The 57671-nt window shown below is 69.2% G+C and carries 52 protein-coding genes, 1 other RNA gene and 1 pseudogene (1 of these 54 cut by a window edge); 28 read left to right on the top strand and 26 right to left on the bottom strand.

The window, feature by feature from the left end; translation table 11 throughout:
• Nucleotides 1-83: 83 nt before the first annotated feature.
• Nucleotides 84-499, bottom strand: an RNA gene (gene rnpB, locus AC4HOU_RS21065) — RNase P RNA component class A.
• Between the two features lie 36 nt (nt 500-535).
• Here rnpB and AC4HOU_RS21070 point away from each other — a divergent pair.
• Nucleotides 536-1423, top strand: a complete 888-nt coding sequence (locus tag AC4HOU_RS21070; protein ID WP_163814190.1) for an alpha/beta hydrolase — start codon at nt 536-538, stop codon at nt 1421-1423.
• Nucleotides 1424-1501: 78 nt separating this feature from the next.
• Here AC4HOU_RS21070 and AC4HOU_RS21075 read toward each other — a convergent pair whose 3' ends face one another.
• On the bottom strand, nt 1502-2326 hold the full coding sequence (locus AC4HOU_RS21075; RefSeq protein WP_228816125.1) for a class I SAM-dependent methyltransferase: 825 nt from the start codon (nt 2324-2326) through the stop codon (nt 1502-1504).
• Between the two features lie 183 nt (nt 2327-2509).
• Entirely contained in the window at nt 2510-3385 is an 876-nt protein-coding gene (locus AC4HOU_RS21080) for an NAD(P)-dependent oxidoreductase (RefSeq protein WP_194989803.1), read from the bottom strand.
• A 49-nt stretch (nt 3386-3434) separates the two neighbouring features.
• Here AC4HOU_RS21080 and AC4HOU_RS21085 point away from each other — a divergent pair, with 49 nt between their 5' ends.
• Entirely contained in the window at nt 3435-3842 is a 408-nt protein-coding gene (locus AC4HOU_RS21085) for a MerR family transcriptional regulator (RefSeq protein ID WP_163814187.1), read from the top strand.
• 160 nt (nt 3843-4002) lie between these two features.
• Here the strand turns inward: AC4HOU_RS21085 and AC4HOU_RS21090 are convergent, their stop codons facing one another.
• Both AC4HOU_RS21090 and AC4HOU_RS21095 read right to left on the bottom strand, forming a co-directional pair.
• A complete protein-coding gene (locus tag AC4HOU_RS21090; RefSeq protein ID WP_163814186.1) occupies nt 4003-4629 on the bottom strand; it encodes a class I SAM-dependent methyltransferase in 627 nt (208 codons plus the stop codon).
• Nucleotides 4630-4699: 70 nt separating this feature from the next.
• Nucleotides 4700-5710 carry an NAD(P)/FAD-dependent oxidoreductase gene (locus AC4HOU_RS21095; RefSeq protein ID WP_490725015.1) on the bottom strand — a complete coding sequence of 337 codons (1011 nt, stop codon included), beginning with the start codon at nt 5708-5710 and terminating at the stop codon, nt 4700-4702.
• A 229-nt stretch (nt 5711-5939) separates the two neighbouring features.
• Between AC4HOU_RS21095 and fabG the strand changes: the two genes are divergently transcribed.
• Together fabG and AC4HOU_RS21105 are read left to right on the top strand one after the other, a co-directional pair.
• Complete coding sequence (gene fabG / locus AC4HOU_RS21100) at nt 5940-6692, top strand: 3-oxoacyl-ACP reductase FabG (protein WP_490725016.1); 753 nt, start codon at nt 5940-5942, stop codon at nt 6690-6692.
• A 44-nt stretch (nt 6693-6736) separates the two neighbouring features.
• Nucleotides 6737-7213, top strand: a complete 477-nt coding sequence (locus AC4HOU_RS21105; RefSeq protein WP_490725017.1) for a GNAT family N-acetyltransferase — start codon at nt 6737-6739, stop codon at nt 7211-7213.
• A gap of 35 nt (nt 7214-7248) precedes the next feature.
• Here the strand turns inward: AC4HOU_RS21105 and pip are convergent, their stop codons facing one another.
• A complete protein-coding gene (pip, locus tag AC4HOU_RS21110) occupies nt 7249-8223 on the bottom strand; it encodes a prolyl aminopeptidase (protein ID WP_324197435.1) in 975 nt (324 codons plus the stop codon).
• Nucleotides 8224-8342: 119 nt separating this feature from the next.
• Here pip and AC4HOU_RS21115 point away from each other — a divergent pair, with 119 nt between their 5' ends.
• The 6 genes from AC4HOU_RS21115 (at nt 8343) to AC4HOU_RS21140 (ending at nt 13532) form a co-directional block, all read left to right on the top strand.
• The gene (locus tag AC4HOU_RS21115) at nt 8343-8741 is read left to right on the top strand and encodes a TOBE domain-containing protein (protein WP_490725018.1); all 399 of its coding nucleotides are present in this window, start codon (nt 8343-8345) and stop codon (nt 8739-8741) included.
• 4 nt (nt 8742-8745) lie between these two features.
• Nucleotides 8746-9522: a molybdate ABC transporter substrate-binding protein gene (gene modA, locus AC4HOU_RS21120; protein ID WP_490725019.1), complete on the top strand. Its 777-nt coding sequence runs from the start codon at nt 8746-8748 to the stop codon at nt 9520-9522.
• Nucleotides 9519-10328: a molybdate ABC transporter permease subunit gene (gene modB / locus AC4HOU_RS21125; RefSeq protein WP_163814180.1), complete on the top strand. Its 810-nt coding sequence runs from the start codon at nt 9519-9521 to the stop codon at nt 10326-10328. Before modA ends, modB begins: the two co-directional genes overlap by 4 nt.
• Nucleotides 10325-11374 carry an ABC transporter ATP-binding protein gene (locus AC4HOU_RS21130; protein ID WP_490725020.1) on the top strand — a complete coding sequence of 350 codons (1050 nt, stop codon included), beginning with the start codon at nt 10325-10327 and terminating at the stop codon, nt 11372-11374. The genes modB and AC4HOU_RS21130 overlap by 4 nt, the downstream gene beginning before the upstream one ends.
• A 74-nt stretch (nt 11375-11448) precedes the next feature.
• Entirely contained in the window at nt 11449-12057 is a 609-nt protein-coding gene (locus AC4HOU_RS21135) for a dihydrofolate reductase family protein (protein ID WP_280213458.1), read from the top strand.
• A gap of 242 nt (nt 12058-12299) precedes the next feature.
• The gene (locus AC4HOU_RS21140) at nt 12300-13532 is read left to right on the top strand and encodes a molybdopterin-binding protein (RefSeq protein WP_228816027.1); all 1233 of its coding nucleotides are present in this window, start codon (nt 12300-12302) and stop codon (nt 13530-13532) included.
• A 75-nt stretch (nt 13533-13607) separates the two neighbouring features.
• Here AC4HOU_RS21140 and AC4HOU_RS21145 read toward each other — a convergent pair whose 3' ends face one another.
• The 7 genes from AC4HOU_RS21145 to AC4HOU_RS21175 all read right to left on the bottom strand — a co-directional run bounded on the left by AC4HOU_RS21145 (nt 13608) and on the right by AC4HOU_RS21175 (nt 28529).
• Nucleotides 13608-14036, bottom strand: coding sequence for a hypothetical protein (locus AC4HOU_RS21145; RefSeq protein WP_195021143.1), 429 nt, complete (start codon nt 14034-14036; stop codon nt 13608-13610).
• A gap of 91 nt (nt 14037-14127) precedes the next feature.
• Nucleotides 14128-21339, bottom strand: a complete 7212-nt coding sequence (locus tag AC4HOU_RS21150) for an amino acid adenylation domain-containing protein (protein WP_195021144.1) — start codon at nt 21337-21339, stop codon at nt 14128-14130.
• A 171-nt stretch (nt 21340-21510) separates the two neighbouring features.
• Complete coding sequence (locus AC4HOU_RS21155) at nt 21511-23985, bottom strand: FAD-dependent monooxygenase (RefSeq protein WP_490725021.1); 2475 nt, start codon at nt 23983-23985, stop codon at nt 21511-21513.
• A 353-nt stretch (nt 23986-24338) separates the two neighbouring features.
• Nucleotides 24339-25598 (bottom strand): bifunctional RNase H/acid phosphatase, encoded by a 1260-nt coding sequence (locus tag AC4HOU_RS21160; protein ID WP_490725073.1) that lies wholly within the window; start codon nt 25596-25598, stop codon nt 24339-24341.
• A 44-nt stretch (nt 25599-25642) separates the two neighbouring features.
• Entirely contained in the window at nt 25643-26380 is a 738-nt protein-coding gene (locus AC4HOU_RS21165; RefSeq protein WP_163814174.1) for a zinc ribbon domain-containing protein, read from the bottom strand.
• A 116-nt stretch (nt 26381-26496) separates the two neighbouring features.
• Entirely contained in the window at nt 26497-27258 is a 762-nt protein-coding gene (locus AC4HOU_RS21170; RefSeq protein ID WP_490725022.1) for an ABC transporter permease, read from the bottom strand.
• The gene (locus tag AC4HOU_RS21175; protein ID WP_163814172.1) at nt 27255-28529 is read right to left on the bottom strand and encodes a glycosyltransferase; all 1275 of its coding nucleotides are present in this window, start codon (nt 28527-28529) and stop codon (nt 27255-27257) included. Before AC4HOU_RS21175 ends, AC4HOU_RS21170 begins: the two co-directional genes overlap by 4 nt.
• A 42-nt stretch (nt 28530-28571) precedes the next feature.
• On the opposite strand from AC4HOU_RS21175, the gene AC4HOU_RS21180 reads away from it, so the two are divergent.
• On the top strand, nt 28572-31136 hold the full coding sequence (locus AC4HOU_RS21180) for a cytochrome P450 (protein ID WP_490725023.1): 2565 nt from the start codon (nt 28572-28574) through the stop codon (nt 31134-31136).
• 159 nt (nt 31137-31295) lie between these two features.
• Here the strand turns inward: AC4HOU_RS21180 and AC4HOU_RS21185 are convergent, their stop codons facing one another.
• Nucleotides 31296-31862 (bottom strand): GlcG/HbpS family heme-binding protein, encoded by a 567-nt coding sequence (locus AC4HOU_RS21185; protein WP_490725024.1) that lies wholly within the window; start codon nt 31860-31862, stop codon nt 31296-31298.
• Nucleotides 31863-32209: 347 nt separating this feature from the next.
• On the opposite strand from AC4HOU_RS21185, the gene AC4HOU_RS21190 reads away from it, so the two are divergent.
• Together AC4HOU_RS21190 and AC4HOU_RS21195 are read left to right on the top strand one after the other, a co-directional pair.
• Nucleotides 32210-33241, top strand: coding sequence for a sensor histidine kinase (locus AC4HOU_RS21190; protein WP_490725025.1), 1032 nt, complete (start codon nt 32210-32212; stop codon nt 33239-33241).
• Nucleotides 33238-33873, top strand: coding sequence for a response regulator (locus AC4HOU_RS21195; RefSeq protein ID WP_163814168.1), 636 nt, complete (start codon nt 33238-33240; stop codon nt 33871-33873). Before AC4HOU_RS21190 ends, AC4HOU_RS21195 begins: the two co-directional genes overlap by 4 nt.
• A 17-nt stretch (nt 33874-33890) precedes the next feature.
• Here AC4HOU_RS21195 and AC4HOU_RS21200 read toward each other — a convergent pair whose 3' ends face one another.
• Nucleotides 33891-34538: a DUF4097 family beta strand repeat-containing protein gene (locus AC4HOU_RS21200; RefSeq protein WP_163814167.1), complete on the bottom strand. Its 648-nt coding sequence runs from the start codon at nt 34536-34538 to the stop codon at nt 33891-33893.
• 244 nt (nt 34539-34782) lie between these two features.
• Here AC4HOU_RS21200 and AC4HOU_RS21205 point away from each other — a divergent pair, with 244 nt between their 5' ends.
• The 5 genes and pseudogenes from AC4HOU_RS21205 to AC4HOU_RS21225 all read left to right on the top strand — a co-directional run bounded on the left by AC4HOU_RS21205 (nt 34783) and on the right by AC4HOU_RS21225 (nt 36789).
• Nucleotides 34783-35541, top strand: a complete 759-nt coding sequence (locus AC4HOU_RS21205; protein WP_490725026.1) for a class I SAM-dependent methyltransferase — start codon at nt 34783-34785, stop codon at nt 35539-35541.
• Nucleotides 35542-35543: 2 nt separating this feature from the next.
• Nucleotides 35544-35849 (top strand): MGMT family protein, encoded by a 306-nt coding sequence (locus AC4HOU_RS21210; protein WP_280499777.1) that lies wholly within the window; start codon nt 35544-35546, stop codon nt 35847-35849.
• A gap of 26 nt (nt 35850-35875) precedes the next feature.
• Nucleotides 35876-36244 (top strand): annotated as a pseudogene (locus tag AC4HOU_RS21215) (dihydrofolate reductase family protein); the annotation flags it as partial.
• Nucleotides 36245-36277: 33 nt separating this feature from the next.
• Entirely contained in the window at nt 36278-36661 is a 384-nt protein-coding gene (locus AC4HOU_RS21220; protein ID WP_490725027.1) for a DUF5313 family protein, read from the top strand.
• 5 nt (nt 36662-36666) lie between these two features.
• Nucleotides 36667-36789: a hypothetical protein gene (locus tag AC4HOU_RS21225; protein ID WP_490725028.1), complete on the top strand. Its 123-nt coding sequence runs from the start codon at nt 36667-36669 to the stop codon at nt 36787-36789.
• 44 nt (nt 36790-36833) lie between these two features.
• On the opposite strand, the gene AC4HOU_RS21230 is transcribed toward AC4HOU_RS21225, so the two are convergent.
• Nucleotides 36834-37988: a Nif3-like dinuclear metal center hexameric protein gene (locus AC4HOU_RS21230; protein WP_490725029.1), complete on the bottom strand. Its 1155-nt coding sequence runs from the start codon at nt 37986-37988 to the stop codon at nt 36834-36836.
• A 112-nt stretch (nt 37989-38100) separates the two neighbouring features.
• Nucleotides 38101-39141 (bottom strand): Rv2231c family histidinol phosphate aminotransferase CobC, encoded by a 1041-nt coding sequence (gene cobC, locus AC4HOU_RS21235; protein ID WP_490725030.1) that lies wholly within the window; start codon nt 39139-39141, stop codon nt 38101-38103.
• Between the two features lie 133 nt (nt 39142-39274).
• Here cobC and AC4HOU_RS21240 point away from each other — a divergent pair, with 133 nt between their 5' ends.
• A complete protein-coding gene (locus tag AC4HOU_RS21240) occupies nt 39275-39778 on the top strand; it encodes a low molecular weight protein-tyrosine-phosphatase (RefSeq protein WP_195007362.1) in 504 nt (167 codons plus the stop codon).
• Entirely contained in the window at nt 39778-40716 is a 939-nt protein-coding gene (locus AC4HOU_RS21245; RefSeq protein ID WP_490725031.1) for an SURF1 family cytochrome oxidase biogenesis protein, read from the top strand. Before AC4HOU_RS21240 ends, AC4HOU_RS21245 begins: the two co-directional genes overlap by 1 nt.
• Before the next feature lie 32 nt (nt 40717-40748).
• Here AC4HOU_RS21245 and AC4HOU_RS21250 read toward each other — a convergent pair whose 3' ends face one another.
• Nucleotides 40749-41570: an SDR family NAD(P)-dependent oxidoreductase gene (locus AC4HOU_RS21250; RefSeq protein ID WP_490725032.1), complete on the bottom strand. Its 822-nt coding sequence runs from the start codon at nt 41568-41570 to the stop codon at nt 40749-40751.
• A gap of 106 nt (nt 41571-41676) precedes the next feature.
• Here AC4HOU_RS21250 and AC4HOU_RS21255 point away from each other — a divergent pair, with 106 nt between their 5' ends.
• The gene (locus tag AC4HOU_RS21255) at nt 41677-42267 is read left to right on the top strand and encodes a TetR/AcrR family transcriptional regulator (protein WP_163814159.1); all 591 of its coding nucleotides are present in this window, start codon (nt 41677-41679) and stop codon (nt 42265-42267) included.
• 87 nt (nt 42268-42354) lie between these two features.
• Here the strand turns inward: AC4HOU_RS21255 and AC4HOU_RS21260 are convergent, their stop codons facing one another.
• Nucleotides 42355-43278: a cobalamin biosynthesis protein gene (locus AC4HOU_RS21260; protein ID WP_195021151.1), complete on the bottom strand. Its 924-nt coding sequence runs from the start codon at nt 43276-43278 to the stop codon at nt 42355-42357.
• A gap of 274 nt (nt 43279-43552) precedes the next feature.
• On the opposite strand from AC4HOU_RS21260, the gene sigJ reads away from it, so the two are divergent.
• The gene (gene sigJ, locus AC4HOU_RS21265) at nt 43553-44512 is read left to right on the top strand and encodes an RNA polymerase sigma factor SigJ (RefSeq protein ID WP_163814157.1); all 960 of its coding nucleotides are present in this window, start codon (nt 43553-43555) and stop codon (nt 44510-44512) included.
• Between the two features lie 22 nt (nt 44513-44534).
• Here sigJ and ald read toward each other — a convergent pair whose 3' ends face one another.
• A complete protein-coding gene (gene ald / locus AC4HOU_RS21270) occupies nt 44535-45650 on the bottom strand; it encodes an alanine dehydrogenase (protein WP_163814156.1) in 1116 nt (371 codons plus the stop codon).
• A gap of 259 nt (nt 45651-45909) precedes the next feature.
• On the opposite strand from ald, the gene AC4HOU_RS21275 reads away from it, so the two are divergent.
• From AC4HOU_RS21275 to AC4HOU_RS21285, 3 genes are all read left to right on the top strand, one after another.
• Entirely contained in the window at nt 45910-46425 is a 516-nt protein-coding gene (locus tag AC4HOU_RS21275; protein ID WP_195007254.1) for a gamma carbonic anhydrase family protein, read from the top strand.
• Between the two features lie 186 nt (nt 46426-46611).
• Nucleotides 46612-46776, top strand: a complete 165-nt coding sequence (locus AC4HOU_RS21280) for a hypothetical protein (RefSeq protein ID WP_218586424.1) — start codon at nt 46612-46614, stop codon at nt 46774-46776.
• A 92-nt stretch (nt 46777-46868) separates the two neighbouring features.
• Entirely contained in the window at nt 46869-47492 is a 624-nt protein-coding gene (locus AC4HOU_RS21285; RefSeq protein WP_490725033.1) for a TetR/AcrR family transcriptional regulator, read from the top strand.
• 135 nt (nt 47493-47627) lie between these two features.
• Here the strand turns inward: AC4HOU_RS21285 and AC4HOU_RS21290 are convergent, their stop codons facing one another.
• The 6 genes from AC4HOU_RS21290 to aceE form a co-directional block, all read right to left on the bottom strand.
• Entirely contained in the window at nt 47628-49061 is a 1434-nt protein-coding gene (locus AC4HOU_RS21290; RefSeq protein ID WP_163814153.1) for an acyl-CoA carboxylase subunit beta, read from the bottom strand.
• Between the two features lie 123 nt (nt 49062-49184).
• A complete protein-coding gene (locus tag AC4HOU_RS21295) occupies nt 49185-50435 on the bottom strand; it encodes a KasA/KasB family beta-ketoacyl-ACP synthase (protein ID WP_163814152.1) in 1251 nt (416 codons plus the stop codon).
• A 10-nt stretch (nt 50436-50445) separates the two neighbouring features.
• Nucleotides 50446-50748: a meromycolate extension acyl carrier protein AcpM gene (acpM, locus tag AC4HOU_RS21300; protein ID WP_014349925.1), complete on the bottom strand. Its 303-nt coding sequence runs from the start codon at nt 50746-50748 to the stop codon at nt 50446-50448.
• A gap of 126 nt (nt 50749-50874) precedes the next feature.
• Nucleotides 50875-51789, bottom strand: coding sequence for an ACP S-malonyltransferase (locus tag AC4HOU_RS21305; RefSeq protein ID WP_163814151.1), 915 nt, complete (start codon nt 51787-51789; stop codon nt 50875-50877).
• 128 nt (nt 51790-51917) lie between these two features.
• Nucleotides 51918-53219, bottom strand: coding sequence for a PucR family transcriptional regulator (locus tag AC4HOU_RS21310; RefSeq protein WP_375139400.1), 1302 nt, complete (start codon nt 53217-53219; stop codon nt 51918-51920).
• Between the two features lie 44 nt (nt 53220-53263).
• The gene (gene aceE / locus AC4HOU_RS21315; protein WP_490725074.1) at nt 53264-56059 is read right to left on the bottom strand and encodes a pyruvate dehydrogenase (acetyl-transferring), homodimeric type; all 2796 of its coding nucleotides are present in this window, start codon (nt 56057-56059) and stop codon (nt 53264-53266) included.
• 379 nt (nt 56060-56438) lie between these two features.
• Between aceE and AC4HOU_RS21320 the strand changes: the two genes are divergently transcribed.
• The 3 genes from AC4HOU_RS21320 to AC4HOU_RS21330 form a co-directional block, all read left to right on the top strand.
• A complete protein-coding gene (locus tag AC4HOU_RS21320; RefSeq protein ID WP_163814150.1) occupies nt 56439-56996 on the top strand; it encodes an Rv2240c family protein in 558 nt (185 codons plus the stop codon).
• Between the two features lie 117 nt (nt 56997-57113).
• Nucleotides 57114-57536, top strand: a complete 423-nt coding sequence (locus AC4HOU_RS21325) for a DUF3052 domain-containing protein (RefSeq protein ID WP_014349920.1) — start codon at nt 57114-57116, stop codon at nt 57534-57536.
• A 78-nt stretch (nt 57537-57614) separates the two neighbouring features.
• A protein-coding gene (locus tag AC4HOU_RS21330) for a peroxiredoxin (RefSeq protein WP_014349919.1) crosses the window boundary here: on the top strand, nt 57615-57671 show its start. 408 nt of this gene lie beyond the right edge of the window; only the first 57 of its 465 coding nucleotides appear in the window; it begins with the start codon at nt 57615-57617; the stop codon falls past the right edge of the window.

The raw sequence follows: 57671 nt of genomic DNA on the forward strand, positions 1-57671 counted from the left end.
TAGCAATGGCGCTCGGGACCTTGCGAAAGTTGCCCCCACCCTCCCTTCCCCCCTGCTGGGGCGCCGCCGCTCGGCGTCTGGGGCGGACGAGCCGGCGTATAAGCCGGATCCTGTCCCCGGTTCGCACCGGGTGGCGGCCATCCATCTGGACACACCGTCGCCGGGTGCCTCGAGCGGTCCACCCGCAGGCTCGGGCGAGCAGCCCTCGAACACCTGCGCAGCCGCATCGCACGCGATGCGACCTTCGACCTTGCTCCGGGCGGGGTTTACCGAGCCGCCCCGGTCACCCGGGGCGCTGGTGCGCTCTTACCGCACCGTTTCACCCTCACCACACGACCCCGAGAGGTCGTGGGCGGTCTGTTTTCTGTGGCACTGTCCCGCGGGTCGCCCCGGGTTGCCGTTAGCAACCGCCCTGCTCTGTGGAGTCCGGACTTTCCTCGGCTCCGGGCAGCGACACCGCAGTGCCCGTTCCCGTCGCCGCGGCCGCCCGGCCGACTCGTCCGCCAGCACAGGATACTCGGTAAGTTAATCGACCATGGAACGTGTCGAGGTCAGCTTCCCGTCGGGGGGAGAGCAGTGCGCCGCCTGGCTCTACCGTCCGGATGGCGTGCCCAAACCCCGCCCGCTCGTGGTGATGGGACACGGCCTGGGGGCCAACAGGGAAATGGGTTTGGATCGGTACGCGCGCAGGTTCGCGGCCGCGGGGATGGGGGTGCTGGTCTTCGACTATCGCCATTTCGGTGCCAGTGACGGCGCACCGCGCCAGCTGCTGCACATCGCCCGTCAGCGCGAGGACTGGCATGCGGCGATCGCCTACGCGCGCACCATCCGCGGGTTCGACGCCACCCGGATCGCGTTGTGGGGCACCTCTTTCGGTGGCGGGCACGTGCTGTCGGTGGCCCCGGACGATGCCTATATCGCCGCGGTGGTGGCGCAGGTGCCGTTCACCAGCGGCTGGGCCTCCGCCATGGCGAAGGGCCCGACCAGCCTCACCAAGGTGGCCACCATCGCCGCCACCGATCTGCTGATCGGACCGATCCGGCGCAAGCCCGTTCCGGTGCGGCTGGCCGGGCGCAAGCGTGCCGCCGCGCTGATGTCGGCGCCCGACGTGCCGGAGGGTTTCGGCAGGCTGGCCGAGGAAAGCGAGAGCTATCAGCCGAAAGTAGCCGCGCGCGTGGCCTTCTCGGCCCTGTTCGACGCACCGGGGCGGCGCGCCAAGGCGCTGAAGATGCCGGTGCTCTACGCACTGTGCGACAACGATTCGGTGGCACCGGTCAAACCCGCACTGCGCGCCGCCGAACGCACCAAGCACGCCATCGTGAAGCGCTACGACGCAGGGCATTTCGACATCTACTTCGATGACGTGTTCGAGCAGGCCGTGCACGACCAGACCGAATTCCTGGTCTCGGTGCTGCGCCCCTGAGCATGCCCTGGGCGGGGCCGGCTCGGCGCGGTAGGCCGGATCCGGACCCGGCCGGGGTCTCACGCCCGCCAGATGAGCTCAACCCCGGCGCGCGACGACGGCGAAGTTCAACGGAATCCGCGGGTGGCCGGGGGCCGTCGTCCAGCCCTCGGCGCAGGGCTCGAGGGCCGGGAACGCCGGCCAGTCCATGTACGGGAGTTCGTGCAGGGCTTCGATTCTCAGGCCCGCCGCGAGCAGCGCGGTGACGACTTCGCTGAGGTCGTGGCGCCATTCGTGGTTGGTGGTGTGGGTGATCAAGCCCTCCGAATCCTCGGTGTAGGTGCCGGAATCTTCATAAGTCAGGACACCGCCGCCGGTGAGGTAATCGTCGGTGATGGTCCAGGGCTGGAAGTCCATGGCGCCGAGGATCGGGTGGTCGTCGCGGATGAGGAAGACACCGCCCGGTTCGAGCAGGTCATGGATGGAGCGGGCCCAATCGGTGAGATCCGGGAGCCAGACGATGGTTCCGGCGCTGGTGACGATCGTGTCGAAGCGGCGGTCGATCGCCGAGGAGGCGTAGCGGGCGTCGCCTTCGACCCAAGTGATGTCACGGCCGTCGGCGGCCGCGATCCGCGCCGCGTGCCGCAGCGAGTTCGGCGAGAGGTCGAGGCCGTGCACCTCGACCGCGCCGAGCCGTGCCCACGAGACGGTGTCGGTGCCGATATGGCATTGCAGATGCAGGAGGGATCGCCCGTGGATCCCGGTGTCCGGCAGGTGCGGCTCCAGCACCGACAGATCGTTGCGTACCACCTGGGAGATATCGGTGGGATCGGCCAGGAACGCGTCGACGTCGTACATCCGCGAACGCACGTGGACGTCGGCGCGGTCGTCCCAGTTCGCGCGGTTGGCGGCGATGGCTTCCATCTCGTTCACGGCAGGCCCTTTCGACGGTTCAATCCCCGGCTGCTCTCGTGCGCCCCGACGAACCTTTGTACTGATGCCCGAAGCCGACCGCCACCGGTTTTCCAGCGGGCACCGAGGACTCGCCGGATCCGCCCGCCGAGATCGCCACCGAGCGTGCGGCTCGCCCGTGTGCGGCGGTGTCCATCAGGCAGCGCCCGGCTCGGCGAATTCTTCGATCAGCACGGCGTATTCGTCTCCACCGTGCCCGGCGGCGACCGATCGGTCGGCCATCGACTTGATCAATCTCGGCAGCTCGGCATTGATGCCGGCCGCCTCGCATTCCTCGATCAGATGCGCCATCGTCCGCACGTGGGTGTCGAGCGAGGCCACCTCGGTCGCGAACGAGCCTGCATCGATCTGCTCCGCGTGTCCGGGCAGCCAGCCGGCGACACTCGCGGCCATCTGCTGGGCGAACGGGGCGAAGGTGGCGGCGTCGACGCCGGCGGTGCGGAGCAGGGCCGTGCCCTGGAGCCAGGCGTTGAGGACGCCCCACATCATGGCCAGCCCCGCCACGTCGTACAGCGACGCCAAGCCGTGGTCGCCGCCGAGATAGGTGAGCGTGCCGAGCGCTTCCAGCGTCGAGCGATGCGCTTCGGCATGCGCCTGCACGCCGCTGAGCAGGATCACCGCCTCGTCGGTGCCGATCGCCTGTGGGATGGCCATGATGGCGCCGTCGAGGTAGTGGGCGCCGCGTTGCTCGGCCCAGCGGGCGGCTGCCCTGGCCTGGGCCGAGTCGCCGGAGGTCAGGTTGAGCAGGGTCGTGCCCGCGAGCTCCGCCCCGTCGAGCAGCTCGTAGACCGCCGGATAGTCGCTCACACAGATGATCGTCAGTGATCCGGCGGCGATCGCTTCGGCGGCCGTCGGAGCCTGCCGCGCGCCCTCGGCGACCAGCGGTTCGGCCGTGGCGGACGTGCGGTTCCAGACGGTGGTCGGATGCCCGGCTTTCAGGAAGGCGCGTGCGAGTGCCCGGCCCATGAGGCCGAGCCCGAGAATGGACACGGATGTTTCGGTGTTGGTCATGGCAGCATGATCAACGTTCATACCGGTCTGAAGGTCAAGTGAGGTGTCGATGCTGATCGGGGAACTGAGCCGCCGCACGGGCGTCAACGCCCACCAGCTGCGCTACTACGAGGCGCAAGGCCTGCTCGAGGCCGACCGCAGCCCCAACGGCTATCGCGACTACCCCGAGGACGCCGTGCTTCGGGTGCGCCAGATCCGGCACCTGCTCGACGCCGGCCTGTCCAGCGACGACATCGCCTACCTGCTGCCCTGCGCCACCGGCGAAGCGCCCGACCTGCCCGGCTGCCCCGAACTGCTCGACGCGATGCGCTCGCGGATGAACCGGCTCGACGACCAGCTGGACAAACTGACCCGCTCCCGCGACGCCCTCGCCGAGTACATCGCGGCCGCCGAACGGACGGGCGGGGACAGTTACCCGCCGTTCGACGGATCCGGTCGCGCGCGCGTCACCGCATGAGCGGGCGGCGCACGACCCACTACCGGCCCACCGAATTCACGACGATGACCCGGCGACCGCTTCAACCGGGTGCGCGACAAGCGATTTCGGCCTGATGGACGCCCCCGCCGCCGGGACCGAGACGAGGCGCGGGCGGCCGTCGCGATGTGGACGGAACCGGTCAGCGACGACGTGCGCGCAACACCGTGTCCTCGAGCGTGACCTCCGAACCATTGGGGCCGATGGTCTGCCGGGAACGGCCTTCGGCTACCTGGACTTCCCACCGGCCGGGGTCCAGGCCCGCGGCGATGTCTTCGGCGGTGACGTGCACGTGTGCCGATGACGAGCCGTGCGCATGGCTGGACAGGTGGTCGCTCGGGGCGTGACCGACGATGAGCAGGGTTCCGCCGGGGGCGACGGCCGTGGCGAGGCGCTCGAACAACTCCTGCGGGGAGCCGGAGGTATGGACGTAGTGAGTGCACACCAGGTCGAATTGCGCAGCGGGAGGCACCCATTCGGTGAGGTCGGCCTGCTGCCAGCTGATGCGGGCGGCGATGTCGGCACCGGCGGCGTCGGCCCGTTCGCGGGCGTGCCGCAGGGCCGCATCGGAGATATCGACGGCCATCACCTGCCAGCCCTGAGCGGCCAGCCACAGTGCTTCGCCGCCCGTCCCGCAGCCGGCGTCGAGCGCCGTGCCCGGCGGTAGGTCACCCACCTCGGCGAGGAGGTGCGGGTTGGGTTCGCGGGCGGCGGAGTGGGCGCCGTGGTAACGCGTCTCCCAGAATTCCTTGCCGAATTCCTCTGTCATGCTGATCCTTTGGTTCCGGTCGTCGATCGGTGCCGGGCGGCGGGTCGTCGGCCCCGCCGCCCGGTCTCGCTTATCCGAGGGCGTGCTCCCCCACCGGCTGCTCGGCGACTCCGGGCTCGGACGCAGCCCTCTCGCGCAGCGCGGCGACCGCCTGCCGGGTCTCCTCCGCCACCAGGTCCGCGTTGATCTGCGCGCCGGCCATGGTCCCCGCGGCACCGGCAGCGCCCACCTGAGCCGACAGGTCGACCACATTGCCCGCTGCCCACACCCCGGGCACGTCGGTGCGGCCCGTCGGATCGGCGGCGATGTGCTCGCCCATGCCCATCGGGTGCTCCACCGGTGTCAGCCCGAGATCGGCCAGGAACCCGGCCCGCGCCACCATGCGCGACCCCACGGCCAGTGCGTCGCGGGCGACGACGGTGCCGTCGGCGAGACGCACACCCACCAGCCGGTCCGCGTCGATCTCCAGTCCTGCGACCGCACCGGTCACCACCCGAATTCCGCGTGCCGCGAGTTCCTCGGCCACCTCACCGGCCGGTTCTGGCGCGGTATGGGTGAAGAAGGTGACGTCGTCGCTCAGCTGCCGGAACAACATCGTCTGGTGCACCGACATCGGGCTGCTCGCCAGCACGCCGATGGCCTGGTCGCGTACCTCCCAGCCGTGGCAGTACGGGCAGTGCAGGACGTCGCGGCCCCAGCGTTCCCGTAGGCCGGGAATGTCGGGCAGCACGTCGGTCAGGCCGGTCGCCACCAGCAGGCGGCGGGCGCGGGTCGCTCGGCCGTCGGTCAGGGTGACGGCGAATCCGTCACCGTCGCGCGTGGCCGTGGCCACCTCCCCGGTGACGATCCGGCCGCCGTATCCGCGAAGCTCCGCGCGGCCTCGTTCGAGCAGTTCGCCGGGCGGCATTCCTTCGCGGCCGAGCAGGCCGTGCACGCCGTCCGCCGGTGCGTTGCGTGGGTCGCCCGCATCGATCACCACGACCGACCGCCTCGACCGCGCCAGCGTCACCGCACCGCTCAGCCCCGCGGCTCCGCCGCCCAGTACCACCACGTCATAGCTGTTTTTCAGCTCATCGGTCACTGTGACCACCTCCGCACACGATGATGCGAACAGTTGCCGATCCTGGCAAGGAAATTTGCCAATGCGGCAAATTTTGCCGGGCGGGAGGGGGTATCACCCGCGAGCGCGCCAACCGCCAGTCGGCGGGACCAACACTGTCACACCAGGGCGGATTCGACGTGCCGACGCGCGGTGGCCCAGCGGGTGTTAGATGGCTGCGAAGCAGTTACTTCGAGGAAGGACGTCGTTCATGACCGAGAGGGTCGCAGTAGTGTCCGGTGCCGCGCGGGGAATCGGCGCGGCGATCGCCCGACGATTCGCCGCCGACGGCATGAAGGTCGGCGTGCTCGATCTGGACGAGAACGCCTGCGCCGATACGGTCTCGGCGATCACCGAGGCCGGTGGACAGGCGGTGGCGCTCGGCGCCGATGTCAGCGACGAGGCGTCGGTGGCGGCGGCGGTCGAGCGGCTGGAAGGCGTGCTGGGCGCACCGACGGTGGTGGTCAACAATGCCGGTATCCTGCGCGACAACCTGCTGTTCAAGATGAGCGTCGACGATTGGGACGCGGTCATGAACGTGCACCTGCGTGGAGCGTTCCTGCTGACCAGGGCCGTGCAGAAGTACATGGTGGAGCAGAAGTTCGGCCGCATCATCAACATGTCGAGCACCTCGGCCCTGGGCAACCGCGGCCAGGCCAACTACTCCGCCGCCAAGGCGGGCATGCAGGGCTTCACCAAAACCCTCGCCTTCGAACTCGGCAAGTTCGGTGTCACCGCCAACGCCATCGCCCCCGGATTCATCGTCACCGATATGACCGCCGCCACCGCGGCCCGCGTCGGCGCCTCCTTCGAGGACTTCCAGGCCGCCGCCGCCTCCCAGATCCCCGTGGCCCGCGTCGGCTACCCCGAAGACATCGCCCACACCGCGTCCTTCCTGGCCAGCGAGGGCGCAGGCTTCGTCTCCGGCCAGGTCATCTACGTGGCCGGCGGCCCCAAGGACTGATCAATCCCCTTGCGGGCGAGCGCTATCCGGCGCACGATCGACCGATGATCGTGCGCCGGGTGCCGCCTGCGGAATGGGAAGTGGCGCGGGCCGTTCGCCTGGACGCGCTCGCGGGATCGCCGCCCGGCACGTTCAGTACGACGTTCGCCGAGGCATCGGCGTGGAACGAACAGCGTTGGCGTGAGTGGGCCCGCCCGCGGACGTTGTTCGTGGCCGAAGACGGCGGTGTTCCCATCGGGTCGGCTGCGGGCTTTCGTGCCGACGGGTCCGCCGAGCTGGTGTCGATGTGGGTGAATCCGGTCGCGCGCGGCAGCGGAATCTCCGACCGGCTGGTGCACGCGGTGATCGAGTGGGCGCGCGACGGCGGCCATTCGGAGCTGCGACTGTGGGTGCTCGACGGCAACCACCACGCGGAGAACCTGTACCGGCGTAACGGTTTTCACTACACCGGGCGCCGGCAGCCGTGCGGGCCGGAGGATCCGCGGCCGGAGAACGAGATGGTCCTTCGTCTGGCCACCTAGCGAGTAATGCCCAGGGCCCCGCTGGATCGCTGTGTTCACCGCGCGAATCGGGCGGCGGCCGACAAGACCGCTTCGCCCATGGCCGGGCTTCCGGTGTGCCCGGAATCGTCGATCACCTGGAGTTCGGCGTCGGGCCAGGCGTTGGCGAGGTCCCAGGCAGTGCGGAGCGGAGCGCTGAGGTCGAGTTTTCCGTGAATGAGGATGCCGGGGATGCCGGTCAGGCGGTGGGCGTCGTGGAGGAGCCGGCCGTCGGGCAGCCAGGCCGCGTGGGCGAAGTAGTGGGCGCAGATGCGGGTGAAGGTGAGCATGGCGGCTTCGGGTTTGGCGCTGTACTGGCCGGGCGAACCGGTGGTTTCGTGGGCGATGACGGCGTCTTCCCAGGCGCACCAGTTGCGGGCGGCGGCCACGCGGACCTGCGGGTCGGGGTGGTCGAACAACCGGCTGTAGGCGGCGACCAGATCGCCGTCACGGTCGCTGGCGGGCACACCCTCGCGGAACCGCTCCCATTCCTGCGGCAGCAGCAGCCCGACGCCCCGGTAGAGCCAGTCGATCTCCGCGCGCCGCGTCATCGTCACACCGACCAGCACGATCTCGGTCACCCGTTCCGGGTACCGCTGGGCATAGGCGAGGCTCAGCGTCGAACCCCACGATCCGCCGAACAGCATCCACCGCTCGATCCCCAGGTGGGTGCGCAATCGCTCCATATCGGCGATCAGATGTTCGGTGGTGTTCACCGCGAGGCGCACTCGCGGATCGGCCGCGTTGGGCAGGCTCCGCCCACATCCGCGCTGGTCGAAGCGCACGATGCGGTAGATCGCCGGATCGAAGGCGCTCCGACGCGAGCCGCCGCCACCCGCGCCGGGCCCACCGTGCACGACGACCACCGGCTTCCCGCGCGGATTACCACTGGTCTCCCAATACATCCGATTGCCGTCACCGACATCGAGCAGGCCGGACGCGTACGGCTCGAGCACGGGAAAGGCGTGCGGCTGCGACGGCGGTGAATCCACCCAGCGGACGCTAACACGATGTTTCCGCCACCTCACCCGTCCGCACCGGAAACGCGCAGGTTCGATAACGATCATCATGACGCCTTGATTTCCGCAGATGCGGGAATATGCTCCCAATCGTGTCGAATTTGCGGATCAGCGAGGCAGCAGCCCTGCTCGGTGTCAGTGATGACACCGTGCGCCGGTGGGTGGACCATGGACGGTTGCCGTCGATTCAGCTCGACAACGGACGCAAGGGCATCAGCGGGCGCGACCTGGCCGAATTCCTGCGCGCCGGCGCCGACGCGCCCGAGCCGGGCACCACCGTCGCCGCCTCGGCCCGCAACCGCATGCGCGGCATCGTCACGCGCATCGTCAAGGACACGGTGATGGCGCAGGTGGAGATGCAGGCAGGTCCGTTCCGGCTGGTGTCGCTGGTCAGCCGGGAGTCGGTGGATGAACTCGGCCTCGAGGTGGGCAGCGTGGCCGTCGCCTCGGTGAAATCCACGCATGTCGTCGTCGAGATCCCGGAGAGCTGAACTCGTGCACCGCTATCGTCATGTCGCCGCGCTGTTCGTCGCGAGCACCTTCGCACTCACCGGTTGCGGGGATGACGGCTCGGCCGCGCCCGGCGATGGTGAAATCAGCGGCAGGGTAACCGTTTTCGCTGCCGCCTCGCTCACCGAGACATTCACCGCGCTGGGTGCGCAGTTCGAGGCCGCGCATCCCGGCGTGGACGTCGTGTTCAGCTTCGGCGCGAGCTCCGAACTCGCCGAGCAGATCCGGCAGGGCGCGCCCGCGGACGTCTTCGCTTCGGCCGCCCCGAAGAACATGCAGCAGGTCGTCGATTCCGGCGACATCACCGGATCGCCGGTGACGTTCGTCCGCAACAGCCTCGAAATAGCGGTTCCCGCAGGAAATCCCGGCGCGATCACCGGTCTGTCCGATTTCGGCCGCGAGGAACCGATCATCGCGCTGTGCGCCGAACAGGTACCGTGCGGGGCGGCGGCCACGAAGGTCTTCGAGTCCGCGCGGATCACCCCGAAACCCGACACCAGGGAACCCGACGTGAAGGCCGTACTGAGCAAGGTGACGCTCGGCGAGGTCGATGCCGCGCTGGTGTATCGCACCGATGTGCGAGCGGCCGGCGACAAGGTCGACGGCATCGAGTTCGCGGAATCGGCGAGCGCGGTCAACGAGTATCCGATCGCGCCGGTCGCGCACGCGCCGAACGCACCGGCCGCCGCGGCATTCGTCGACTTCATCGGATCCGACGCGGCCCGCCCGGTCTTCGCCGACGCGGGATTCGAGACGCCGTGACCCGGACCGTCGCACGACGGGTGCGGCGACGGCGGCCACCGATCTTGCTGGTGCCCGCCGTGATCGGGCTGCTGTTCCTGGTGGTTCCGCTGGTGGGGCTGGTGCTGCGAGCACCGTGGCGGACCCTGCCGGATCGGCTGTTCAGCGCGGAAATCGCGGAAGCGCTGCGGCTTTCGCTGGTGTGCGCGAGCCTGGCGACGATGATCTGTCTGCTGCTCGGCATCCCGCTGGCCTGGCTGCTCGCACGCGCCGACCTGCCCGGCCGCGGGCTGGTGCGGGCGCTGGTGACGGTGCCGCTGGTCTTGCCGCCGGTGGTGGGCGGTGTGGCACTGCTGCTGGTGTTCGGGCGTCGCGGGCTGATCGGCCAGTACCTGCACGAATGGTTCGGGGTGTCATTGCCGTTCACGACGGCCGGTGTGGTGGTCGCCGAAGCCTTTGTCGCGATGCCGTTTCTGGTGATCTCGGTCGAAGGCGCCTTGCGGGCGGCCGATCCGCGCTACGAGGAAGCCGCCGCCACACTCGGCGCCTCCCCCTGGTTGAGCTTCCGCCGCGTGACCCTGCCCTCGATCCTGCCCGGTGTGGTGGCCGGTGCGGTGCTCTGCTGGGCGCGCGCACTCGGCGAATTCGGCGCCACCATCACCTTCGCGGGCAACTTCCCCGGCGAAACGACGACCATGCCGCTGGCCGTGTATCTGGCGCTGCAAACCGACCCGGACGCCGCCATCGTGCTGAGCCTGGTGTTGCTGGCGGTCTCGGTCGGAGTGCTCGCGGCGCTGCGGGAGCGGTGGACGCGGGGCATCGGATGACGCTCCAGGCGGATATCCGGATCACCCGCGGCGACTTCGCACTCGGGCTGGCGCTGACGGTGCGGGCCGGCGAGGTGGTGGCATTGCTCGGGCCCAACGGTGCCGGGAAAACGACCGCGCTGCGAGCGTTGGCCGGGCTCACACCGCTCACCGACGGTGCGATCCGGCTCGATGAGCACCTCTGGGACGCACCGCCGCACACGTTCACGCCGGCCGAGCACCGGCAGGTCGGAGTGGTGTTCCAGGACTACCTGCTCTTCGCGCATCTGAATGCGCTGGACAATGTCGCGTTCGGGCTGCGAGCGCGGGGAATGCGGCGGGCAGCGGCGCGGGCGCGGGCCGGGCACTGGCTGGAGCGAGTGGGGCTGGGCGAGTATTCGCAGACGAAACCGCGCAGCTTGTCCGGCGGTCAGGCGCAGCGGGTGGCGCTGGCGCGGGCGCTGGCCACCGAGCCGAAACTCCTGCTGCTGGACGAGCCGCTGGCCGCGCTGGACGCGAGCACCAGGATCCGGGTGCGCAGCGACCTGGCCCACCATCTCGGCGACTATCCGGGCCACACGGTGCTGGTCACCCACGACCCGCTCGATGCGATGGTGCTCGCCGACCGGCTGGTCATCACGGAGGACGGCGCCGTCGTGCAGGAAGGTGCGCCCGCCGAGGTCGCCCGGCGCCCCCGCTCGGATTACGTCGCCAATCTGGTCGGCCTCAATCTCTTCCGCGGCACCGCGCGCGGCACGGTCGTCGACCTCGACCGCGGCGGCGAGCTGACGATCGCCGAACCGGCAACAGCTGCGGTACATCTGGCCTTCGCGCCGAGCGCCGTCAGCCTGCATCCGGAACGTCCCGCGGGCAGTCCGCGCAATACCTGGCCGGTGACCGTCGCCGGGGTCGAACAGCATGCGCATACGGTCCGGGTCCGGCTCGACGGCACTCCCCCGGCCCTGGCCGACGTCACCGCCGCCACCGTCGCCGAACTGCGCCTGCGCCCGGGAACCGAGCTGTGGGCCGCCCTCAAGGCCACCGAAATCCACACCTATCCGGCATAGGATCGCGCGCCGAGCGATGAGTTTCGCCGGCCCGCCTGGTCGTCACTACCAGGAACCCGACGAGAGGAAGGCCCGTGGACACCGCAATGACCTCGGAGAACACGGCAGCCAGAGCGCTGCCGGACACCGCACCGCAGACCGCGGGCGGGAAGGTGCTCTGGCACTTCAGCATGTCGCTGGACGGATTCGTCGCTGGACCGAACCATTCCATGGACTGGATGCGCGGAACCTCCCGACCCGGCCTCGTCGAGGAGTACGTCGAGACGACCGGCGCCGTGCTGGGCGGCCGCACCGGGTGGGACGCCTACCCCGACCCCACCGCCATCTACGGCGGCGCCTGGCAGGGACCGGTGTTCGTGCTGACCCACCACCCCGAAGACGCCACACCCGCCGCCGGCGTCACCTTCCTGAACTGCGATGTCGCCGAAGCGGTCCGGATCGGACTCGAGGCGGCCGCAGGCAAGAATCTCGAAGTCTTCTCGCCCACAATCGGCGCGCAGCTGCTCGAACGCGGACTCATCGACGAGATCGACCTGCACATCGCGCCGGTGCTGCTCGGGGACGGGATTCGCCTGTTCGACCATCCCGGCGGCACACCCATCCCGCTGGCCCTCGCCAACGGCGACGACCCCGACGCCGAGGTCAACCTCCGCTACCGCCCGATCAGCCCCGAGCTGACCTGAACCGCCACAGCCGCACAGCCGCACAGCCGCACAGCCGCACAGCCGCACAGCCGCACAGCCGCACAGCCGCACAGCCGCACAGCCGCACAGCCGCACAGCCGCACAGCCGGGAGTGTGAGCACAGCGTCATTGCGGGGCAACTGCGCCGAAAATGGCGGGAAATCGGGGGCGGCGAGGATGGCTCGCATGATGTGGGTGAGCTCGGGTCCGAGGCCGGCCGGTGCGCGCGAGGCGGACCGGCGATGAGCGCGCCGACCGCCCGCGCGATGGTGGCGCACACCGGCCCGGCCGGATGCGGGGACACGGCCCGCACGGTCGAGGAGGCGCGGGCGCTGTTGCGCGCCCGGCTGGCTCCGATCGCGAGCACCGAACGCCCGCCGTCCGAGGCCTCGGGAGCGACGCTGGCCGAGCCGCTGACCACCGCGACCGCGCTGCCGCGGGTCGATACCGCCGCCATGGACGGTTACGCGGTCTGCGGGCCGGGACCGTGGGTGCTGCGCGGCGATACCCGGGTCGCGGGCGCCCACGGCGGCCGGGCGCTCGAACCCGGGCAGGCGGTCCGCATCGCGACGGGCGCGCCGACGCCGTCCGGCACCACCGCTGTCGTCCGCGATGAATTCGTCTCCACCAGTATGTTGTCCGGCGAGACCCTGCTGGCACGTCGACCGGAGGCGCCGGTGCGCGACGACACCCGCCGCCGCGGGGAGAACTGGCATCCGGGCGCGCAGTTGGCCGCGGCGGGCACCCGGGTCTCCGCCGCGGTGGTGTCGGCGGCGGCGAGCGCCGAGGTGCCAAGCCTCTCCGTCCGTGGGCCGCTGCGGGCGGATGTGCTGATCACCGGCTCCGAGATCCGCGCGCAGGGCCCGTTGGCGCCCGGTCAGACGCGGGATTCGATCGGCCCGGTGCTGCCCACCTATCTGCGGGCCTGCGATATCGAGACCACCCATGTCTGGCGGCTCGACGACTGCCGGGAGCTGCTCGGCTCCTGGTTCGCGCTGCGTTCGGAGGCCGACCTGGTGGTGGTGGTCGGCGCTACCGGCCGGGGCGCGGCCGATCATCTGCGCGCACTGCTCACCGAGCTGCGCGCCGACATCCTCATCGACGGCCTCGCGATCCGTCCGGGCGGCTCCCAGCTGGTCGCGCTGCTGCCCGACGGCCGCGTGTTGCTCGCACTACCCGGCAACCCGTTCGCCGCGATCGCCGCACTGCTGCTCACCGGCCCCGCCATCGTCGACGCCCGCACCGCCCGCATCCCGGCCGAACCGCTGCGCGGGCGGATGGCCGATTCCTCCGGCACCCACGACACCCTGACCCGCATCGTCCCGGTCTGCCAGCAGCCCGGCGGGGTCTGGCAGGCCACCGGCCCGGTGCACACCCCGCATCTGGCGAGCCTCATCACCGCGCGGGCGCTGGCCCTGCTGCCGCCCCGCTCGGGACGAGGCTCGCTGGTCGAGCTCGTGCCACTTCCCGGCTGAGCGGTCTACCGGCTCATCTCCACGATGCGGGGTGTACAGGAAGTCGTGAACGGCCGCTCCGGGTGCGCACGGCAGTCAACGTGCGCGCCGATACTGATCGACACGACGCAGACCGCGGTATTCGAGTCCCGCGAAGCACGCCACAACCACCGCACCGGCGAGCAGAAAACTCACCCCCGCGGCAGTCAGATCGATCAGCCCGGAGAACGCGAGCCCCGCCATCGCGACCGCCGACGCGCCGTTCACCGCCACCACCGTCGCCGCGTGCCGTGCCGAGATCACCGGATATCCGGCTATCAGCAACAGCGCGAGCCCACCGCCGACCATCGCCACTCCGAACGGGATCGACCAGCCCGTCGGCAAGCCGAGCGGATCCCGCAGCGGCACCGCGCCTGCCAGCAAGAACAGCCCGAAAACTCCGGTTCCCCATCCGTCCGCTCGTAACGCGAAGCGCAGCGGCTCTGCCGCGACGCGTTCGGCATCCTCTCGCAGCGCAGTGCTCATGATCGCCCTCTCTCTCGGTCCGGGCACCACTGTGCGGGTCGCGGGGTCATGGGCTCAATAACCTCTGAGGTCATGGCCGGCCGGTACGCCGTCACACGTCGAGCATGCCCTCGCTGAACTCCCGGTCCAGGTCCGGATCGGCCGACGACACCGCCGCGTCCAGCTGCATGCCGACCTCGGCCACATGCGGTTCGGTCATCATGTGCAGGTGATCGCCCGGCACCGCCACCACCTCGAATCGGCGGCCGGCGTACTGTTCCCAGCCGTTGTTCTCGCTGTCGAACATGGTGCCGATGGTCTGGTGGGCGATGTCGAAGCCGCGCGGGATGCCGTCGGTGGCCCGTAGCAGCGTGATATCGCGGTCGAAGACCGACAGCTGGTAGGTGATCAGCGCGGTGTAGTTGGCGTGGAACACCTCGTACAACCGTCGAATCGATTGCGCCGGACTGCCTTCGGGCAGGATCCCGGAGCGGATGGCCTCGGCGAGCATGGCGTCGAACAGTTCCGCCGAATCGTGCACATCCGGTTCGAACTCGCCGAGCGCGGTCTCATTGCCGCGGGCGTACCAGAGCAGTTCGAGGAAGAACCAGCGGATCAGTTTCTCCTCGGGGATGGGTTCGCGGGACTGCTGCCGCAGCGCCATCGTGTCGAGCAGGGTCACGCTGGCCACTTCGTGCTCGGGCAGCTTGCGCCCCATTTCCAGTGCGACATAACCGCCGAACGACCAGCCCGCCAGATGGTACGGACCCTCAGGATGCACTCGGCGGATCGCCGCGATGTAGGAATCGGCCATCGCAGCGACCGAGTTCAGCGGCGTGCTGCCGGTATCGGCGCCGGCCGCTTGCAACCCGTACACCGGACGATCCGGATCCAGATACTTGGCGACAGCGAGGTAGCACAGCACGTTGCCGCCAATCGGATGCACCAGGAACAGCGGCGGTTTGGTGCCTTCGGGCTGGATCGGCACCAGCGGATCGAAGCTCGGCCGGGTGTCACCCGCGCGGATCAGCTCGGCCAGCCCGGCCGCGGTCGGCGCGGCCACGAACGCGCTCATCGGCAGCTCGACGCCCCAACGGCGCGACAGCCCCATCACCACGCGCATGGCGCCGATGGAGGTGCCACCCATGGCGTAGAAGTCGTCATCGGGACCGATGGACGGCAGGCCGGCGTATTCGGCGAGCAGTTCCATGGCCGAGCGCTCGATATCGTCGACCGGCTCCCGATGCTGTTGCGCCTGTTCGGTGGTGCCCGTCACCGGCAGGGCGAGCAGTGCCCGGTCGTCACGTTTGCCGCTCGGTGTGCGCGGCATCGACTCCACCCACTGCCACCGCGACGGCACCATATGCGCGGGCAGCACCGACCGCAGTTCGGCCCGCAGCGCGGTGAGATCGGTGGTCCCGGCATCGCCGGCCAGGAACGCCACCAGCGCACCATCGATCCCGCCGAACCCGCGCGCCACCACGGCGGCCTCGCTGATGCCCGGGAACTGTTCGGCCAGGCCGAGGATGGTGAGCTCGACCTCGGCCGGTTCCACCCGGTAGCCACGGATCTTGACCTGGCTGTCGCTGCGGCCGAGGCAGACGATATCGCCCGAGGGCAGCCGCACGCCGAGATCGCCGGTGCGGTAGCGGATCTCACCGCCCGGGGCGGCGACGAACCGTTGCGCGGTCAAACCGGGCATGGCTTCGTAGCCGCGTGCCAGGGAGCGACCGCCGAGGTAGATCTCGCCGATCACGCCGTCGGGCACCACCCGTAACTGCCGGTCCAGGATCTCGGCGGTATCGCCGTCGACGGCGCGGCCGATGGGCGGCAGCACCGGGAACGAGCTCTCCGGGCCGGTGAGGGTGTAGGTGGTCGCCACATGGGTTTCGGTGGGGCCGTACTGGTTTTCCAGCAGCAGACCGGGCACCGACGCGCACAGCGCGCGGATCTCGTCGGTGATGCGCAACTGCTCACCCGAGGACGCCAGCACCTTCAACCCGGTCGGGTAGGTCTGGCGCACCGACGCCGCCTCGGCGAACGCCTGCAACGCCACATACGGCAGGAACACCCGCTCGATCTGCTCGTCGGCCACCGTGCTCAGCAGTTCGTCCATATCGGCACGCAGGTCGCGTTCGCTGACCCGCAGCGTCGAACCCGCCGCCAGGGTGGTGAAGATTTCCTGGAACGCGACGTCGAAGCTCAGCGGCGCCGCTTGCAGCGTGCTCGCGAGTCCGCTACCCGACTCCGCGCGCAGCTGCCAGTCGACCAGCGCGGTCAGGCCGCGATGCGGCATCGCCACGCCCTTGGGTTCGCCGGTCGAGCCGGAGGTGAACAGCACGTAGGCCGTGGTTTCCGGAGGCACCGGCCCGAAACGCGGCGCCGCCGGGTCCGACGGACCGGCCGGGGCGGTGAGTTCAGCGGTATCGAGCACCAGCGCCGGATCATCGACCAGGTCGAGGTGTCCGGCGTCGACAACCACGCGGTGCGGGCGGGCCCGCTCGATCATCAGGTTCAGCCGCGCCCTCGGATAACGCACGTCCAGCGGGACGCTCGCCGCGCCGATCCGGGCCACCGCCAGCACCAGCGCCACCAGCTCCGGGGTGCTGCGGCCGATGATGGCCACCTTCGACCCGGTGCGCACACCGTGCGCGAGCAGCCGGGCCGCGATGACGTCGCTGCGGGTCACCAGCTCGTCATAGGTCCAGGCGCAGTCGTCGGCGGCGACGGCGATATCGGACGGTCGCACGGCTGCGACCTCGGCGACCAGCGCACCGACGTCACGACTCGACACCCACTCGGCCCCCGGATCGATCGGGGCGTCCGGGTTGTCCACCAGAGCCGTCAACATCCGCAGCTCGGCGCGCGCGAACATCTCGCACTGCTCGGCGCCGACCGCGCCGTCACCGTCGACGCGCAACCACATCCGGCCGTCGCGTGGATCGGTGGCCGCGGTCACCAGCAGCTGGAAGTTGGTTTCCTCGCGAATGTCGATGTCGTCGAGCTCCACCCGGTCCGCGCCGAGAACGGCCTGGAATTGGTGGTAGTTGACGTAGTTGAACGCCGTCTCGAACACCGGTCCGCCGTGATCGGCCATGATCGAACGCAGCGGGTAGCGCCGATGCGGGTAGGCGGCGCGGTCGCGGCGCACCACCTGGTCGACGGCGTCGCGCCAGGTGGTCACGGTGGCGTCCAGCCGCATCGGCAGCGTGTTGAGGAACAGCCCGGCCAGGCTTTCGGCGCCCGCACGGTCGGGGCGGCCGTGGCTGATGACGCCGGTGGTCACATCGGCGCGCCCGGACAGCAGCCGCAGCGTCAGCAGATGCGCGGCCAGATACACCGCCTTCTCCGGGACCTGATGTCGCGCCGCGAAATCGGCGATCCGGGCACTGAGCCGCTGCGGTACCAACGCCCGCGCCTTCGCGGGGCCGGCGGATTGCGGCTGATGCGCCGCCAAGGCCGTCAGCGCGGTCGCCTCGGCACCGGCGAGTACTTCGCGCCAGTACGCCCGCGACGAAACACGTTGTGTGGCAGTGAGTTCGGCCTGCGCGTACTCGGCGAGCGTCGCCGCCGGGTGCGCGGTGTCGTCGATGCCGGTTTCCAGCACACCCAGCGCGTGCAGGTAGTCGCGCAGCAGCTCGAGCACCGAGGTCGCCACGCTCCAGCCGTCGAGGATGGCGTGGTGGAAGCTGAGCACCAGATCGACCGCCGCGGTGCCGGAGGACGTTTCGGGAGCGCGCAGGAAGACGCGCAGGGCGTGCAGCGGTGCCCGGTCGATGGAGTAGGCCGCGTGCCTGCGCTGCTGGATGTAGTCCTCGACCCGGCGCTCGGCTTCGGCCTCGGCGATGCCGGTCAGGTCCACGACCTCGTAATCGGCGGTGATCTCCGGATGCACGATCTGCAGCGGCACCGAGAACTTCGTCAGCTCGAAAGACGACCGCAGCGCGGGCTGGCGCCGCAGCAGCCGGTCGAAGGCGGTGCGGAATTGCCGTTCCTGCCACGGAATCCGCAGCCGATAGCGGAACACATCCTTGTAGGTCACCGAATCAGCGCGTTCCAGGCTGTGGAACAGCATGCCCAGCTGCAGGGCGGTGGCCGGGAAGGCGTCTTCGGCGCGGTGCAGTGCGGCATGATCGACCAGCGGCACCGTCGCCAGCCGTGCGGTGACCGGCTCCGGCGCCCGCTCGGCGCTGTCGGCGATCACCTCGGCCAGTTCGGCGATCGTGGGGCGCTGATAGAAGGTGTCGACATCGAAGCGGATACCGGCGCGTTCAGCGGCCGTGCGCACCGACAGCGCGAGGATCGAGTCTCCACCGTGGGTGAAGAAGTTGTCGTGCACGCCGATCGTGTCGACGCCCAGGACCGCCGACCACACCCGCACCAGCGCGGCCTCCACGTCGTTGCGCGGCTCACCCGAACCTGCGGCCGCCTCGGCAGGCTGCTGTTCGGCCGCGGCCTGCGCCAGTGCCCGGCGATCGAGTTTGCCGTTGCGGGTGACCGGGATCCGATCCACCCGCACCAGCCGGCTCGGCACCATGTATTTGGGTAGCCGCTCACCGAGCTCGGCGGCCAATCGGTCGCGCGCGGGCTCGGCCTCGGACTCGCCGACGTAATAGCCGACCAGGTACACCCCCTGCGCCGGTGACTTCTCGTCGACGACGGCCGCCGCGCGCACCCCGGCGCAGTCGAGCATCGCGTTCTGCACCTCGCCGAGGGTGACGCGGTTGCCGCGCACCTTCACCTGGTCGTCGAAGCGGCCCAGGTAATCGATCTGGCCGTCGGGCAGCCAGCGCACCAGGTCGCCGGTGCGGTAGCGGCGACGGCCCGCGACCGTGCGGTCGTGCACGAACGCCGCGGCGGTAAGGTCGTCGCGGCCGCGGTAGCCGCGCGCCACACCGACACCGGCGATATTCAGCTCACCGGGCACACCGGGCGGCAACCTGCGGCCGTGTTCGTCGAGCACCAGCAGGTCGATGTTCTCGATGGGACGGCCGATGGGCACCACGTCGAGCGCTTCGCCGTCGGGGCAGTCGAAGTAGGAGACGTCGACCGTCGCCTCCGTCGGCCCGTACAGATTCACCAGCTGCGGGGCGGTCACTCCGGCGGCGGCGAACACCGCCTGGAAACGGCGCACCAGCGCGGGCGGCAGCGCCTCGCCACTGCAGAACACCCGCCGCAGCGAGGCGATCCGCGCGACGGCGGCGTGATCGCTGTCGAGCTCGTCGACGAAGGCCGCGAGCATCGACGGCACGAAATGCAGCACCGTCACCGCGTCCTTCTCGATGGCGGCGATGATGCGGCGCGGATCGCGCTCCCCGCCGGCCTCGAGCAACGCCACCCGCGCGCCGGTGATCGACCACCAGAACAGCTCCCATACCGACACGTCGAAGGTGGCCGGCGTCTTCTGCAGGATGACGTCGGCAGCGCCCAGCGGGTAGCGCCGCTGCATCCAGGTCAACCGGTTGACCACCGAGCGGTGCTCGATCATCACGCCCTTGGGCTTGCCGGTCGAACCGGAGGTGTAGATGAGATAGGCGAGATCGGCCGGATGCGAACGGTTTTCGACGCTCACCGGATGCACCTCCCCCGGCTCGACCCGGACCACACCCAGCCGGTCGAAAACCTCCTGATGTTCGGGTCCGGCCACCACGAACCGCGCACCGCAATCGGCCAGCACGGTCTCGATGCGGGTGGCCGGGAACTCCGGATCCAGCGGCACATAGGCGCAGCCGGCCCGCAGGATGCCGTACATGGCGACCAGCATCCGCGGCGAGCGCGACAGGATCACCGGCACGCATTCGTTGCCGGTAGCGCCCAGTTCGAGCAGCTGATCGGCGAAAACATCGGCGCGCTCGGACAATTCGGCGTAGCCGAGGCGCTCGCCGTCGGCGGCGATGATCGCGGTACGCGCCGGGTGCGCCGCGGCCTGTTCGGCGAAGAGCCGGTCCAGCGTGGTGTACGGGAAGTCGGTGCGCGGACCGGCCTCGAACTCCGCGACCCGCTGCGCCGTCGCCGGCGACAGCAGCGGCAACGCCGATACCGGCTGCTCCGGGTCGGTGAGCGAGGCCTCGATCATGGTGGCGACGCTGTCGAGGGCGCTGCCGATCGGGTAGGTGTCGTCGAAGACATCCAGGTCGTAGATCAACTGCACGCTCAGCGAACCGTCACGCTGATGTTCGATGGCGACGATATTGAGCGCCTGTAGGCAGGATCCGGCATTGGGCAGCCGCAGCCGCGCCATGATCTGATCCAGATGGTCCGAGGCAGGCAACCGCATATACGAGTACGACACGTCGAACAGCGGTGGCGCGGACGGGTCTTCGGCGAGCGCGCGCATGAGATCGCCGTAGGCGAAGCGCTGATGCTTCTTCAACGCCTTGATCTGAGCGGCGACATCGGCGGCCACCTCGGCCAGCGTCCGCCGCTCGCCGACGCGCACCCGCACCGGCAGCATATTGGTGACATGTCCGCCCGCCGCCAGCGCGACGGGGGTGTCGCGGTTGAGCATCGGCACGCCGAGCATCACCTCATCGGTGCGGTGCACCGCGCACAGGTAGGCGCCCAGCGCGGCCGCGGTGTAGGCGAACGGCGAGGTGCCGGTGCCGCGCAGCCGATCCAGATAGGCCTTGTCCAAGCGCACCACCCGATGCCCGCGCGCGGCCGTCGGCGCGGACGTGCGGGTGAACAGTGCCGGAACAGCGTCACCGACGTGGTCGAGCAGCGCCTCGCGGTCGGCATTCCAGTCCGCGGAGAACCGGTACTGCTGCTCGGCGGTGAGCAACTCGCGATAGGAGGGCAGCGGCTCCGGCTCGGCGCTGTCGGGGCTCAGGAAGTCGTGGATCAGATGCGCCAGCAGCATGTTCAACGCCCAGCCGTCGGCATTGGCGTGCTGCACCCGGATGAAGATGTGGAAATCGGCCGGATCGTCGACCAATACCGCCACCGCCAGATTGGACGGCCCTTCGATGGGCTGGGCCGACATCCGGCGAATCCAGTCCGCGCACGCCTGCGCCGGATCGGGTTCAGCGGTGAAATCGACGTGCTCGAGCACGGGTTCGACCTCGGAAACCCACTGCCGGAACTCCCCGTCGACGAGTTCGAAACGCAGGCGCAGCGCATCGTTGCGGCGCACCGCGCGATGCAGCACCTCCCGCATCCGCGCCACATCCAGCGGCCGGTCCACATCGCCCTTGACGGCCAACTGGGACACCGGTTCCGGTGCGAACCGGAAGGCGGCGGACAGCACGTCGCGCTGATAGGCGGTGACCGGCCAGCGGGCTAGGCCGGGCTCCTCCGCGTCCGCCGGTGTCGTCTCGGAATTCACGGTAGCTCCTCGTGCGGCCAGGTTCGGACCCGCTGCCGGCGTCGGCGGGTCACGGCGCTGTGATCACGCGGGGACGCCAGAGCAGTCGTCCGTATCGATCGAAGGTTGTGGCGATGACGGCCCGGGGACTGCCGGGCCGCCACGCGGTTGTCGGACGGTGAACGATCTGTCTCAGATCGCTGACAGCAGCGCCCGGATGCTCTCGTCGGCGAGCAGTTCGGCCCGTTCCGTCGACACCGCCGGTTCCACGTATCCGACGTTGAACGACAGCTGACCGTGGGTGGCATTGGCGGTCGCCATGATGAAACCGCTCACCGACATGCCGGAGACGAACTGTGCCTCCGACAGTCGCCAGGCACCGATCTTGTCCGGGACGTCGTACTGTCCCAGGTAGGTCATGCACAGGTGGCCTGGACCGCGGCTGTCCATCAGCTTCACCGTCGAAGCGCTGGCCGCCACCGACTTCGGGCCGACCGCCTGCAGCAGATTCAGCGCCGACATGTGGTCGCGGCGCGCCATCCGTTCACGGTAGGCGCCGTCGATCTCCCCGGCCAGCTGCCACAGCGACACCCACGGCGCATAGTTCGCCATGGTGGCGATCATGCCCTGGTAGGAACCGACTTCGGCGTCGGAGACCACACCGTCGAGGTGCGAACGGAAGTTCACCGAGCTGCCCACCGTGTACGGCGCCGCACCCGTGGTGCCCGCCTCACGGGCGGCACCCACCAGCAGCGCCGCCGACAGCACCGACTGCAAGCTCACGCCGCGAGCCTCACATCCGGCCAGCAGCGCGTCGAGGCGGTCACCGTCGAGCTTGCGGTGCACCACGCGGCTGCGACGCTGCGCGGGCGGCACCAGGGTGGTCGGTTCCAGCCGCCGCGGTTTGCGCAACTGGGCCAGCTGGTCGCGCAGCTGCGCGCCGATCATCTTGCGAGTCCCGCTGCCGCCCCGGTACTTCGCCGGGAACAGCCGCTCCGGGCCCGGACGCACCGGGCTCACCGGCAGCTCGCCCGCTTCACCCGCGGCGACCTGCAGGATCTGCTTGGCCACCGTCATCGCCGATTCACCGTCGGCGATCGCGTAATGCAGGGTCACCACCAGGTCGGCGCTCTGGCCTGCCGGGTCGGTGATCAGCACCGCGCGGCCCAGCGGGCCCTGCTGCCAGTCGAACGGCTCACGCAGCTCGACCTCGTCCGTCTCGGACAGCCAGGCGTCGGGATCCGCGGATTCCACCACCCGCAGCGGCAGCGGACGATCGGTGGGCACGAACTTCGGTTCGGTGCCATCCGGATTCGCCGCGATCGCGACCCGCAGCAGCGGATGTCGGCGCTGCACTTCGTCCAGACCCGCGCGGATCTGCTCGGCGGTGACCGTGCCGTGCACCCGCACCCGGGACAGGATGTGCAGCGGCGCGAGCTGATCGGCGATCCAGTGCCAGCGCTCCATCGGGGAGAGCTCGCGCGGCAGGTCGACGCTCGGGCCGCCGAGTTCCGGAAAGCCCATGGGCTTGGCCAGGTTGTTCAGGAAGAACGCCTCCGGCGCGCGGCGGAAGTAGGCGTCGCGCACCGCGACGGCCTTGTCGTTGTCGGTCTGCTCGACCTTGGCCAGCTGAGCCGAGCCGTTGACGAACATGGCGCTGCGATCGGCGCGCAACTGCTCGTAGCGGCGCAGCCCGGCAATCGGATCGAGCGAGTTGGCCAGCGTGTGCGCGAGGACGACGGCGTCTTCGATGGCCGAGTTCGCGCCCTGTCCCAGACTGGGCAGCATCGGATGCGCGGCGTCACCGAGCAGGGTGACCCGGCCGCGGCCGAGTTCGGCCAGCGGCGGCCGGTCCTGCGCGGGCACGGCCAGCACATCCGACCATTCGGTCTGCTCGATGCAGGCGCGCACCTCCGGCGCCCATCCCGCGTACAGGCGCAGCAGGTCGTCCTTGGTGCCCTGCCAGTCGGCGGCCTCCTCGCCCGGCATGGTCATCGTGCCCCACCAGTACACCCGGCCGTGGCCGATGTCGTGGATGCCGAAACGCATTCCGGTGCCCCAGTAATGGGCCGAGGCGCCACGCGGAACCCGGGGATGCTCGAACGGGATACACGCCAGCCAGCACACGAAATTGCCCGGTCGCGGCTCGGACCGGCCGTGCAGCTGGGCACGCACCATGGAGTGGATGCCGTCGGCGCCGACCAGCAGGTCACCCTCGGCTTCGCGGCCGTCGGCGAACTCGACCCGGACCCGATCACCGTCATCGATGAAACGCGTGGCCTGGGCCCCGGTGAAGGTCGGCGTGTCACCGATCGCGCGCACCAGCGCGGCATGCAGATCGGCGCGATGCAGCGCGACCGCGGGCGCGCCGAGCCCGGCGTCGAGCTTGTAGACGGGCAGCTCCCGGATCAGGGTGCCCTCCGGCTTGCGGAACTGGAAGGTCTCGACGCGGCCACCGCGTTCGAGGAGTTCGGCGTCGAGTCCGAGATCGAGGCTGCGCAGCGCGTTGATCCCGTTGGCCTGTACCGAAAGACCGAATCCCTGCGCCCGCAGCTCGGGCCCCGCCTCGTAGAGCTCGACCCCGAACCCGGCATGTCGCAATGCGGCGGCAGTGGTGAGTCCGCCGATCCCCGCCCCTAGTACAACTACCTTGATCGGACTGCTCATCGAACCTGCACTCTCGTAGACCACTAGGCAGCACAGCGCGGATTTCATCCCTCGAAACCGCTGGTGAGCAGCATTACTCGCCGATCGTCACCCCCGACAGCGCTGACCGGGAAACCAACACCCTTCCCCGATCAGACAGGCCGGACGGGACGCCTGTGCCTGACCGGTCCGAAGCGTACCGCGATCCTCTAAATTCGACCAATGCAACCGGTATTCGCTCGCCAAGGTAATTGCCATGCGCAATTACGTTGGAGTTCGGCAGGATTCGCCGCGCACGCTGGGGATTAACCAATCCTCCAAAACAACACGCCGAGCCGCGTGAGGGCACCCTATGTCAGTTGCCTCGGGGCGAGTTATAGATAGCTCGTATCGTTGACCAGACGCACCGACGAGCCGCCGTCCGGGTAGAACTCGGCGATAGACAGCGACGCCAGGTCCAGATGCAGCCGGTAGAGCAGCGACGGCCCTACCCCGAGCGCGAGTTGCAGTAACGTCTTGATAGGTGTGACATGGCTCACCACAACAAGATTCGCGCCCGGATAGAGCGCGACGAGATCGCGCCGCGCCGCCTCGACCCGCTCGCGGACCTGGTCGAAGCTCTCCCCACCCGGGGCGGGCAGCGAGGGATCGCCGAGCCAGGCCGAGTGCAGTTGCGGATCGCGCTCGACGGCCTCGGCGAAGGTCAGCCCTTCCCAGTCGCCGAAATCGGTTTCGATGAGACCGTCGCAGACCTGCATCGGCACCCCGAGCGCGCTCGCCGCCGCCTCGGCGGTTTCCTGAGCGCGCCCGAGCGGCGAGGAGATCACCGCGGCGATATCGCCCTTGGCGGCCAGCATCTTCGCCGCCCGCGCCGCCTGCTCCCGGCCGAGTGCGGTGAGCGGCGGGTTACCGCGACCGGAGTAGCGGCGTTCGACCGAGAGCTCGGTTTGGCCGTGGCGCAGCAGCAGGAATCGAGTCGGGCGGCCACTCAGACCGGTCCAGCCGGGCGGTGGTTGCTTGGCGGTCACGAGCGGTTCGCGCCGGCTTTGCGATGCTGTCGCCGAACTTTCGCCGAGCGGCGAGGCTTCGCGGCCTTCTTCGGTCCGGACCGGCAGTTCGCGTTCGATGCCTGCCGCCGACCCCGCGCCGGAGCCGGCCTGGTCGCCCGCACCGCCGAGCGCGGTGGGCGCATGGCCGGCCTCGCGCGCGGTGCGCACCTCGTCGACCAGCCCGCCGTCGTCCATCGCGACATTGGCCAGCCGGTCGGCGTGCGCGTTCTCCGCGCGTGGAATCCAGTGGAAGCTCACCCGATCGAACCCGGCGACCAGGCGTTTGGCCCGGTCGGCCAGCGGGATCATGGCCGCGTGCTTGACCTTCCAGCGGCCCGACATCTGCTCGACCACCAGCTTGGAATCCATCCGCACCGTCACCTCGCGGGCGCCGAGTTCGGCGGCCGCTTCCAGGCCCGCGATCAGCCCGCGGTACTCGGCGACATTGTTGGTGGTGACGCCGAGGAATTCCATCCGTTCGGCGAGGATGCGGCTGTGGCCGGCGTCGAAGACGACGGCGCCGTAGCCCGCGGGGCCGGGGTTGCCGCGCGAGCCGCCGTCGGCCTCGACGATCACCTCACGCACGGACACCACCGCCACCTCCTCGCTTCGATCTCACCGACCCGAACTCACAGCCCCGACTCTTTGGTCCGGACCATGATCGCGCCGCACTCCGGGCACCGCACCACGACCTCGGGAGCCGTTTTGGCGATGCGGGCGATCTCGCCGCGGTCGAGTTCGATCCGGCACGCTCCGCAGCGGCGGGCCTGCAGCAGCGCGGCGCCGACGCCGTGCTGGGCGCGTTGCCGGTCGTAGATGGTCAGCAGCTCGTCGGGGAACGCCCCGACCAGTTCGGCGCGATCACGGTCGCAACGGTCCTGCGCGACGTTCAGGTCGGCCACGGCCTCGTCGCGGGCACGCTTGGCGGTTTCCAGATCCTCGTCGGCCTTGCTCAGCCGGGCGCCGGCGTGGTCGTGGTCGGCGGCGGAGGCCTCCCGTCGTTCCATCACCTCGAGCAGATCGTCTTCGAGCACCGAGCGGCGCCGCTCCAGGCTGCCGAGTTCGTGCTGGAGCTCGGAGAGCTGCTTGGCGCCGACCGAACCGGAGGTCAGCATGGCGCGGTCGCGTTCCTCGCGCTTGCGCACGGCCTCGATCTCGCCTTCCAGTTTGCGGATATCGCGGTCCAGGTCGTCCAGCACGATCTCCACGGCCACCGCGGCGTCCTTGTGCGCATTGCGCTCGGCCTCGAGCCGGTCGACCTCCTGCTGCTCGGGCAGTACCGTGCGCCGGTGCGCGATACGGGTCAGCTCGGCGTCGACGGCGGCGAGCTTCAGCAGCTTGGCCTGGATCGGTGGTTCGACATTCAACGCGGACAAACTCCTGACAACGCTGTGGACGGATAGAAGCTCAACCGTACCGCGCCGACCAGCCGATACCCGCCACCCGCTGGGAACGGCCACGAACCGGGTGCCGCCGCGGGCGGTCACCGCCGGGCCAGTGCCGCGAACTGCACGCTCGCGCCGAGGAATCCGGCGACCCCGAGACCGACACACCACGCCACCGCGATACCCGCGTGGGCGCCCGCGCCCGTGCCGTCGAGCAGTCCGCGCACCGTCTCCACCACCGGGGTCGCCGGTTGGTGTTCGGCGAAGCCGCGCAGCCAGCCCGGCATGGTGGAGGTCTGCACGAACGCGCTGGAGATATAGGGGATGAACATGATCGCGTAGGTGAGCCCGCCCGCCGCCTCCGGATTCTTGGCGACCAGGCCGAGCGCGACCGCGATCCAGCACACCGCGGTGACGAACAGCGCGATCATCAGCGCCGCCGCCAGCCACCCCAGCGGACCGGCGTCGGGCCGATAGCCGAGCACCACGGCCACCGCCACCGCGATCCCGATCGCGACCATATTGCGCGCCACGCCCTCGGCGACGTGACCGGCCAGCACCGCCTGCCGGAACATCGGCAGCGTCCGGAACCGGTCGACGCTGCCGTTGGTCATATCGGTGGAGACGCCGGTGGCGGTGATGGAGGAGGCGAACCCAGCGCACAGCAGCATGATGCCGGGAACCACGTAGTCCAGGTACGGTCCCCCGACGTTGATCGCGCCGCCGAACACATAGGTGAACAGCAGCATGATCAGGATCGGCATCAGCAGCGAGATGATCAGCGTGTCCCGGCTGCGCAGCGTCTTGCGCGCGCTGCGCTGGAACATGGTGGCCGTATCGGCGAGAACGTGCCCGATCACCGGCCCGCGGCCTCGATGACGTCGGCGGCCCGCGCACTCGCACCCTCGGTGATCAGGGTTTCGGCGAACGCACGCGCCCGGGCCGTGTGCCCGGGCGTGAGCACCGACCGCAGCTTCTCCTCGAGCGCCGCCGCGGTGAGCCGGGTGAATCGCAGATGCCCACCGACCCCGAGCCGCTCGACCTGCCCGCCCCACATGGGTTGTTCGAACGACACCGAGCACACCAGCGTCGGCAGCCCGGCGCGCAGACTTTCGAACAGCGTCCCGACACCACCGTGGTGCACCGCCGCGGCACAGCGCGGGAAGACGACGTCGTGCGCGAACGGCCCGACGACCTTGACGTGCGCGCCGACCTGGGCGTCGACATCCAGATCGCTCCACCCGACGCTCACCAGCGCCCGCACCCCAAGCCGCGCCGAGACCTGCGACACCATCGCCAGCACCGAGGCCATATCGCGGATCGGCATGCTCCCGAAACCGAAGAACACCGGCGGATCGCCCGCCTCGACCCAGGCCAGTATGTCGTCGTGATCGCCGGCGAGCTCGCCCACGGCCGCGCGGGTCTGCTGGTCGAGGGTGAGGAAGCCGGTGAACGGCCTGCGCGCACCCCACTCCTGCGCCAGTCCTGGCACCAGCGCGGGATCGTAGATCTGGATCTCGGGCACCTTCGCCGCGGCCAGCACGGCGGCGGTGCTCGCATACGATTTCGGCAGGCCGAGGCGCCCGCGCAATTCGTTCAGGTAGCGCGCGAAGACCACCCGCCGCAGATTCTCGGCCAGCACCCAGGTGGCGCGATTGACCAGAGCGGGCGGATCCCAGTGCGGTGGCAGCGCGCCAGGGAACGGATACCGACTGCTGTAGCGGCACGGGTAGTAGTGCACGCTCACCAGCGGTACATCCATCGCCTCGGCCACCGAACTCGCGCGGTCCTCGGTGACGGTGGTGGCGACGATCAGTTCCGCGTCCGCGCAGACGTCGATGACTTCCTGATTCATCTGCGCCGCATACCCGGCCATCTGGCGTCCCACCAGCTGCATCAACCGGAACGTGCTGCCCGCCGCCAGCGCCCGCTGCCCTTCGGGCGAACTGTAGAGCTGTTGAATGTCGGGACCGCAGGCACGGGCGGTGAGCCCGGCGTCGGTGACGAAGTCGACCAGATTCGGTGGGGCGCCGATCAGCACGTCATGTCCGCGGCCTTCGAGTTCGCGCGCCAGCGCGACGATCGGCTGTACGTCGCCGCGGGTTCCCGTGAGCGGGATGGCAATCTTCACTCGCGCTTCTTTTCACTCGTGGTGCCTCGGTACAGTGACATTGTGCACATCGCGATGTTCATGGATTACCACCCGGCCACGCTCGGTGGTGTCCAGACCGCGGTCGATTCGCTCTGCCGGGGGCTGGAAAACGCAGGTCATCGCGTCACGCTGGTCGTCGCGCCGCTCGCGGGCGCGCGGGTCGAATCCGCCGCGAACGTGGTGGAGCTCGAAGCCGTTCCGGTCGCGGTGAACGGTTTCCCGATGGTGCTGCCGAGCAAGCGCAATGCCCGCCGCATCGATGACGCCTTCGCCGCCCGCGGCCCGGTCGACGTGGTGCACACCCACACCACCTACGGTGTCGCGATCGCCGGCATGAAAGCCGCACGGCGGCATCGCCTTCCGCTGGTGCACACCGCGCAGAGCCGTGACGACGCGTTCCTCGAGCGCACCTCCCCCGCGCCCTATCCGGCGGCACTGGCACTGCGGACGTTGCACGGACGCTTCGTGCCGCATCGTCATCACATGCCCCATCGTGCGGAAAGCCGTGCGGCGCGCCATGCCTGGTGGACCATCTCCGCTCAGGCCCAGGCCGCCGACCGGGTGATCGCGCCCACCAGGCATTTCGCCGATCTGCTCGTCGATCACGGCGTGACGCGGCCCCTGCGGGTGGTGTCCAACGGCGTCGACGACGCACTGGTCGACAGCCGCTCCGGAGCGGACTACTCCCATCCCGAATCCGGCCCGTTGCAGCTGATCTGGTGCGGCAGGCTGTCGGCGGAGAAGCGGCCGCTCGAAGCCATCGACGCGGTGCGCGGCACGCCCGGCTGCACCCTGGACATCTACGGCGAGGGCGATCAACGCGACGCCGTTGCCGCCCGCATCGCAGAATACGGACTCGCCGATCGAATCCGGTTGCACGGCAGGGTCACTCAGCGCGAATGCCTGAACGCGATGGCCAAGGCCGACGCGCTGCTGTTTCCGTCGTCGGGTTTCGACACCCAGGGCATGGTGCTGCTGGAAGCCGTCGCGGTGGGGCTGCCCGTCATCTACTGCGATCCCGATCTGGCGGAATCGGTGCCCGTCGGCGGCGGGGTGCGCACCGGCGATCCTTCGGCGAAGGGGATCGCCGAGACGCTGACCCGGCTGGCGGCCGATCGCGCCGCACTGGCCGAGATGCGCGCGGTGCAGTCCAAGCACAGCGACGGTGTGCGCCAATCGCGGCAGATCGGCGCGGTAACCGAGGTCTATCGCCAAGCGATCGAGGAGGTCGCGGCCGGCCCGGATCAGGCGATGCCACGCAGCCTGGCCGATATCCCCACCGCCCCCGGCGGCCTGCCGCTCGTCGGCCACAGTCTGCGCGCGCTGCGTGACGCACCCGGATTCGTGACCTCGCTGTCGGAGCTCGGCCCGATCGTGCGGCTGCACTTCGGCCAGAAGACCGGCTACCTGCTCACCACCCCTGATCTGGTGCGTGAGGTCGGGTTGGGTGAGGCGGAGTTCAATCGCGAGGATCTGCGCGAGGCGATCAAGGACGTGGCGGGCGGCTCGGTGAATGTGCTGCGCGGCGCCGAACACAAGCTGCGCCGCCGGATGATCGCGCCCGCCCTGCGGCAGAGCAGGCTGGCCGAATACACCAGGGCCGCAGCCGATATCGCCGAGGCGTGGTCGTCGAGCCTGCCGTCGGGCAGCACGGTGAACCTCATGGACGAGGCGCACGGGCTGGTGCTCGACACGGTGTCCTCCACCCTGTTCAAAGCCAGTTTCAGCGATTCGGCCCGCCGCGAGATCCGCGACAATGTGCCGTGGCTGCTCAGCCAGGTCATCATCCGCACCGCCATGCCACCGCAGATCCGCAGGCTGCGGCTGATCGCGAACTGGCGGTGGGAACGCAAGTCCAGGCATCTGCGCGGCGCCATCGGCGACGTGATCGCCGAATACCGCCGCCGCGACGAAGATTTCAACGATGTGGTCTCGGCGCTGATCCGCCACCGCGACGACGAAACCGGCGCAACGCTGTCCGACGAGCACATCATCGACGAGGCGATCCTCATGCTGGCCGGCGGTGTCGGCTCGATGGCCTCGCTGGCCGGCTGGCTGTGGCATGAAGTGATGCGCAGACCCGAGGTCGCCGAACGGCTCTACCGCGAACTCGACGAGGTGGTCGGCTCCGGGCCGGTGCGCGCCGAGCACATCCATTCCTTGCCCTACCTGAAGCAGGTCGTGTCGGAGACGATTCGCTTCTGGGGTCCGTGGATCAGCGCAGCGACCGCCGACGGCGACGTCACCATCGGCGGCGTCACCATCCCGGACGGCACTGCCGTCATGTTCAGCCCGTACATGGTGCAGCACGACAAGCGCTACTACCCCAACCCCGAAGCCTTCGACCCCGACCGCTGGTCTCCCGCCCGCGCCGAGGAGATCGACAAGAAATCCAGCCTGTCGTTCGGCGTCGGCCGGCGCCGCTGCCTCGGCGACCACTTCGCCATGCTGGAGATCACCCTCGCCTCGGCCGCGTTCTTCGCCAGGTGGAAGCCCACGCCGGACCCGAATTACGTGGTGCGAGCGTCGAATCGGGATTTCGTGCTGTCGCCATCGGCATTGCCGGTGACGCTGACGCCGAGGTAGACGCCGCAAGCGATCCGGCCGCTCTCCACTGCCCTACGACTGTGCAGGTGCGCGACGGTCTGCGGGGGCCGGTTACGCGACGGATGGTGAGCGGATTGCCCGGTGGATGTCCGCGGTCGGTGCTGCGACGTCGGAAGCATGCGCCGCGTTGGCGATGTATCAGTCGCGCAGGGTCTCCACACCCGCCTGCGCGAACTTCTCGTCCAGATCACCGCTGGGCGCACCAGCGACGCCGATGCCGGCGATCGGCGAGCCCTCAACCGCGACCGGGGCGCCGCCACCCAGGAACAACGTGCCCGGGATATCGGCCAGATGCGGTGCCGAATCGAGGCGCTCGGCCAGTGTCGAGGTCGGGGCGTTCCAGGAGACGGCGGTGTAGGCCTTCTTCTCGGCCGACTCGTAGGACTGCGGGCCTGCGCCGTCGCCGCGCAGCATCACGATGGTGTTGCCGTTGCGATCCACCACGGCGACGCTGACGCGCTGATTCTCCGTGCGGGCGGCGTCGAGTGCCGCCTGCGCCGCCTCGGTGGCGGCGTTGATGGTGAGGTGGGCGCTGTGGGTGATGTTGCCCGCGGCGGTATTCACCGCGACGGGCGCCACCTGCGCCTGCTGCGGGGCATCGGCGTCGACGGAGACGATGCCGATCGTGCCCGCCGCGATGGCGGCTCCGGCGGCGCCACCGATGGCGATCCGGGTGCGGGTGGCCAGGGTGCTACGCGAGTTCATGGGGGTCTCCTCGGCTCGGGTGAACGGCGGTCGCCATTCGGTTCACCATCAATCCTCGGCGTGGGCCAGGTGTTTGCCATCGGCTCCGCGGCTCGTCTCGCGCCGCTGTCCGGCCGATACCCGGGTCATCCGATCGGTTGACTCCGCCACCGCGACCCGCACGGCAGAATGAATGTGTTTGCCCAGTTCGACGCGATAGAGGAGGTGGCGATGCCGGCGGTGTCCACGACCGATCAGGGCGAGGAACGCGTGCTCGCCATCGTCATGCACGCGACGTTCTACGTGTTGCTGGGCGCCTCACTGGCACGTTCCTGATCCGTCATCCCGGTAGTCCACAGTCCGGCTGGGTGTTGGCGCTGTCCGGTCTGCTCGCGCTGTTGTACGTGGCCGGCGCGCCGGGTGGCCGGCGCGGGACCGTGTGGTTCGCCCTGCTCGTCGCCTGCTGGGCGGTGCTGGTGGTGCTGGCGCCGAGCTTCGCCTGGTGCGCGGTGCCGTTGCTGTACACCGGGTTTCGCATTCTGCCCGTGCGCGTCGCGGTCGGCCTGGTCCTGGTGCTCACCGGGCTGGTGGTGCTCACCCAAGTGCGGTTGGCGGGCTGGGGTGATCCGAATCTGTTGCTGGCCCCGCCCGCGGTAGCCGCGGTGACCACGGCGTTGTTCGTGCAGATGCGGCGCCAGACCGTGCGCCAGGCCGGCCTCATCGATGATCTGCTGCGCACCAGGCGGGAACTCGCGGCCACCGAACGCCGGGAAGGCACCCTGGCCGAACGGCAACGCCTCGCCAACGAGATTCACGACACCGTGGCGCAGGGGCTGTCGAGTCAGCGCATGCTGCTGCAGGCCGCCGATCGGATCTGGGACAGCGATCCCGCACGTGCGCGCTCCCATGTGCGCACCGCCGCGACCGTCGCCGAACGGAATCTCGCCGAAGCCCGCCGCTTCGTGCACGATCTCGCGCCCGCCGATCTCGCCGCGACCGGTTCCCTGAATGCCGCCCTGCGTGCCCTGGCCGAGCGGGAGAACTCCGCGGATCTCGAGGTGCGCTACGTCATCGACGGCGCACCCGTGGCGCTGCCCGGCCGGATCGAAGCCACCGTGCTGCGCATCGCCCAGGGCGCGCTGGCCAATATCCGCGAGCACGCCGCCGCCCGCACCGCCATCCTGACCCTCACCTATCTCGACGATCAGCTGTTGCTCGACATCGCCGACGACGGCCGCGGATTCGACCCCGCCGCCGCGGACGGTTCCGCCCACGATCGCGGCTACGGACTGCCCGCGATCCGGGCCCGCCTCCAGCAGCTCGGCGGCACCCTGACCATCGAGTCCGCGCCCGGTGAAGGCACCGTACTGACGGCCGCGATCCCCCTGGAGCGTCCATGACGAATCCGACTGTCCGCCTGCTGATCTGCGATGATCACGTCGTCGTCCGAGCCGGGCTGCGGGCACTGCTGGACAGCGCGCCCGATATCGAGGTCATCGGGGAGGCGGGCAGCGGCGCCGAGGTGGTGACGCTGGCCGGCGCGCTACACCCCGACGTGGTGTTGATGGATCTCCAGCTCGGCGGGGAGTTCGACGGCGTGGAAGCCACCCGCCGGATCAGCGCGCTGCCCGAGCCCCGCCCGCACGTGCTGGTCCTCACCACCTTCGACACCGACGCCGACATCACCCGAGCCATCGCCGCTGGCGCCACCGGCTATCTGCTCAAAGCCGAGCCGCCGGAGGAACTCTTCGCCGCCATCCACACCGCCGCCGCCGGGCGCACCGCTCTGTCCGCGCCGGTGGCAGGCCGGGTCATGGCCCGCATGCGCGACCCGCGCCCCGGGCTCACCACCCGCGAAACCGACATCCTCGCCCAGCTCGCGCACGGCCTCGGCAACCGGGAAATCGCCAAGGCCCTGCACATCAGCGAAGCGACGGTCAAGACCCACCTCGGCCGCATCTACGCCAAACTCGGCGTGGACACGAGAGCGGCCGCGGTGGCCGTCGCCAAGGAACAGCGCCTGCTCGGCTGACACCGCTCCCACGATCGTCACGCTGCGACGGTGTGCTGGATGGTGACGTTGCCGAAGGAGTTGCGCGCGTACACCCGCAGCACGTCCTCGTCCCGGACGGTCTTGTCGATCGGCTCCATCAGGTTCTGCACGGTGCCACACAGTGCGCGGGTCTCCAGCCGGGCGGCGACACCGGGTCGGATGCCGATGTCGAGGCTGCCCAAGGAGGTTTCCAGCCGCAGCACACCGTGCGATGCCTCACCGATCCTGATGCTGCCCAGATCGGTTGCCGCCGTGACCGATCCGCGCGGGCGCTCGACGATGATGTCACCGGCGGACACCTTCACATCGCATTCACCGAGGTCACCGGCACCCAGCACGCGGCCGGCCGCGGCGGTGGCGGCGAGCCGTGAACCGGCGGGCACCTCGATGGCGACCTGGATCGAGGGGCAGCCGCGGAACCGGGTGAAGTCGCGCCAACCGCGCGACTGCTGCTTCACCGTCAACTTCCCGGCGACGACATCCACCCGGATCTGCTCGGCTGCGCGTACGTCATCTTTGTCGGCCGGATCCGTCGGCCGGATCTGTACGACGGTATCGGTGCGCTCCGACGCGGTGACGGTGATATCGCCGCAGGCCACGTCGATGTCGACGGCGATGGGCTCGGGAGTCTGGAAGGTAGGCATGGGTTCTCCTCGGGTCGATTCACCCCGGATGCGTTATATGTAGATGTATACGTATAACGACCGGTTGAGGTCGACTATACGTAGATGTATACGTACACGCAAGGCTCCCCGTGTATCACGGTCGAGCGGATTTCGTTCTCCGGTGCGACAGCTACCCCGGGGTCCCAGCCCGCCGGGTGAGCGCCCAGCCTGATCAGGAGAAACCCGCTGGCCTCCGGCCGGGCTCGGAAGGCATGATGCGCTCATGCGGCGAACATTCGAGGAGCTCGTGGCCGAGGCAGCGGCCGCGCCGGTGGCGGGCTGGGATTTCTCCTGGCTGGACGGTCGTGCGACCGAGCAGCGCCCGAGCTGGGGCTACCAGCGGCTGATGAGCGCGCGCCTCGCGCAGGCCGCCGCGGCGCTGGACATCCAGACCGGCGGCGGCGAGGTGCTGGCGGGAGCCGCGACCCTGCCGCCGGTCATGGCCGCCACCGATTCCTGGCCGCCCAATGTCGCCAAGGCCACCGCACTGCTCCGCCCGCGCGGCGTGGTTGTCGTCGCCGATCCCGACGAACCACCACTCCCGTTCGCCGACGCCGCCTTCGACCTGGTCACCAGCCGCCATCCCGCCACCGTGTGGTGGACCGAGATCGCCCGCGTGCTCGAACCCGGCGGCACTTACTTCGCTCAGCACGTCGGCCCAGCGAGCGTGTTCGAACTCGTCGAATACTTCCTCGGACCGCAGCCGGAATCCGTGCGGCGCAGACGTCATCCCGATGCGGAACGCGCCGACGCCGAAGCCGCAGGCCTGCACGTGGTCGACCTGCGCTTCGAACGGCTTCGCATGGAGTTCTTCGATATCGGCGCCGTGGTCTATTTCCTGCGCAAGGTGATCTGGATGGTGCCGGGCTTCACCGTCGACGAATACCGCGATCGCCTGCGTGAGCTGCACGAGCAGATCGACACCGAAGGCCCCTTCATCGCGCACTCCACCAGATTCCTCATCGAAGCCCGCAAGGTGTGAGCGTGGAGTTTCGCGCGGCAGCCGGCCCGATCGTCGACGACGTCCGGGAGGCGGTGCTCGCCATCGCCCCGGGGACCGTCGCCTCCTACTCCGATATCGGCCGGGCGATCGGTGCCCACCCACGGCAGGTCGGGCGGGCGATGAGCCTGCTCGACGACGGCGTGCCGTGGTGGCGGGTCGTCCATGCGGACGGCACACCGGCCTCCTGCCACGGCGGCACCGCACCGGAACTGCTCGTCCGCGAGGGCATCCCGATGCGCGGAGCGCGCGTGGACATGGTTCGGGCGCGAGCCGCACATCCGCGGTGAAGCGCCGGCCTCACGATGCCGAGGATCTGAGAGACCCATGGGTCACCAGGATGCGGAACCTGCCGGCCACGGTGGTGTCGAGCACATTGACGGGGCCCCTCGATTGGCCGGATGCCACCGTCGTGCCCGGCGATGCCGTCGACATCGTGGCGCGGCTCAAAGAAGAATCCGATGTGCCGTTGCGCTCGCACGGCAGCCTGTCGATGAACCGTGCCTTGATGGCCGCCGGTCTCGTCGACCGCCTCCAGGTGACGATCTTCCCCGTGATCACCGGCCGGACCGGCGACGACTCCGTCTTCGACGGCGCCGACGACTTCGACCTCGAGCTGATCGAATCCCGCACCCTGGACGGCAACATCCAGGAACTCATCTACCACTCGACCCCGCACCGCTGACGCCGTGCACCGGCCCGGCGTTACGCTCGGTGGGTGAGCAGCGCCCCGGCAACACCGAGCTTCACGCAGCGGATTCGCTATGTCTGCGGCGCAACGCTGCCCGCGTCGATGCGCGACTGGGTGATCGATGACCTCACCGGGCCCGGGGCCGCGCGCCGGTACCTGACGCGCATCCTGGTGCCGATCATCGTGCCGTTGTGCCTGTTTCTGCTGATCCCCGGTCCGCTGTGGATGGGATTGGCGATGATGGCGCTGTTGCACCTGCCGCTGATCTATTTCACGGTCGCGTTGATGTATGTGTACCGGCGGCATCGGCTGGCCAAGCATGGCCTCGACCCGGCGCTGGCCGATGCTCGTGAACGCCAGAAGGGCGCCGCCGAACGCGAGGAGTACGAACGCCGGCACGGGCGGAAGTGACGCCGATGCGCATCGTCGACGACGTGCTGGCCATCGCCCGGGGCATCGTCGCCTCCTACGGCGATATCGGGCCGGACGATCGGCGCTCACCCGCGGCAGGTCGGACGGGCGATGAGCCTGCTCGATGACGGCGTGCCGTGATGGCGGGTCGTCCCCTATCGAAGCGCCGGCCTCACGATGCCGACACAGTCCACGGGTCCGTGCGCAACGTCGACACGCGCGTCTCCAGGTCCGGAAGCTCTGCTCGCACAATAGATTCGGCCTGTGCGCACCAGGGGAACTCGGTGGCCCAGTGCGCGGCGTCGATCAACGCGGGACCGTGGCGGCGCAGGTGTTCGTCGGCGGGGTGGTGACGCAGGTCGGAGGTGAGATACGCATCGACCTTGCGGCGGGTGACGGTGTCCAGATACGAATCGCCCGCACCACCGCAGACCGCGACGGTCTGGATGAGTCGTTCCGGATCACCGGCCGCCCGCACTCCCCACGTGGTCTTCGGCAGCGCGGCGGCGGCACGAGCGGTGAAGGCGCGCAAGGTTTCCGGCTCGGGCAGGGTGCCGATGCGGCCGATGCCGAGACTGCCGGGCAACGGCGCACGTTCGGTGAGGTGGAAGGCCGGTTCCTCATAGGGGTGGGCGCTGCGCAGCGCGGCGAGGACGGCGCCGCGGGCGGCGGGTGGGGCGACGAGTTCGATGCGGTCCTCGTCGACGTATGCGATCTCGCCGATGGCGCCGATGGCCGGATCGGCGCCCTCCATCGGCCGGAACTGGCCGATCCCCGCCACTTTCCAGGCCGCCTCCCGATACTTGCCGCTCGCACCGGCACCGGCCGCGAACAGCGCAGCGAGCACCCGCTCGGTATCGGTGCGCGGCACCTGCACCACCCACTTGTCCACGGCGGCAGCAGGTTTCGGATCGAGCGGCCCGGTGACGGTGAGCCCGAGCGTTGCGGCGAGCGCGTCGGAGACGCCAGGGTCGGCCGAATCGGCGTTGGTGTGCGCGCTGAACAACGCACATCCCGAACGGATCAGCCGGTGCAGCACTGTGCCTTTGGGCGTATCGGCGGCGACACTGTCCACCCCGCGCAGCAGCAGCGGATGATGCACCACCAGCGCCTGCGCACCCCACTCGATGGCCTCGTCGACGACGTCCGCGGTGGCGTCGACGGCGAAGACCACCCGGCGCACCGTCTCCGCTGGATCACCGCACACCAAACCCACCGAATCCCAGGATTCGGCCAGCTTCGGCGGGTAGGCCGCATCCAGCACCTCGATGAGTTCCGCCAGCGTCGTCACCGCTCCACCTCCATCGTCCGATTCGACCGGTGCCATCATCTCCTGTCGCCGCTACCCGCCCGCAGCGACGTCCCGCCGCGGAGAACAACCAGGCCGCCCGATATCACGTGTCGCCCGAACACCCTCCCTGCACCCGGCGACGGAAACGTCACCGTCCCTGCGCCACCAGGATCGCCTCGATCAATCGGTCCACCTCGGCAGCTCCGCGCACCGCTACCCGAAGATGATCGGCGTCCAGGCCGGGGAAGGTGTCGGCGCGGCGCACCGCTATCCCGTTGTCCGCGAGATGTTTACGCAGCAGCGCGCCGTCGCGGACCCGCAGCAGCAGAAACGGCCCGGTCGCGGGGGTGTGGACGGTGACGCCGATGGCTGTCAGTCGCTCGATCATCGCGGCGCGGTCTCGCGCGATCCGCTCGGCCAGCGCTCGCGTCTGCGCCATCGCCTCGGGTTCGGCCGTCGCCGCGATCGCCTCCAGCTGCAAGGTCCCCAGCGGCCAGTGCGGACGTCCGCGGTCGAGCCGGGCGAGCAGGTCGGGTGCGCCGAGAACGTAGCCGCAGCGCAAGCCCGCCAGGGCCCACGTCTTGGTGAGGCTGCGCAGGACGAGGACGTCGGGCATGGATTCGGCCGCCAGCGACTCGGGCTCACCGGGGACGGCATCGGCGAAGGCCTCGTCGACGACGATGACGCGCCCGGGCCGACGCAGGGCGCGGATGGTGTCGGCGGGGTGCAGAACCGAGGTGGGATTGGTGGGGTTGCCGAGGACGACGAGGTCGGCGTCCTCGGGCACCTGCTCCGGATCCAGGGCGTAGGGCGGCGGCAGCACCACCCGAGTCACGGCCACACCGGCCTCACGCAACGCCAGTTCCGGTTCGGTGAACGATGGATGCACCACCGCCGCCAGCCGTGGCGCCAATCGGGGCAGCATCGCGAACCCCTCGGCGGCGCCGGCCAGCAGCAGCACTTCGTCGGGCGCGCGTCCGTGGCGGGAGGCGACGGCTTCCCGGGCCGCGAGCTCGTCGTCGGCGCTCGGATAGCGGCCGAGTTCGTCGAGGAGGGCGGCCAGTCGGGCGCGCAACCAGTCCGGTGGGGCGCTGCCCTGCACGTTCACCGCGAAGTCGAGCAGCCCCGGGCGGGCCTCCACGTCGCCGTGGTGGCGCAGTGCGGCGAGGTCGATGCGGTCGGCGGACACGACATCACACCCTACGTGCCGGATCGGACGCCGCCCCGGCCGAGATTGCCCAGTCGGTCGCTTGACCGATCCAGCAGGTCGGTACCTTGGTTTGCGTGTTCTCCATGGTGTGCGCTCCCCACGGTGATCGATGATGTCGATGCCGCTCGAGCTCGTCTTCGTGTGTACGGGCAACATCTGCCGCTCCCCGATGGCGGAGAAGATCCTCGCTTCGCACCTGTACCGGGCGGGGCTGGCCAACCGCGTCCGGGTCAGCAGCGCGGGCACCACCGCCTGGCACGCCGGCGCCGACGCCGACCCGCGGACCAACGCGACCTTGCGTCGCCACGGCTACCCGACCGGCCACGTGGCCGCCGTCTTCGGTGACGGACACCGTGACGCCGATCTGGTCATCGCCATGGACTCCGGCCACGACCGCGAACTCGCCCAGCTCGGTATCCCGACCGAGCGGCGCAGGCTGCTGCGCAGTTTCGATCCCGACGCCGACGGCCTCGACGTACCCGACCCGTACTACGGCCCCGACTCCGGCTTCGAACTGGTCCGCGATCAGATCGAAGCCGCCATCCCCGGCCTGCTCGACTGGGTGCGCCTGGCCCTCGCCGCCGCACCGGAACCGATTGCCGACGGAGGACGCTGATGCGCCGGTTGGCGTTTCTGCTGCGACCCAGCTGGCTGATCTTGGCCGTGCTGGTCGCCGCGTTCGCCTACCTGTGTTTCACCGTGCTCGCGCCATGGCAGCTCGGGAAGAACACCGACACCTCCGAGCGCAACCAGCTCATCGCCGAATCGGTGGACGCCGAGGCGGTCGATGTGACGACGGTGTTCGACGGTGACGCGACCGAATGGCGTCGGGTCATCGCCGAGGGCACCTACCTCCCGGATTCGACGGCACTGGTGCGGTTGCGCCACCTCGACGGCGCGCCCGGTTACTCCGTGCTCGCCGCGTTCCGGCTGACCGACGGCCGCATCCTGCTGGTCGACCGCGGCCTCGTGGGCGCGATCGAGGGCTCGCGGCCGCCGCGGGTCGAGCAGCCGCCGACCGGCACCCAGCGCATCGAGGCCCGGATCCGGCATTCGGAAGGCGTGAGCGCGGACAAGCTGCCGACCGTGCAGGACGGTTACCGTCAGGTCTATTCGATCGACACCGGCCAGGCCGCCGAGGTCCTCGGATTGCCGATCACCGCGCTGCCCACCGGCGACCGCGGCGGCTACCTGCAACTCACCGAGAACCAGCCCGGCGCCTTCACGCCAACCCCGCTCCCCCAGCTGGACGCGGGCCCCTACCTGTCCTACGGGCTGCAGTGGCTGGCCTTCGGCATCATGGCCCCGCTGGGCCTCGGGTATTTCGTGTATGCCGAGATCCGGGAACGTCGTAAGGAGCGCGCGGCGAACGCGCCTGCGGAAATCGTCGCGGCGGAGCCACCGGTCGGCGAATCCGGCGATACGCCGCGCAAAGGCACCACCACGGCGAGCGAGACGTCAACCCGGGATGCGGCCGCCACTTCCGCGTCCGCGCCGGACCGGATGTCCAACGAGGCGCGGCTCGCCGACCGGTACGGGCGCACCCGCAAGTAGCTCGCGCCCGCAAGTAGCTCGCGGCCGCACGCTCAGCCGGGCGCCATCCGGCTGAGCTGCTCCCACTCCCGATAGCCCTGCATCCTGGCCGATTCCAACTCCAGAACCTGGTCGAAGGATTTTCCGCCCACGATGATCCGCCGCGGCGGCTCGGCCATATACGCCAGTTCCAGGATCACCGGTGCCGCCGTGCTCGGCTCCGGTCCCGCATCCTCGCCCCACATCTCGGCCAGTTCGGCGCGCAGGGTTTCGTACTGCGGCGCCGGCTCGGTGGCGGTGGTGCCCGTGGTGAACAGGCCGGTGGAGTAGCCGCCCATCTCGACGATGGTGACCTCGATACCGAATTGCTCGACCTCCATCGCCAGCGCGGCGCTGACCGCATCGACTGCGACCTTGCCCGCACCATAGAAGCCGACGGAGGCGAAGCCGCCCACACTGCCCATGGAGGTGATCTGCAGGATTCGGCCGCCGCCCTGCGCGCGCAGATGCGGAATCACCGCCTGCGATACCCAGACGGCGCCGAAGAAGTTCACGTCCAGGTGGGCCCGGATCTGCTCCTCAGTGGCCTCCTCCACCATCCCGTACAGCATTCCGCCCGCATTGTTGACCACGACGTCGAGCCGGCCGAATGCCGCCACGGCGCGCTCGACCCCGTCGAAGACCGCGGCGCGATCGGAGACATCGAGCGAGATCGGCACCAGATCGCCCGGGTACTTCTCGACCAGATCGTCGAGTGGCCCGATCGTGCGGGCCGCGGCGACCACCCGGTCTCCCGCGGCCAGGGCCGCCTCGGCGAACGCCCTGCCGAGGCCTCGTGAAGCACCGGTGATGAACCACACTGTGGCGGTCGTCATATCGCCCTCCTTCCGTTCGAGACGATCCGTCTCGTCTCGATAAGAGTGGAGGACGGCCAGGGTTTTGTCAAGACGGACCGTTCCGTCTCGGTGCTAATCTGTGCGCATGCCCGAGTCCGAGAAGAATTCCCGGCGTAGTGAACGCTCCCGGCAGGCGATCCTGGCCGCCACCCGCGAGCTCATCGACGAGGTCGGCTACGCGAAGACGTCCATCGAGGCCATCGCGGCGCGCGCGGGCGTCGGCAAACAGACGATCTACCGGTGGTGGCCCTCCAAGGGCGCGGTGATCTTCGATTCCTTCCTCGCGCTCAGCGAAGGAACCGATAACGACATGACCCTTCCCGACACCGGCGACCTCCGCGCCGACCTACGCCAGGTGATGCGCGCGACCGTCGCCGAATTCGCCGACCCGGCCTTCGAGAAACCGATCCGGGCGCTCAATTCCGAGATCATCAACGACCCGAGCCTGGCCGAGCTGTACCGCGACAAGCTGGCCCGCCCCGTCGACGAAGCGAAGAAGGCGCGCCTGCGCAGCGCTCAGGATGCCGGGCAGCTCGCCGCCGACGCCGACCTCGACCTGGTGCTGGAGGTGCTCTATGCCCCACTGTTCCAGCGCTGGCTGCTCCGCACCGGGCCACTGACCCGCGAATACGCCGACTCCCTCGTCGACCTCACCCTGCGCGCCTTCGCACCCTGAACTCGCCACGTCCGGTCGCATTCCATCTGGCAGGCCCCGCGGCGACGGTCCAGGGCGTCGGCCCGATTCGCGACCAGGGGCACGCATTCAGCGCCGCAAGCGGATCACCGATACACCAGCGAGTACGGCGACCGCGGCGAGCTGCACCGCCTCGGACATCCGCACCGCCCGACGCAGATCGGGCACAGTGGGCGGCGCACCGTCGCCGAGGACGGGTCGCTGCTCGATGCCGTGCCGGTACTGCGTGATCCCGCCGAGGCGGATGCCGAGCGCGCCCGCCATGGACGCTTCGACCACGCCCGCGTTCGGGCTGGGGTGACCAGCCGCATCCCGGCGCCACGCCCGCCAGGCCTGCGCGGGCCGCCCGCCGGCCAGCGGCGCGAGCACCACGGTGAGCAGGCCGGTGAGCCGGGCGGGGGCGAGATTCGCGATGTCGTCGGTGCGGGCAGCGGCCCAACCGAAGCGCTGGTAGCGATCGTTGCGGTAGCCGATCATCGCATCGAGAGTGTTGACAGCCCGGTAACCGAGAAGTCCGGGCACTCCGGCCACCGCACCCCAGAACAACGGCGCGACAGTCGCGTCGGAAGTGTTCTCCGCGATCGATTCCAGGGCCGCGCGGGCAAGCCCATCGGCGTCAAGCGCTTCGGGATCGCGCCCGCACAGCGACGGCAGCAGCGCCCGCGCGCCCTCGATATCACCGGACTCGAGCCGTTCGGCCATCTGCCGCCCGGCGCGCGCCAGGCTGTGCCCGCCGAGCACCGTCCACGTCGCCAGCGCCGTCGCGACGACTCCCCCGCGCGCCAGCGCCACCCCGGCCCCGGTCACCGCGCCGACGAGCACGGCCTCGTGCATCACCCCGGCCGTCCGCCGATCCGCGTAGGTCACCGATTCCAACGCCAGCGCCGCCGAACCGAACCCGGCCACCGGATGCCCGCGCCGCGGATCACCGAACACCCGGTCCAACGCGAATCCGAGCAGCAGCCCCGCCGCCCTCGATGTTGCCCTACCCACCCCGCGACACTATCCAGCGCGAACGCCGCCGACGCGCCGAGGTCACGTCGAACGCGGCTGCGTCGCCGGGGTCGAGCGCCGTAACCCGTCGCTTCCCGCTCCGGGGCGGTGACGCGTAGATCGGCATCGCGTCCGGGAAGAATCGACGCTCGCCGAACGCTGTTGGTCGATGGGGCGGCTGGAATGTCACACTCGACCGCCCCGCGTCGTCATCTCGGCGACACGATCCGATACCGCCCGGTCCCGGGCCGCACGACGAGGATGGCGAAGCGCAGTGCATACCGACGACCGTGGCGAACGCATCGATCAGGCCGAGCTGGCCCGGCGTTTCGAGGAACATCGCCCCTATCTGCGCAGGCTCGCCTACAGCACGCTCGGCAGCCTCACCGACGCCGAGGACGTGGTGCAGGAGGCGTGGCTGCGGTTGCAGCGTCAGCACGAAGCGGGTGACGTCGGCGAGATCGAGAATCTGCGGGCCTGGTTGAGCACGGTGACCGGCCGCCTGGCACTCGACTACCTGGGGTCGGCACGGGTGCGCCGGGAGCAGTACGTCGGCGAATGGCTGCCGGAGCCGACGGTGGTGGACTGGGACGACCCGGCGGACAAGATCAGCCAGGACGAGCGCGTCACGATGGCTTTGCTGGTGGTGCTCGAATCGCTGTCCCCGGCCGAACGCACCGCCTTCGTCCTCCAGGACGTGTTCGGCATGTCCGGACCCGAGGTCGCCGAGGTGGTCGGCCGCACCCCCGCGGCGGTGCGTCAGCTCGCCTCCCGCGCCCGCAAACGCGTCGAAGACGGCACCCCGCGATTCCCGGCCTCACCGGACGAACACGAAAAAGTGGTGTCCGCGTTCGCCCTCGCCTGGCGGTCCGGCGATATGAGTGCCCTGCTCGGAGTGCTGGACACCGGTGTCACCCTGACCGCCGACGGCGGCGGCAAGGTTCCCGCCGTGCGCAAGCCCGTCACCGGCGCCGAACTCATCGCCAAATTGCTGCTCGGCTGGTACAGCTCGCCGTCGGCGCGCTCGTGGGGGCGCAAGGTGCTGGTCAACGGCCGTCCCGGGCTGGTGGTGTTCGACGGAACGCATACCGGCGTCTTCTCCTTCACCGTCGACGCCGGCCGCATCACCGCGATCGACGTCGTCCGCAACCCGGACAAGCTGCACGACATCCCGGACTCCGGCGAGCCGTGGTTCCTCAACGAATCGGACAGTGATCGGCCGGCCACGGACTGACGGGCCGATCTGCCTCCGATACTCAACCCGCGAGCCCCACCCGCCGGACCGTCGAATACCCGTGCGCCGCCGCCACTTCCGGCGACAGCAGACGCCCGGCGTCCGCGGTGAGCCCGTGGGCCAGCCCCGGGTCGGCAGCGCAGGCGGCCTGCCAGCCGTCGGCGGCGATGGCCCGGATATAGGGCAGTGTGGCGTTGGTGAGGGCGACGGTCGCGGTGTGCGGGACAGCGCCCGGCATATTCGCCACGCAGTAGTAGAGCGAGTTCGCCACGCGGAAGGTGGGATTCGCGTGCGTGGTCGGATGTGAACCGGCAAAGCAGCCGCCCTGGTCGATGGCGACGTCGACCAGGACCGAGCCCGGCCGCATGCCCGCGACCAGCTCGCGCGAGACCAGTTTCGGCGCTCGCGCCCCCGGCACCAGCACCGAACCGATCACCAGATCGGCGGCGAGCACGGCCCGTTCGACTTCGGCGGCATTGGAGGCGATGGTCGTCAGCCGTCCACCGAACCGGTCGTCCAGTGCCCGCAGCCGGTTCAGGTTGGTGTCGAGAACGCTCACCCGCGCGCCCATCCCGGCCGCGACGGTGGCCGCGTTGGTGCCGGCGACCCCGCCGCCGAGCACCACCACATCGGCCGGACGGACCCCCGGCACACCACCCAGCAACACTCCCGCACCGCCCAGCGGGGCCATCAGGTGGTAGGCGCCGACCTGGGTGGCCAGCTTGCCCGCGACCTCACTCATCGGCGCAAGCAGCGGCAGGGTGCCGTCGGGTGCGCGCACGGTCTCGTAGGCGATCGCGGTGGTCCCCGAGCGCAGGATCGCGTCGGTACACTCGCGCGACGCCGCCAGATGCAGATAGGTGAACAGCACCTGCCCGTCACGCAGCCGGTGATATTCCTGCGCGATCGGCTCCTTCACCTTCAGCACCAGCTCCGCCGACGCCCACACCGCATCCGCGTCGGGCACCATGCGCGCCCCGGCCGCGACGTAATCGGCATCGGGAAATCCCGAGCCCGCGCCCGCCCCGGCCTGCACCGCTACCTCATGCCCACGCCCGACGAGGTCCGCGGCGCCCGCAGGCGTGAGGGCCACCCGGAACTCCTGCTCCTTGACCTCCCCCGGCACACCGATCCTCATACCGCCATCGTGGCCCAGATGGACCCGGCGTGCCATGAACCCGGCCCTGATGTCGCAACCTGCCCGCAACCATGCCCCGCTCGGCCCCGATTCTGATCATGGCGCCCAGATGATGAGCCCGGAGCACCGCCCACGCCTACACCCGGAACCGTTCACCCGGGCATGGACTCCCCGCTGCGATTGCCTCACGACCCCGGGCTACCCGCCGCGCCCTGTTCCGGGCACCGACCTCCGCGGGCGACCCGATAAGTTGCTCGGCATGAGGATTGAAATCGACGGGATCGCCCCTGAGGTCGACGCGACCGCCTTCATCGCGGTGAACGCCACGCTGATCGGCCGCGTGCACATCGCCGCCGAAGCGAGCATCTGGTACAACGCCGTGCTGCGCGGTGACGGCGAGCAGATCACCATCGGCGCGCGCAGCAATATCCAGGACGGCTGCGCCGTGCACACCGACCCCGGTTTCCCGGTGGTGGTGGGCACCGGAGTCTCGGTGGGGCACAACGCGATCCTGCACGGGTGCACGGTCGAAGACGATGTGCTGATCGGCATGGGCGCCACCGTGCTCAACGGCGCGGTCATCGGGGCCGGCAGCCTGATCGCGGCCAACGCGCTGATCCCCGAGGGCGCGCAGATTCCGCCGGGTTCCCTGGTCGCCGGCGTACCCGGCAAAGTGCGCCGTGAGCTCACCGAAGATCAGCAGAATGGCATTCGCCTGAATGCGCTCGCCTACTTGCATCACAGCGGCACACATCGCAACGCAAAAGTGCTGTGATACCCGCCACACTGATCAAGCGTCCAGTAGGATCCGCTGCTAGCATTTTCGGCAGTGCGCCCACTCTATCGGGCTACTCCACCCGCCCCGGCCGATCATCGGTTCGGTCCACGGTGTTCCGGTAAGCCCCATGGCGCGGCGCGCTGTCGAGCAGGAGGTAAGTCCGTGGCGTACAAGCAGTCCAGTATGCACCGGCCTAAGGGGCGGATCAGTGTGGCCGATATCGCGGCCCAACCCGGCGGTATCGAGGCGCTCCAGCGCCGCGTGCACGAATTGCGTTCCAGTGGGGTGGATTTCGCGGCCAACGCGATCGAAAAGGAAATGGCCGAATTCGATCTGCCGCGGCACTGAACTACGCGGCGCCGAGCTCGGCGCATAATTGCGGGCAACGAACGCACCGCCGCGACGGCCGTGATGCCGTGCGCCGTCCCCGTGGAGACTCGATGCCGACCGTCCCGCCCATCCTGCAGCGCATCCTCGACAAGCCGGCTGCCGACAGCGAAGCGCTGCTGGAAAGCGCGCTGTCGGCGTTCCTGGATTTCGGGATCAAGCGCACCAGCATGGGCGAGATCGCGCGCCGCGCCGGGATCAGTCCCGCCACCCTCTATCGCCGTTTCGAATCGAAGAACGATCTGGTCGAGGCGGTGAGTGTGCGTGAGGCACAACGATTCGTCGCCGATATCGATGCCAGGGTGCGCACCGTGGCGGGCACCGAGAACCAGCTGGTGGAGATCTTCGTCGCGTTCATCGCCGCCATCGCGGGCAATGAACTGCTGCGCAGGCTTCTGCGCACGGAACCGGAGTTGGTCCTGCCCCGGCTCACCACCGACGCGGGTCCGGTGCTCGCGGTCGGCCGCACCTATCTGGCCGCGAAGCTGCGCGAACTGCGCGATGCCGAGGCAGCCGCCGATTTCGACGCCGACCTGGTCGCCGAGATCATGGCCCGGCTGGCCCAGTCGCTGGCGCTGACCCCGGACGGGCTCATCCCCCTCGACGACGAGGACGCCGCCCGCGAATTCTCCCGCCGCACCCTGCTGCCGATGGTCGGCGTCCGCCCGAGCCGCTAGCGCGCCGGCCGGGATCGAACAGACACCGGCAACGTGCACCGGCAACGGCAGCATCGAATACTTTGCCCGCACAACGCGAACAGGCCCCGGGATGCCCGAGGCCTGTTCGTCGCCTACCGAATCGATCTCAGCCGATCACAGTGGAATGTTCTTGTGGTGGCTCTTGCGCGCGGGCGCCGACGCCAGCGCCGCCGCGATGACGCTGCGGGTCTTGGCCGGGTCGATCACCTCGTCCACCACGCCGATGGCGATGGCGCGCTCCACGCCGCCCGCGATGGCCTCGTGTTCGGCGGTGAGACGTTCGTGCAGCGCCTCCCGCTCTTCCTCGGGCGCGGCAGCCAGCGCTTTCTTGTGCAGGATGCCGACCGCGGCCTTGGCGCCCATCACGGCCACCTCGGACCCGGGCCAGGCGTACACCGCGGTAGCGCCGAGCGAGCGGGCATTCATCGCGATGTAGGCGCCGCCGTAGATCTTGCGGGTGACCAGCGTGACGCGCGGGACCCGAGCCTCGGCGAACGCGTGCAGCAGCTTCGCACCACGCCGCACCACGCCTTCCCATTCCTGGCTCACGCCGGGCAGGTAACCGGGCACGTCGGTGATGACGACCAGCGGGATACCGAACGCATCGCACAGCCGCACGAACCGCGCGGCCTTCTCGGCGCTCTCGGAGTTCAGGCATCCGCCCAGCCGCAACGGGTTGTTGGCCAGCACACCGACCGTACGCCCGCCCAGCCGACCGAGACCGGTCACCATCGAGCGCGCGTAGCCGCCCTGCAATTCCTCGAAGCTGGACTCGCCGTCGACATTGTCGAGCAGCTCGTGCACCAGCGGCTTGACGTCGTAGGCACGCTTGGCCGACTCCGGCAGCATCGCCTTGAGGTCCACATTGCCGTGCTCGGCGGCGACCAGATCGAATTCGCCCTGCTCGGCGAACATCGACACCAGCCGGCGGGCGCGGTGCATGGCATCGGCCTCGTCGTCGGCGACGATATGGGTGACGCCGGACTTCTTGCCGTGGGTCTCCGGGCCACCGAGGGTGGCCATGTCGACCTGCTCGCCGGTGACGCTGCGCACCACGTCCGGGCCGGTTACGAAGACGCGGCCCTCCGGCGCCATGATTACGATGTCGGTCAGCGCCGGACCGTAGGCGGCGCCACCCGCGGCGAAACCGAGCACCACCGAGATCTGCGGCACCAGACCGGAGGCGCGGACCATGGCCTCGAACACCAGGCCGACCGCGTGCAGGGCCTCGACACCCTCGGCCAGCCGGGCGCCACCGGAATGCCACAGACCGACCACCGGAATACCGGAGTCGATGGCGGTGTCGATCGCGTCGACGATGTGCTTGCAGCCCTCGACACCCATCGCGCCACCCATGACGGTGGCATCCGAACAGTAGGCGACGGTGCGCACACCATCGACCTCACCGATCGCCGCCAGCACGCCGGACTTGTCGCGCGGATGGAGGGGAAGAATGGTTCCTGGATCGAAGAAACGCTGGAGCCTGCCCAGCGGATCACGCGGATCTGTGGCGGTGTCCTGCTGATACGCGGGTGCCAAGATTGTCATCGCGTCTCTCCTCAATGATGGTGGCCGCGCTAGCAGCTGCGAAGGTCGAGGGCCCGGCGGGGGTCGAGCCATTCAGTTGGCCAACCCCCACCGGGTTCGTCGATCAGTCGGACGGGTCTCGGATCAGGCCCGGCCGAAGGCGAGCGCGACATTGTGCCCACCGAATCCGAAGGAGTTGTTGATCGCGTACTCGATCTCCTGGCGGCGGGCTTCGCCCTTCACCACATCGAGGTCGATCTCGGGATCCTGGTTCTCCAGGTTCAGCGTCGGCGGAACGATGCCGTCCCGGATGCTGAGCACGGTGAGCACCGACTCGAGGGCGCCGACGGCGCCGATCGAGTGACCGAGTGCTGATTTGGGCGCGTACACCGAGGCGTGGTTACCCACGGCCTTGTTGATCGCCTTCGCCTCCGCGGTGTCACCGATCGGGGTGGCAGTCGCGTGGGCGTTGATGTGGGTGATGTCCTTGGCGGACAGACCCGCGGTCTGCATCGCCCTGGTCATGGCGCGCGCGGCGCCGGTGCCCTCGGGATCGGGCGCGACCAGGTGGAAGCCGTCGGAGGTGATGCCTGCGCCGAGCAGGCGGGCATGGATGGTGGCCCCACGTGCCTTGGCGTGCTCCTCGGTCTCGATGACCATCAGCGCACCGGCCTCACCGAAGACGAACCCGTCGCGATCCTTGTCGAACGGACGCGAGGCGCCCTTCGGATCGTCGTTGCGGGTGCTCATCGCACGCATCATGGAGAACGCGGCGATCGGCACCGAGTCGATGTAGCCCTCGACACCACCGGTGACGACGATGTCGGCATCGCCCATGGCGATCATCCGCCACGCGTTGGCGATGGCTTCCGAACCCGACGAGCACGCCGAGACCGGAGTGACCACTCCCGCCCTGGCCTTCAGCTCGAGACCGACAACGGCCGACGGGCCATTCGGCATGACCATCTGAACAGCCAGCGGCGAGATCTTGCGATAGCCGCCGTTCTTCAGCTTGTCCACCGAATCGATGAGTGCGTCACCGCCACCGAGCCCGGTGCCGATGGCCACACCCAGCCGGTCGGGATCGACCTCGGGGCTGCCCGCGTTGCGCCATACCTCGCGACCGAGCACGGTCGCGAGCCGCTCGACGTAGGCCATGCGCCGGATCTCGACCCGGCTGAGCAGGGTGTCCGGCGAAACCTTCAGGTGGCCGCCGATGCGGACCGGAAGGTCGTATTCCTCGACGAAGGAATCCTCGAGAACGTCGATGCCGCTCTCGCCGTTGAGGAGTCCCTTCCACGTCGCATCGACGTCGCCCGCGATCGACGTGGTCGCCGCCAGGCTCGTTACGACGACGTTGGGGAAGTTCCCGTTCAAGGTGGAAGGAGTGGTCACGGTGTCGGCCCTACTCGGCGTTGTCGAACTTGGCCTTGAGCTCCGCGGCGGCGTCAGCGTTCTCCGCCTCGAGCTTCTGGATGTAGGAGACGGCGTCGCCGACCGTCTTCAGGCTGGCCAGATCCTCGTCCGGGATCTTCACGCCGTACTTGTCCTCGGTCTGCACCGCGATCTCGACCATGGACAGCGAGTCGATGTCCAGGTCATCGACGAAGGACTTCTCGATCGTCACCTCGGAGGGCTCGATACCGGTCACCTCTTCGATGATCTTGCCGAGTTCCTCGACGATTTGTTCCTGGGTCAGAGCGGCCACTTTGGTGGCTCCCTTCTTGTTACTGTGTAGGGCTTCACTGTTTTTCTTCGGATCGAGCGGGCGGAAAGTTACGCCAACTCGGTCACGACCGGGCTTCATCTTCGAAGCACGATCGCGGGTGGAAAGCTAGCCGGAGCCGGTGAGCTCGGCCAAGGTGGGGAGGTCAGCGGGGGTCTTCAGCGCAAGCGTCGGCGTGCCCTTCAGTTCCCGTTTGGCAATTCCGACGAGGGTGCCCGCCGGCGGCAGTTCCACCACCGCCGAAACGCCGGCCTGCCGGACCGTTTCGGTGCACAGGTCCCACCGGACGGGCCGGGTGACCTGCGCGGCGAGCTTATCGACCGCGTCCTGACCCGAGGCGACCGGCTTACCGTCGAAGTTCGACAGCAAGGTCCGGGTCGGCTCGTTGGGCGCGATCTTTGCCACAGCTGCGGTGACCGCGTCCTGGGCCGGAGCCATGTACGCGGTGTGGAACGCGCCCGCGACGGGCAGCGCGCGAACCCGGGCCTTTTCCGGTGGGTTCGCGGCGAGCTCGGCGAGAGCGTCCAGGGCGCCCGCGGCCACGATCTGGCCGACCGCGTTGCGGTTGGCCGGGACGAGGTCGAGTTCCGCGAGCCGTTCGAGCACGGCGGCTTCGTCGCCACCGAGCACGGCGGACATTCCGGTCGGTTCGAGCGCGCACGCCTTGGCCATTTCCGCACCGCGGATGGCGGCCAGGGTGACCGCGTCGTCGGCGGAGATGACTCCGGCGACGGCGGCGGCGGCGAGTTCGCCGACCGAGTGTCCGGCGACGATGGTATCGGCCGGAAGCGTTTCGGTGTCGATTTCGGCGAAAGCGAGCAGCGCGGCAGCGACGACCAGCGGCTGGGTGACCGCGGTGTCGGTGATCTCTTCGGCCGTCGCGGTGGTGCCGAGACGAACCAGGTCCAGACCGGAGGCCTTCGACCACAGCGCGAGACGGTCATGCGCGCCGGGGAGGTCGAGCCAAGGTGCGAGCATGCCGGGTGTCTGGGAGCCCTGTCCAGGGGCGAACAACGCGATCACATCTCTAAGAGAACACTGTGAGGCGGCTCTCGGGAGATGTCGACGCGAATGAAGCTTGCGGACCCGTTTTGTGTGAACTCCACAAAACGCCACGTGGCTCGCCCGGATCGACGCAGCCGTCGATCGCGTTACAGCCCATCTCCGTCGGTCGAGACGTAAGTGGCCTCAGATACTGGAGTGGACGATTCGTTACGAGTTCGTGTCAAACGACCTACTGTGGCGGCAATCCGGAGCACGTACGCATCCCGCGGATTGAGCGGATCACGCCCGGTGATCTCACCGATTCGTTTGAGGCGGTAGCGAACGGTATTTGGATGGACGTACAGCTGACGGGCACACGTCTCGACCGCTCCACCACAATCCAAGTAGGCATCGAGAGTGTCCGCCAGCGCCGATCCGGCCGCGGCCAACGGAAGGACAAGATACTCGTTCAGCGCCTCGATCGCAGCTCGGTCCCCCAGCAACGCCCGTTCGGGTAGCAATTCCGAGGCGTGCACCGGCCGCGGGGCGCCTCGCCAGCCGATCACCGCCTCCATACCGGCCAGTGCCTCCAGTGCGCTGGCATGCGCGGCGCCCAAGGTGCGCGTGGTCGGTCCGATCACCACCGGACCGTCGGAGAACACCTCGTTCAACAGATCCGACAGGAACGACGACACCTGGGCGGTGTCGTCGAGATGCCCGCTGACCACCATCACCAACCGTGAACCCTGCACCACCGCCAGCGCGGCGCGTCCGTGCCTGGCGGCGATGGTGTGCACCCCACCGACCACCGAGACGCCCTGATCGCGCGGCGGGGTCCCGACGAGCACGGTGGCGGGCGCGGTGGCGTCCCAGTTGAGCGTGGCGGCCCGCGACAGCATGTCCGGGCCGGTGTCGCCGCGCACCACGGCGTCGACGACCAGCGCCTCCAACCGGGTATCCCAGGCGCCACGGGATTCGGCGGCGCTGGCATACACCGAGGCGGCCGCGAAACCGAGCTCACGCCCGTATCGCAGCACCGCCTCGGTGAGCGCCACCAGCTGCCGGTCGTTGCGCGCCAGCGCGGGCAGCCACTGTTCGAAGAACTCCATGGCCACCCGGACCATGTCCACGGTCTGGCGCAACGTCAGCCGCCGCGCCAGATCCTGCGGGATCACCTGGAAGGCGTCCAGGCTGAACCGGATATCGCTGTCGGGATCCTGCAACCACTCCAGGAAGTTCACCACCGCGGTCTGCACCAGCATCTGGACGCCGGCCCGCTGCGCGGCGTCCAGATCGGCGAAGAACGGCAACCTGTCCTGCATCGACCCGACAGCCTCGGTGGACAGCCGCCCCGAGAACTGCTTCACGCGTTTGAGCAGCGTGTCCGGGAGCGGGTCGCGGGTCTGCCGGTTCGGTGAGAGCGCGCCGGTCGGCAGATACACCTCGTGCTCGGAGGAGCCGTCGGAGATCCGTCGCGGCCGCGGCGGTTTTCGATCCACCCTCTAATGGTGCGCTATTCGGTTTCTCCGTCCGCGCCCGCCACCGGCTTCGGCGCGGCGTCGACGTCGTCGATGCGGTAGCGCTGCGCCGCCTCGGCGAGCACCGACTGCTCGACCTTGCCCGCCCGCACCAGGGCCTCCAGCGCCGCGACAGCGATGGATTCGGCGTCGACATTGAACACCCGGCGCGCGGCCGGACGGGTGTCGGAGAAGCCGAAACCGTCGGTGCCGAGGGTGACGAACTCACCCGGCACCCACTGACGCACCTGATCGGGCACCGCGCGCATCCAGTCGGTGGCCGCGATATAGGGGCCCTGGACCCGAGACAGCGCCTCGGTGACGTACGGCACGGCCGCGTCGGTGCCGGGCGCGCGCAACGCCGCGATCTCCTTGGCCAGCGCTTCCTTGCGAAGCTCACCCCACGACGTCACCGACCACACATCGGCGGCCACCCCCCATTCGGCGAGCAGTTCCTGCGCGCGCACACCGTCGGGCACGGTGACGCCGGAGACGAGGATCTGCGCACGCACATCACCGTCGGCACCCGGCTTGTACAGGTAGATACCCTTGAGCAGCCCGGCCACGTCCAGGTTGTCCGGCTCGGCCGGCTGCTGGTACGGCTCGTTGTACAGGGTGATGTAGTAGAAGACGTTCTCGCCGCCGAACACATCGGCCTCGTCGCGGGTGTGCGACTCGATCCCCGGCATGGCGTACGGGCCGGTGTCGGGCTTACCGCCGCCGTACATCCGGCGCAGGCCGTCACGCACGATGTGGGCGATCTCGAACGCGAACGCCGGATCGTAGGTGACCACGGCCGGGTTGGTCGAGGCCAGCAGCAGCGAATGCCCGTCGTTGTGCTGCAGGCCCTCGCCGGTGAGCGTGGTGCGACCGGCGGTGGCGCCGAGCACGAACCCACGCGCCAGCTGGTCAGCGGCCGCCCACAGGCCGTCACCGGTGCGCTGGAACCCGAACATCGAATAGAAGATGTAGAGCGGGATCATCGGCTCACTGTGGGTGGCGTATGAAGTGCCCGCCGCGGTGAACGACGCGGTGGAACCGGCCTCGTTGATGCCCTCGTGCAGGATCTGGCCGACCGTGCTCTCCTTGTAGGCCAGCATCAGTTCCGCGTCGACCGAGGTGTAGAGCTGGCCGTTGCGGTTGTAGATCTTCAGCGACGGGAACCACGAGTCCATACCGAAGGTGCGGGCCTCGTCGGGAATGATCGGCACGATCCGCTTGCCGATCTCCTTGTCCCGCAACAGCTCCTTCATCAGCCGCACCAGCGCCATCGTGGTGGCGACGTTCTGCTTGCCGGAGCCCTTGCGCACCGAGCGGTAGGCCTCGTCACCCGGCAGCTTCAGCGGCTTGGCCGTGGTGCGCCGCTCGGGCAGGAACCCGCCAAGCGCCTTGCGCCGATCCAGCATGTACTGGATCTCGCGGGCCTCCATACCGGGGTGGTAGTACGGCGGCAGGTACGGATCCTTCTCCAGCTCGGCGTCGCTGATCGGGATGCGCTGCAGGTCGCGGAAGTCCTTGAGGTCCTGCAACCTCAGCTTCTTCATCTGATGGGTGGCGTTGCGGCCCTCGAAGTGCTTGCCGAGGGTGTAGCCCTTGATGGTCTTGGCCAGGATCACCGTCGGCTGGCCCTTGTGCGCCATCGCGGCGGCGTAGGCGGCGTAGACCTTGCGGTAGTCGTGGCCACCGCGCTTGAGGTTCCAGATCTCCTGATCCGACAGATCCGCCACCAGTGCCTTGGTGCGCGGATCGCGGCCGAAGAAGTGATCGCGCACGTAGGCGCCGTCATTGGCCTTGTAGGTCTGATAGTCGCCGTCGGGAGTGGTGTTCATCAGATTCACCAGCGCGCCGTCGCGGTCGGCGCCGAGCAGCGCGTCCCACTCGCGGCCCCAGATCACCTTGATGACGTTCCAGCCCGCACCGCGGAAGAACGACTCCAGCTCCTGGATGATCTTGCCGTTGCCGCGCACCGGGCCGTCCAGGCGTTGCAGATTGCAATTGATGACGAAGGTCAGATTGTCCAGACCCTCGTTCGCCGCGACCTGGATGAGCCCGCGCGATTCCGGCTCGTCCATCTCGCCGTCACCGAGGAAGGCCCACACGTGCTGATCGGAGGTGTCCTTGATGCCGCGATCGTGCAGGTAATGATTGAAACGCGCCTGATAGATCGCGTTCATCGGACCGAGGCCCATCGACACCGTGGGGAATTCCCAGAAGTTGTCGAGCAGGCGCGGATGCGGATACGACGGCAGGCCCTTACCGGGACCGCCGTGGCTGTATTCCTGCCGGAACCCGTCCATCTGATCGGTGGACAGCCGGCCTTCCAAGAAGGCGCGGGCGTAGATACCGGGCGAAGCATGGCCCTGGATGAAAATCGAATCGCCGCCGCCGGGATGATCCTTGCCGCGGAAGAAATGATTGAAACCGACCTCGTACAACGCCGCCGACGACGCGTAGGTCGAAATATGGCCGCCCACGCCGATGCCGGGGCGCTGCGCGCGATGCACCATGATCGCCGCATTCCAGCGAATCCAGGCGCGATAGCGGCGCTCCACCTCTTCGTCGCCGGGGAACCACGGCTCGTTCTCGGTGGGAATGGTGTTGACGTAATCGGTGGAGGTCAGCGCGGGAATGGAGACCCGGCGCTCACCGGCACGCTCGAGCAGGCGCAGCATCAGATAGCGCGCACGCCCCGGGCCCTCCCGGTCGAGCATGTCGTCGAAGGATTCCAGCCATTCGCTGGTCTCCTCCGGATCGATATCGGGCAGGTAGGACGCCACGCCTTCGCGGATCACCCGGACCCGTTCGCCGGTCTGACGGCCGGCGGACGATCCGTTCGCGTCGCGGGCACCGGGCGGCGTGGAATCGGGTACAGCGGGTTGCGCTGGAGCGGAAGAGTGGATCAGGTCGGTCAAATCTGCTCCTCGTACATGGGGCGGACAAGCTGATGGCGTCTGTTTCCCCGGGCGGCCACTCTGGTGGGCGGACCACCCGTTTACGAAAGTCCGGGCGCACCCTCCATCCTTGCCGAGGATGCGTCCCAGGTCATCATGTCAGCTACAAATCCAGTACGGTTTCTCCTCGACGGGTTACTCGGCAGTTTCCGGTGTGGACCGGTGTTCGGGGGCTGCCCGGATATCGACCAGAACACGAGAAATGAGAGCGGGGAGGACGATGAAACTGCTGGACCCACGCGGGGTCGGGCTGGTGTGCGCGGCCGCAGCGCTGATCGCGGGAGCGACGATCGCGGGCTGCTCGAACAGCGTGGACGGCACCGCCGCGCCCAATGCCGCCGACCTGTCGGCCTACAAGACCTATGCGGCGTCGTCCTCGGCGGCGGCCACCTCCTCACGCAAGGCGGCCGCGCAGGCCAAGGCCATCGCCGACAACTGCGGCCAGTTCCCCGTCATCACCGGCGTCGGGGTCAGCAAATACAACGAGTTCGTCGACGCGCACGACTCGAACGCCCCCGATTACGACGCCAAGCGCGATACCGCGGCGACCACCCTCGAAGACGCCGCCAACAAGGTCGAGGCGGGCGTCAACGCGGCCAAGGACGATCTGCCCGAAGACCTGAAGGGCAAGCTCACCGAGTACGTCACCGCCGCGCGGGCGTTGGCGCAGGCCACCAGGGGTATGCACTACACCGCGCCGGTGGGCCCGCTCAACGACGCCAGCCGCCGGGTCAACGACGCGCGCAACGCGGTACGTGACGACTGCTCGGCGCGCTGATCGCACTGGATTTCCCGCGACATCCGGTGGCCAATTCATCGGATCGGCTTGCGTTGCGGCCGATAACCATGTTCGCTTGCACCTACCTGTAGTCGGCATATTGAGGAGGACACCACCGTGGTCGCCGCGGCGGACGCGCAGAATTTCGCTCAGAAGCTTGGCATCACCCACGGCTTGGTCGTCCAGGAGCTGGGCTGGGACGAGGACACCAACGACGACCTTCGGGCCGACGTCGAGGAAACCATCGGAACGGAACTGCTGGACGAGGATTCCGACGAGGTCATCGACGTCGTGCTGCTCTGGTGGCGCGACGGTGACGGCGACCTGGTCGACGAGCTGATGGAGGCGATCGGACCGCTCGCCGACGACGGTTTCATCTGGGTGCTCACCCCCAAGACCGGCCAGCCCGGCCATGTCGATCCCAGCGAGATCGCCGAGGCAGCCCCCACCGCGGGCCTGACCCAGACCTCGGCGATCAGCCTCGGCGATTGGGCGGGCAGCCGCCTCGTCCAGCCGAAGGCACCCTCCAAACAGCGCTGACCGGCGTTTCACCTAAGGTTGCGGCCGGGCGATGTGTACGCGCCGCCCGGCCGGGCCCGACATGATGGAGGATCAGCGATGCCACTCGAGGTAGGCACCCTCGCGCCGGACTTCACGCTGAAGGATCAGAACAAC

This window comes from Nocardia sp. JCM 38205 (genome assembly GCF_058222935.1).

What these genes read in the sequence shown, in the direction of transcription:
- AC4HOU_RS21285 (WP_490725033.1), top strand. Translation starts at nt 46,869, where the DNA reads ATGCCGACCGTCCCGCCCATCCTGCAGCGCATCCTCGACAAGCCGGCT.
- AC4HOU_RS21255 (WP_163814159.1), top strand. Translation starts at nt 41,677, where the DNA reads ATGCCCGAGTCCGAGAAGAATTCCCGGCGTAGTGAACGCTCCCGGCAG.
- AC4HOU_RS21250 (WP_490725032.1), bottom strand. Translation starts at nt 41,570, where the DNA reads ATGACGACCGCCACAGTGTGGTTCATCACCGGTGCTTCACGAGGCCTC.
- AC4HOU_RS21320 (WP_163814150.1), top strand. Translation starts at nt 56,439, where the DNA reads ATGAAACTGCTGGACCCACGCGGGGTCGGGCTGGTGTGCGCGGCCGCA.
- AC4HOU_RS21205 (WP_490725026.1), top strand. Translation starts at nt 34,783, where the DNA reads ATGCGGCGAACATTCGAGGAGCTCGTGGCCGAGGCAGCGGCCGCGCCG.
- AC4HOU_RS21225 (WP_490725028.1), top strand. Translation starts at nt 36,667, where the DNA reads ATGCGCATCGTCGACGACGTGCTGGCCATCGCCCGGGGCATCGTCGCC.
- fabG (WP_490725016.1), top strand. Translation starts at nt 5,940, where the DNA reads ATGACCGAGAGGGTCGCAGTAGTGTCCGGTGCCGCGCGGGGAATCGGC.
- AC4HOU_RS21245 (WP_490725031.1), top strand. Translation starts at nt 39,778, where the DNA reads ATGCGCCGGTTGGCGTTTCTGCTGCGACCCAGCTGGCTGATCTTGGCC.
- AC4HOU_RS21130 (WP_490725020.1), top strand. Translation starts at nt 10,325, where the DNA reads ATGACGCTCCAGGCGGATATCCGGATCACCCGCGGCGACTTCGCACTC.
- AC4HOU_RS21155 (WP_490725021.1), bottom strand. Translation starts at nt 23,985, where the DNA reads ATGAGCAGTCCGATCAAGGTAGTTGTACTAGGGGCGGGGATCGGCGGA.
- AC4HOU_RS21105 (WP_490725017.1), top strand. Translation starts at nt 6,737, where the DNA reads ATGATCGTGCGCCGGGTGCCGCCTGCGGAATGGGAAGTGGCGCGGGCC.
- AC4HOU_RS21280 (WP_218586424.1), top strand. Translation starts at nt 46,612, where the DNA reads ATGCACCGGCCTAAGGGGCGGATCAGTGTGGCCGATATCGCGGCCCAA.
- AC4HOU_RS21200 (WP_163814167.1), bottom strand. Translation starts at nt 34,538, where the DNA reads ATGCCTACCTTCCAGACTCCCGAGCCCATCGCCGTCGACATCGACGTG.
- AC4HOU_RS21140 (WP_228816027.1), top strand. Translation starts at nt 12,300, where the DNA reads ATGAGCGCGCCGACCGCCCGCGCGATGGTGGCGCACACCGGCCCGGCC.
- AC4HOU_RS21230 (WP_490725029.1), bottom strand. Translation starts at nt 37,988, where the DNA reads ATGGCACCGGTCGAATCGGACGATGGAGGTGGAGCGGTGACGACGCTG.
- AC4HOU_RS21075 (WP_228816125.1), bottom strand. Translation starts at nt 2,326, where the DNA reads ATGGAAGCCATCGCCGCCAACCGCGCGAACTGGGACGACCGCGCCGAC.
- ald (WP_163814156.1), bottom strand. Translation starts at nt 45,650, where the DNA reads ATGAGGATCGGTGTGCCGGGGGAGGTCAAGGAGCAGGAGTTCCGGGTG.
- AC4HOU_RS21275 (WP_195007254.1), top strand. Translation starts at nt 45,910, where the DNA reads ATGAGGATTGAAATCGACGGGATCGCCCCTGAGGTCGACGCGACCGCC.
- AC4HOU_RS21290 (WP_163814153.1), bottom strand. Translation starts at nt 49,061, where the DNA reads ATGACAATCTTGGCACCCGCGTATCAGCAGGACACCGCCACAGATCCG.
- AC4HOU_RS21195 (WP_163814168.1), top strand. Translation starts at nt 33,238, where the DNA reads ATGACGAATCCGACTGTCCGCCTGCTGATCTGCGATGATCACGTCGTC.
- AC4HOU_RS21070 (WP_163814190.1), top strand. Translation starts at nt 536, where the DNA reads ATGGAACGTGTCGAGGTCAGCTTCCCGTCGGGGGGAGAGCAGTGCGCC.
- AC4HOU_RS21145 (WP_195021143.1), bottom strand. Translation starts at nt 14,036, where the DNA reads ATGAGCACTGCGCTGCGAGAGGATGCCGAACGCGTCGCGGCAGAGCCG.
- AC4HOU_RS21240 (WP_195007362.1), top strand. Translation starts at nt 39,275, where the DNA reads ATGTCGATGCCGCTCGAGCTCGTCTTCGTGTGTACGGGCAACATCTGC.
- AC4HOU_RS21185 (WP_490725024.1), bottom strand. Translation starts at nt 31,862, where the DNA reads ATGAACTCGCGTAGCACCCTGGCCACCCGCACCCGGATCGCCATCGGT.
- AC4HOU_RS21080 (WP_194989803.1), bottom strand. Translation starts at nt 3,385, where the DNA reads ATGACCAACACCGAAACATCCGTGTCCATTCTCGGGCTCGGCCTCATG.
- AC4HOU_RS21090 (WP_163814186.1), bottom strand. Translation starts at nt 4,629, where the DNA reads ATGACAGAGGAATTCGGCAAGGAATTCTGGGAGACGCGTTACCACGGC.
- AC4HOU_RS21085 (WP_163814187.1), top strand. Translation starts at nt 3,435, where the DNA reads ATGCTGATCGGGGAACTGAGCCGCCGCACGGGCGTCAACGCCCACCAG.